At 63.4% G+C, this 49,786-nt stretch carries 82 protein-coding genes; 72 read left to right on the forward strand and 10 right to left on the reverse strand.

The features are described from left to right. The first annotated feature begins 120 nt into the window (after positions 1–120). The 29 genes from BLO63_RS18965 to BLO63_RS19105 all read left to right on the forward strand — a co-directional run bounded on the left by BLO63_RS18965 (position 121) and on the right by BLO63_RS19105 (position 13,962). Positions 121–441 (forward strand): DUF3307 domain-containing protein, encoded by a 321-nt coding sequence (locus tag BLO63_RS18965; protein WP_091443970.1) that lies wholly within the window; start codon positions 121–123, stop codon positions 439–441. Continuing rightward, positions 438–656, forward strand: a complete 219-nt coding sequence (locus BLO63_RS18970; RefSeq protein WP_091443973.1) for a hypothetical protein — start codon at positions 438–440, stop codon at positions 654–656. Before BLO63_RS18965 ends, BLO63_RS18970 begins: the two co-directional genes overlap by 4 nt. Before the next feature lie 95 nt (positions 657–751). After that, a complete protein-coding gene (locus tag BLO63_RS18975) occupies positions 752–979 on the forward strand; it encodes a DUF4314 domain-containing protein (RefSeq protein ID WP_091443975.1) in 228 nt (75 codons plus the stop codon). Then, positions 966–1,202: a hypothetical protein gene (locus BLO63_RS18980; RefSeq protein ID WP_091443977.1), complete on the forward strand. Its 237-nt coding sequence runs from the start codon at positions 966–968 to the stop codon at positions 1,200–1,202. Before BLO63_RS18975 ends, BLO63_RS18980 begins: the two co-directional genes overlap by 14 nt. 1 nt (position 1,203) lies before the next feature. Beyond that, positions 1,204–1,470 (forward strand): hypothetical protein, encoded by a 267-nt coding sequence (locus tag BLO63_RS18985; RefSeq protein WP_091443979.1) that lies wholly within the window; start codon positions 1,204–1,206, stop codon positions 1,468–1,470. After that, complete coding sequence (locus BLO63_RS18990) at positions 1,467–1,892, forward strand: hypothetical protein (RefSeq protein ID WP_091443981.1); 426 nt, start codon at positions 1,467–1,469, stop codon at positions 1,890–1,892. Before BLO63_RS18985 ends, BLO63_RS18990 begins: the two co-directional genes overlap by 4 nt. 61 nt (positions 1,893–1,953) lie before the next feature. Beyond that, positions 1,954–2,370 (forward strand): hypothetical protein, encoded by a 417-nt coding sequence (locus tag BLO63_RS18995; protein ID WP_091443983.1) that lies wholly within the window; start codon positions 1,954–1,956, stop codon positions 2,368–2,370. Then, complete coding sequence (locus BLO63_RS19000; RefSeq protein WP_091443985.1) at positions 2,363–3,082, forward strand: DUF4241 domain-containing protein; 720 nt, start codon at positions 2,363–2,365, stop codon at positions 3,080–3,082. Before BLO63_RS18995 ends, BLO63_RS19000 begins: the two co-directional genes overlap by 8 nt. Next, positions 3,083–3,349 carry a hypothetical protein gene (locus BLO63_RS19005; protein ID WP_091443988.1) on the forward strand — a complete coding sequence of 89 codons (267 nt, stop codon included), beginning with the start codon at positions 3,083–3,085 and terminating at the stop codon, positions 3,347–3,349. Further along, complete coding sequence (locus BLO63_RS19010; protein WP_091443991.1) at positions 3,342–3,857, forward strand: hypothetical protein; 516 nt, start codon at positions 3,342–3,344, stop codon at positions 3,855–3,857. The genes BLO63_RS19005 and BLO63_RS19010 overlap by 8 nt, the downstream gene beginning before the upstream one ends. 21 nt (positions 3,858–3,878) lie before the next feature. Next, positions 3,879–4,478 (forward strand): hypothetical protein, encoded by a 600-nt coding sequence (locus BLO63_RS19015; RefSeq protein WP_091443994.1) that lies wholly within the window; start codon positions 3,879–3,881, stop codon positions 4,476–4,478. Then, a complete protein-coding gene (locus BLO63_RS19020; protein WP_091443997.1) occupies positions 4,475–4,699 on the forward strand; it encodes a hypothetical protein in 225 nt (74 codons plus the stop codon). The genes BLO63_RS19015 and BLO63_RS19020 overlap by 4 nt, the downstream gene beginning before the upstream one ends. After that, a complete protein-coding gene (locus BLO63_RS19025) occupies positions 4,696–5,148 on the forward strand; it encodes an HD domain-containing protein (RefSeq protein ID WP_091443999.1) in 453 nt (150 codons plus the stop codon). Before BLO63_RS19020 ends, BLO63_RS19025 begins: the two co-directional genes overlap by 4 nt. A gap of 7 nt (positions 5,149–5,155) precedes the next feature. Continuing rightward, on the forward strand, positions 5,156–6,595 hold the full coding sequence (locus BLO63_RS19030) for an RtcB family protein (RefSeq protein WP_091444001.1): 1,440 nt from the start codon (positions 5,156–5,158) through the stop codon (positions 6,593–6,595). Between the two features lie 86 nt (positions 6,596–6,681). Continuing rightward, positions 6,682–7,335 (forward strand): metallophosphoesterase, encoded by a 654-nt coding sequence (locus BLO63_RS19035; protein WP_091444003.1) that lies wholly within the window; start codon positions 6,682–6,684, stop codon positions 7,333–7,335. A gap of 174 nt (positions 7,336–7,509) precedes the next feature. Further along, entirely contained in the window at positions 7,510–8,364 is an 855-nt protein-coding gene (locus BLO63_RS19040) for a prohibitin family protein (RefSeq protein WP_091444006.1), read from the forward strand. 82 nt (positions 8,365–8,446) lie between these two features. Next, positions 8,447–8,656, forward strand: a complete 210-nt coding sequence (locus BLO63_RS21005; RefSeq protein WP_143007088.1) for a hypothetical protein — start codon at positions 8,447–8,449, stop codon at positions 8,654–8,656. Between the two features lie 371 nt (positions 8,657–9,027). After that, on the forward strand, positions 9,028–9,303 hold the full coding sequence (locus BLO63_RS21010; protein WP_143007089.1) for a hypothetical protein: 276 nt from the start codon (positions 9,028–9,030) through the stop codon (positions 9,301–9,303). 367 nt (positions 9,304–9,670) lie between these two features. Beyond that, positions 9,671–10,072, forward strand: coding sequence for a hypothetical protein (locus BLO63_RS19050; protein WP_143007090.1), 402 nt, complete (start codon positions 9,671–9,673; stop codon positions 10,070–10,072). Positions 10,073–10,075: 3 nt separating this feature from the next. After that, entirely contained in the window at positions 10,076–10,306 is a 231-nt protein-coding gene (locus tag BLO63_RS19055; protein ID WP_091444012.1) for a hypothetical protein, read from the forward strand. 74 nt (positions 10,307–10,380) lie between these two features. Next, a complete protein-coding gene (locus BLO63_RS19060) occupies positions 10,381–10,710 on the forward strand; it encodes a hypothetical protein (protein ID WP_143007091.1) in 330 nt (109 codons plus the stop codon). Positions 10,711–10,729: 19 nt separating this feature from the next. Further along, complete coding sequence (locus BLO63_RS19065) at positions 10,730–11,065, forward strand: hypothetical protein (RefSeq protein ID WP_091444017.1); 336 nt, start codon at positions 10,730–10,732, stop codon at positions 11,063–11,065. Next, on the forward strand, positions 11,040–11,306 hold the full coding sequence (locus tag BLO63_RS19070) for a hypothetical protein (protein ID WP_091444020.1): 267 nt from the start codon (positions 11,040–11,042) through the stop codon (positions 11,304–11,306). The genes BLO63_RS19065 and BLO63_RS19070 overlap by 26 nt, the downstream gene beginning before the upstream one ends. 31 nt (positions 11,307–11,337) lie before the next feature. Then, positions 11,338–11,688, forward strand: a complete 351-nt coding sequence (locus tag BLO63_RS19075) for a hypothetical protein (RefSeq protein ID WP_091444023.1) — start codon at positions 11,338–11,340, stop codon at positions 11,686–11,688. Beyond that, positions 11,685–12,206 (forward strand): hypothetical protein, encoded by a 522-nt coding sequence (locus BLO63_RS19080; protein WP_091444026.1) that lies wholly within the window; start codon positions 11,685–11,687, stop codon positions 12,204–12,206. The genes BLO63_RS19075 and BLO63_RS19080 overlap by 4 nt, the downstream gene beginning before the upstream one ends. Then, positions 12,206–12,544, forward strand: a complete 339-nt coding sequence (locus BLO63_RS19085) for a DUF3768 domain-containing protein (RefSeq protein ID WP_091444028.1) — start codon at positions 12,206–12,208, stop codon at positions 12,542–12,544. Before BLO63_RS19080 ends, BLO63_RS19085 begins: the two co-directional genes overlap by 1 nt. 293 nt (positions 12,545–12,837) lie before the next feature. Next, positions 12,838–13,374, forward strand: coding sequence for a hypothetical protein (locus BLO63_RS19095; protein WP_091444033.1), 537 nt, complete (start codon positions 12,838–12,840; stop codon positions 13,372–13,374). Between the two features lie 54 nt (positions 13,375–13,428). Continuing rightward, the gene (locus BLO63_RS19100; protein ID WP_091444034.1) at positions 13,429–13,650 is read left to right on the forward strand and encodes a hypothetical protein; all 222 of its coding nucleotides are present in this window, start codon (positions 13,429–13,431) and stop codon (positions 13,648–13,650) included. Positions 13,651–13,653: 3 nt separating this feature from the next. Next, complete coding sequence (locus tag BLO63_RS19105) at positions 13,654–13,962, forward strand: hypothetical protein (RefSeq protein WP_091444037.1); 309 nt, start codon at positions 13,654–13,656, stop codon at positions 13,960–13,962. Here the strand turns inward: BLO63_RS19105 and BLO63_RS19110 are convergent. Further along, a complete protein-coding gene (locus BLO63_RS19110; RefSeq protein WP_091444038.1) occupies positions 13,959–14,183 on the reverse strand; it encodes a hypothetical protein in 225 nt (74 codons plus the stop codon). The two genes, BLO63_RS19105 and BLO63_RS19110, sit on opposite strands and share 4 nt — an antisense overlap. Before the next feature lie 122 nt (positions 14,184–14,305). On the opposite strand from BLO63_RS19110, the gene BLO63_RS21155 reads away from it, so the two are divergent. From BLO63_RS21155 to BLO63_RS19180, 15 genes are all read left to right on the forward strand, one after another. Continuing rightward, complete coding sequence (locus BLO63_RS21155) at positions 14,306–14,446, forward strand: hypothetical protein (RefSeq protein ID WP_162841845.1); 141 nt, start codon at positions 14,306–14,308, stop codon at positions 14,444–14,446. Between the two features lie 158 nt (positions 14,447–14,604). After that, the gene (locus BLO63_RS19115; RefSeq protein ID WP_091444041.1) at positions 14,605–14,919 is read left to right on the forward strand and encodes a hypothetical protein; all 315 of its coding nucleotides are present in this window, start codon (positions 14,605–14,607) and stop codon (positions 14,917–14,919) included. Between the two features lie 118 nt (positions 14,920–15,037). Then, positions 15,038–15,391: a hypothetical protein gene (locus BLO63_RS19120; protein WP_091444043.1), complete on the forward strand. Its 354-nt coding sequence runs from the start codon at positions 15,038–15,040 to the stop codon at positions 15,389–15,391. Between the two features lie 62 nt (positions 15,392–15,453). Next, positions 15,454–15,711, forward strand: a complete 258-nt coding sequence (locus BLO63_RS19125; RefSeq protein ID WP_091444046.1) for a hypothetical protein — start codon at positions 15,454–15,456, stop codon at positions 15,709–15,711. After that, positions 15,708–15,989 carry a hypothetical protein gene (locus BLO63_RS19130; protein ID WP_091444049.1) on the forward strand — a complete coding sequence of 94 codons (282 nt, stop codon included), beginning with the start codon at positions 15,708–15,710 and terminating at the stop codon, positions 15,987–15,989. Before BLO63_RS19125 ends, BLO63_RS19130 begins: the two co-directional genes overlap by 4 nt. 205 nt (positions 15,990–16,194) lie before the next feature. Next, the gene (locus BLO63_RS19135; protein WP_091444052.1) at positions 16,195–16,500 is read left to right on the forward strand and encodes a hypothetical protein; all 306 of its coding nucleotides are present in this window, start codon (positions 16,195–16,197) and stop codon (positions 16,498–16,500) included. After that, positions 16,497–16,700 carry a hypothetical protein gene (locus tag BLO63_RS19140; RefSeq protein ID WP_091444055.1) on the forward strand — a complete coding sequence of 68 codons (204 nt, stop codon included), beginning with the start codon at positions 16,497–16,499 and terminating at the stop codon, positions 16,698–16,700. Before BLO63_RS19135 ends, BLO63_RS19140 begins: the two co-directional genes overlap by 4 nt. Before the next feature lie 274 nt (positions 16,701–16,974). Further along, the gene (locus tag BLO63_RS19145) at positions 16,975–17,418 is read left to right on the forward strand and encodes a hypothetical protein (RefSeq protein WP_091444058.1); all 444 of its coding nucleotides are present in this window, start codon (positions 16,975–16,977) and stop codon (positions 17,416–17,418) included. Between the two features lie 11 nt (positions 17,419–17,429). Continuing rightward, the gene (locus BLO63_RS19150) at positions 17,430–17,696 is read left to right on the forward strand and encodes a hypothetical protein (RefSeq protein WP_091444061.1); all 267 of its coding nucleotides are present in this window, start codon (positions 17,430–17,432) and stop codon (positions 17,694–17,696) included. Continuing rightward, positions 17,693–17,989: a hypothetical protein gene (locus tag BLO63_RS19155; RefSeq protein WP_091444063.1), complete on the forward strand. Its 297-nt coding sequence runs from the start codon at positions 17,693–17,695 to the stop codon at positions 17,987–17,989. The genes BLO63_RS19150 and BLO63_RS19155 overlap by 4 nt, the downstream gene beginning before the upstream one ends. 38 nt (positions 17,990–18,027) lie before the next feature. Next, entirely contained in the window at positions 18,028–18,306 is a 279-nt protein-coding gene (locus BLO63_RS19160; protein ID WP_091444065.1) for a hypothetical protein, read from the forward strand. Between the two features lie 1,152 nt (positions 18,307–19,458). Continuing rightward, positions 19,459–20,316: a hypothetical protein gene (locus tag BLO63_RS19165; protein ID WP_091444067.1), complete on the forward strand. Its 858-nt coding sequence runs from the start codon at positions 19,459–19,461 to the stop codon at positions 20,314–20,316. A gap of 323 nt (positions 20,317–20,639) precedes the next feature. Beyond that, positions 20,640–20,939, forward strand: a complete 300-nt coding sequence (locus BLO63_RS19170; RefSeq protein WP_091444070.1) for a hypothetical protein — start codon at positions 20,640–20,642, stop codon at positions 20,937–20,939. A gap of 168 nt (positions 20,940–21,107) precedes the next feature. Further along, positions 21,108–21,404, forward strand: a complete 297-nt coding sequence (locus BLO63_RS19175; RefSeq protein ID WP_091444074.1) for a hypothetical protein — start codon at positions 21,108–21,110, stop codon at positions 21,402–21,404. A gap of 418 nt (positions 21,405–21,822) precedes the next feature. Next, positions 21,823–22,137 carry a hypothetical protein gene (locus BLO63_RS19180; protein ID WP_091444076.1) on the forward strand — a complete coding sequence of 105 codons (315 nt, stop codon included), beginning with the start codon at positions 21,823–21,825 and terminating at the stop codon, positions 22,135–22,137. 273 nt (positions 22,138–22,410) lie between these two features. Here the strand turns inward: BLO63_RS19180 and BLO63_RS19185 are convergent, their stop codons facing one another. From BLO63_RS19185 to BLO63_RS19195, 3 genes are all read right to left on the reverse strand, one after another. Next, the gene (locus BLO63_RS19185; RefSeq protein WP_091444080.1) at positions 22,411–22,650 is read right to left on the reverse strand and encodes a hypothetical protein; all 240 of its coding nucleotides are present in this window, start codon (positions 22,648–22,650) and stop codon (positions 22,411–22,413) included. A gap of 61 nt (positions 22,651–22,711) precedes the next feature. Beyond that, positions 22,712–22,903: a hypothetical protein gene (locus BLO63_RS19190; protein ID WP_143007092.1), complete on the reverse strand. Its 192-nt coding sequence runs from the start codon at positions 22,901–22,903 to the stop codon at positions 22,712–22,714. Positions 22,904–23,055: 152 nt separating this feature from the next. Beyond that, entirely contained in the window at positions 23,056–23,616 is a 561-nt protein-coding gene (locus BLO63_RS19195; protein WP_091444085.1) for a hypothetical protein, read from the reverse strand. 398 nt (positions 23,617–24,014) lie between these two features. Here BLO63_RS19195 and BLO63_RS19200 point away from each other — a divergent pair, with 398 nt between their 5' ends. From BLO63_RS19200 to BLO63_RS19215, 4 genes are read left to right on the forward strand one after another with little or no spacing between them, the layout of a single operon-like run. Continuing rightward, positions 24,015–24,401, forward strand: a complete 387-nt coding sequence (locus BLO63_RS19200) for an Acb2/Tad1 domain-containing protein (RefSeq protein ID WP_091444088.1) — start codon at positions 24,015–24,017, stop codon at positions 24,399–24,401. Then, positions 24,398–24,598, forward strand: a complete 201-nt coding sequence (locus tag BLO63_RS19205) for a hypothetical protein (RefSeq protein ID WP_091444090.1) — start codon at positions 24,398–24,400, stop codon at positions 24,596–24,598. The genes BLO63_RS19200 and BLO63_RS19205 overlap by 4 nt, the downstream gene beginning before the upstream one ends. Beyond that, positions 24,595–25,155 carry an Ntn hydrolase family protein gene (locus BLO63_RS19210; protein ID WP_091444092.1) on the forward strand — a complete coding sequence of 187 codons (561 nt, stop codon included), beginning with the start codon at positions 24,595–24,597 and terminating at the stop codon, positions 25,153–25,155. Before BLO63_RS19205 ends, BLO63_RS19210 begins: the two co-directional genes overlap by 4 nt. Further along, complete coding sequence (locus tag BLO63_RS19215; protein ID WP_091444094.1) at positions 25,142–25,351, forward strand: hypothetical protein; 210 nt, start codon at positions 25,142–25,144, stop codon at positions 25,349–25,351. The genes BLO63_RS19210 and BLO63_RS19215 overlap by 14 nt, the downstream gene beginning before the upstream one ends. Positions 25,352–25,490: 139 nt before the next feature. On the opposite strand, the gene BLO63_RS19220 is transcribed toward BLO63_RS19215, so the two are convergent. From BLO63_RS19220 to BLO63_RS19245, 6 genes are all read right to left on the reverse strand, one after another. Beyond that, positions 25,491–25,757 carry a hypothetical protein gene (locus BLO63_RS19220; protein ID WP_091444097.1) on the reverse strand — a complete coding sequence of 89 codons (267 nt, stop codon included), beginning with the start codon at positions 25,755–25,757 and terminating at the stop codon, positions 25,491–25,493. After that, complete coding sequence (locus tag BLO63_RS19225; RefSeq protein WP_091444099.1) at positions 25,754–26,404, reverse strand: ParA family protein; 651 nt, start codon at positions 26,402–26,404, stop codon at positions 25,754–25,756. Before BLO63_RS19225 ends, BLO63_RS19220 begins: the two co-directional genes overlap by 4 nt. 60 nt (positions 26,405–26,464) lie before the next feature. Beyond that, positions 26,465–26,707, reverse strand: a complete 243-nt coding sequence (locus tag BLO63_RS19230) for a hypothetical protein (RefSeq protein WP_091444102.1) — start codon at positions 26,705–26,707, stop codon at positions 26,465–26,467. Positions 26,708–26,864: 157 nt separating this feature from the next. Then, positions 26,865–27,413, reverse strand: coding sequence for a hypothetical protein (locus tag BLO63_RS19235; protein WP_091444105.1), 549 nt, complete (start codon positions 27,411–27,413; stop codon positions 26,865–26,867). A 99-nt stretch (positions 27,414–27,512) separates the two neighbouring features. Further along, the gene (locus BLO63_RS19240; RefSeq protein WP_091444107.1) at positions 27,513–27,743 is read right to left on the reverse strand and encodes a hypothetical protein; all 231 of its coding nucleotides are present in this window, start codon (positions 27,741–27,743) and stop codon (positions 27,513–27,515) included. Further along, positions 27,740–29,335, reverse strand: a complete 1,596-nt coding sequence (locus BLO63_RS19245) for a DEAD/DEAH box helicase (RefSeq protein ID WP_091444110.1) — start codon at positions 29,333–29,335, stop codon at positions 27,740–27,742. The genes BLO63_RS19240 and BLO63_RS19245 overlap by 4 nt, the downstream gene beginning before the upstream one ends. A gap of 79 nt (positions 29,336–29,414) precedes the next feature. On the opposite strand from BLO63_RS19245, the gene BLO63_RS19250 reads away from it, so the two are divergent. The 24 genes from BLO63_RS19250 to BLO63_RS19365 all read left to right on the forward strand — a co-directional run bounded on the left by BLO63_RS19250 (position 29,415) and on the right by BLO63_RS19365 (position 49,707). Further along, entirely contained in the window at positions 29,415–30,143 is a 729-nt protein-coding gene (locus BLO63_RS19250) for a ParB/RepB/Spo0J family partition protein (protein WP_091444111.1), read from the forward strand. Further along, positions 30,140–30,814 (forward strand): ParB/Srx family N-terminal domain-containing protein, encoded by a 675-nt coding sequence (locus BLO63_RS19255; RefSeq protein ID WP_091444112.1) that lies wholly within the window; start codon positions 30,140–30,142, stop codon positions 30,812–30,814. The genes BLO63_RS19250 and BLO63_RS19255 overlap by 4 nt, the downstream gene beginning before the upstream one ends. A 10-nt stretch (positions 30,815–30,824) precedes the next feature. Further along, complete coding sequence (locus tag BLO63_RS19260; protein ID WP_091444114.1) at positions 30,825–31,241, forward strand: hypothetical protein; 417 nt, start codon at positions 30,825–30,827, stop codon at positions 31,239–31,241. Then, entirely contained in the window at positions 31,241–31,900 is a 660-nt protein-coding gene (locus tag BLO63_RS19265; protein WP_091444116.1) for an ATP-binding cassette domain-containing protein, read from the forward strand. Before BLO63_RS19260 ends, BLO63_RS19265 begins: the two co-directional genes overlap by 1 nt. Then, positions 31,897–32,199 (forward strand): DUF2829 domain-containing protein, encoded by a 303-nt coding sequence (locus BLO63_RS19270; protein WP_091444118.1) that lies wholly within the window; start codon positions 31,897–31,899, stop codon positions 32,197–32,199. Before BLO63_RS19265 ends, BLO63_RS19270 begins: the two co-directional genes overlap by 4 nt. Beyond that, entirely contained in the window at positions 32,199–32,480 is a 282-nt protein-coding gene (locus BLO63_RS19275; protein WP_091444120.1) for a hypothetical protein, read from the forward strand. The genes BLO63_RS19270 and BLO63_RS19275 overlap by 1 nt, the downstream gene beginning before the upstream one ends. Then, entirely contained in the window at positions 32,477–33,349 is an 873-nt protein-coding gene (locus tag BLO63_RS19280; protein ID WP_143007093.1) for a hypothetical protein, read from the forward strand. Before BLO63_RS19275 ends, BLO63_RS19280 begins: the two co-directional genes overlap by 4 nt. Further along, positions 33,346–33,597, forward strand: coding sequence for a hypothetical protein (locus BLO63_RS19285; protein WP_091444128.1), 252 nt, complete (start codon positions 33,346–33,348; stop codon positions 33,595–33,597). Before BLO63_RS19280 ends, BLO63_RS19285 begins: the two co-directional genes overlap by 4 nt. A gap of 162 nt (positions 33,598–33,759) precedes the next feature. Then, a complete protein-coding gene (locus BLO63_RS19290) occupies positions 33,760–34,440 on the forward strand; it encodes a helix-turn-helix domain-containing protein (protein WP_143007094.1) in 681 nt (226 codons plus the stop codon). Then, entirely contained in the window at positions 34,437–35,705 is a 1,269-nt protein-coding gene (locus tag BLO63_RS19295; protein WP_091444132.1) for a phage terminase large subunit, read from the forward strand. Before BLO63_RS19290 ends, BLO63_RS19295 begins: the two co-directional genes overlap by 4 nt. A gap of 60 nt (positions 35,706–35,765) precedes the next feature. Continuing rightward, complete coding sequence (locus BLO63_RS21220; protein ID WP_205409369.1) at positions 35,766–37,403, forward strand: hypothetical protein; 1,638 nt, start codon at positions 35,766–35,768, stop codon at positions 37,401–37,403. A 78-nt stretch (positions 37,404–37,481) separates the two neighbouring features. Then, the gene (locus tag BLO63_RS19305) at positions 37,482–38,408 is read left to right on the forward strand and encodes a DUF6651 domain-containing protein (protein WP_091444134.1); all 927 of its coding nucleotides are present in this window, start codon (positions 37,482–37,484) and stop codon (positions 38,406–38,408) included. A gap of 120 nt (positions 38,409–38,528) precedes the next feature. Beyond that, on the forward strand, positions 38,529–39,431 hold the full coding sequence (locus BLO63_RS19310; RefSeq protein ID WP_091444136.1) for a major capsid protein: 903 nt from the start codon (positions 38,529–38,531) through the stop codon (positions 39,429–39,431). Positions 39,432–39,521: 90 nt separating this feature from the next. Beyond that, positions 39,522–40,175: a hypothetical protein gene (locus BLO63_RS19315; protein ID WP_091444138.1), complete on the forward strand. Its 654-nt coding sequence runs from the start codon at positions 39,522–39,524 to the stop codon at positions 40,173–40,175. Positions 40,176–40,178: 3 nt separating this feature from the next. After that, entirely contained in the window at positions 40,179–40,979 is an 801-nt protein-coding gene (locus BLO63_RS19320) for a hypothetical protein (RefSeq protein WP_091444141.1), read from the forward strand. Further along, the gene (locus BLO63_RS19325; RefSeq protein WP_091444144.1) at positions 40,976–41,737 is read left to right on the forward strand and encodes a hypothetical protein; all 762 of its coding nucleotides are present in this window, start codon (positions 40,976–40,978) and stop codon (positions 41,735–41,737) included. The genes BLO63_RS19320 and BLO63_RS19325 overlap by 4 nt, the downstream gene beginning before the upstream one ends. After that, positions 41,730–42,074, forward strand: coding sequence for a hypothetical protein (locus BLO63_RS19330; RefSeq protein WP_091444147.1), 345 nt, complete (start codon positions 41,730–41,732; stop codon positions 42,072–42,074). Before BLO63_RS19325 ends, BLO63_RS19330 begins: the two co-directional genes overlap by 8 nt. Further along, complete coding sequence (locus BLO63_RS19335; RefSeq protein WP_091444150.1) at positions 42,071–42,544, forward strand: HK97 gp10 family phage protein; 474 nt, start codon at positions 42,071–42,073, stop codon at positions 42,542–42,544. Before BLO63_RS19330 ends, BLO63_RS19335 begins: the two co-directional genes overlap by 4 nt. Continuing rightward, positions 42,541–42,954: a minor capsid protein gene (locus BLO63_RS19340; protein ID WP_091444153.1), complete on the forward strand. Its 414-nt coding sequence runs from the start codon at positions 42,541–42,543 to the stop codon at positions 42,952–42,954. Before BLO63_RS19335 ends, BLO63_RS19340 begins: the two co-directional genes overlap by 4 nt. 97 nt (positions 42,955–43,051) lie before the next feature. Next, a complete protein-coding gene (locus tag BLO63_RS19345; RefSeq protein WP_091444156.1) occupies positions 43,052–43,885 on the forward strand; it encodes a hypothetical protein in 834 nt (277 codons plus the stop codon). Between the two features lie 88 nt (positions 43,886–43,973). After that, positions 43,974–44,315, forward strand: coding sequence for a hypothetical protein (locus tag BLO63_RS19350; RefSeq protein WP_091444159.1), 342 nt, complete (start codon positions 43,974–43,976; stop codon positions 44,313–44,315). Between the two features lie 68 nt (positions 44,316–44,383). After that, complete coding sequence (locus tag BLO63_RS19355) at positions 44,384–44,677, forward strand: hypothetical protein (RefSeq protein ID WP_162841846.1); 294 nt, start codon at positions 44,384–44,386, stop codon at positions 44,675–44,677. Positions 44,678–45,001: 324 nt separating this feature from the next. Then, a complete protein-coding gene (locus tag BLO63_RS19360; protein ID WP_162841847.1) occupies positions 45,002–49,345 on the forward strand; it encodes a phage tail tip lysozyme in 4,344 nt (1,447 codons plus the stop codon). Positions 49,346–49,353: 8 nt separating this feature from the next. Continuing rightward, positions 49,354–49,707, forward strand: coding sequence for a phage tail protein (locus BLO63_RS19365; RefSeq protein ID WP_091444166.1), 354 nt, complete (start codon positions 49,354–49,356; stop codon positions 49,705–49,707). The last annotated feature ends 79 nt before the right edge of the window (positions 49,708–49,786 follow it).

The raw sequence follows: 49,786 nt of genomic DNA on the forward strand, positions 1-49,786 counted from the left end.
CACGCGCGGAGGCGGCTCAGCGCATCGTCGAGGAAATGGACTCAGCGATCGCCTGGGCCCGGGAATCTCGCCGCAAGGCCATGCGTGTCCTGCGGCGGGAACGCGCAAAAGGACACGCCAATGACTGAACAGCACGGTCTGCTCCTGCTGACGCTCCTCGCCGCGCATTGGATCTGTGACTACCCACTGCAGGGCGAGTTCCTGGCGCGCGCCAAGGCCGAGGGTCCGCTGCGCGTCTATCACCTGATCGCACACGCTGGCATTCACGCCGGCGCCGTCGCTCTGATCACCGGATCGCTGGCCCTCAGTCTGATGGAGCTGGTTCTTCACACCATGATCGACCAGCTGAAAATCGCCGGCCGCTATTCGTTCGCCCGCGACCAGTTCATGCACATCATCTGCAAGGTCATCTATGTGGCGATTCTGGCGGCCGCGCCATGAACGCCTATTACGTCCTGAACGGCCACACCCTCGGCTACATTAACCCCGCCCAGCCGAACGTCTTTGGCATCCTGCACGCATCCGTGCTGCGCGGCAGCACCTTCGGCCGGCTCGACTGGTTCACCATCACGGCGCCAGGTGTCGACCGTCTGGAGCCCGCAACCCTCGCGGACTTCGACGCCTTCCGCGTCTGCCCGAAAGGGCACCTCTCCTGAGCACACCTGCGTAGCCGTTGCTTTTCCCTGTCGAGCTCCAACTCAGATCGCTATATCGTCTTCTGAGTGAGCACATACTTAGCGAGCGCACAGTGATGGATGAGCCTCCCTGCAAGATCGGCGACGAGATCGTGCTCGTCTTCATGGGCAACGATCCGTGCCCGATTCCGCCCGGCACCCGCGGAAGGGTGCGGAGCGTCAACAAGCTCCTCTTCTGTCAGAGCGACCGCTACCAGATCATGGTCGACTGGCAGATCGAGCGCAGCCTGATGCTGGTGTGGCCGGCCGACCAATTCCGGGTGGTGCCACATGCCGCTTCGTGAGCGACTGATCCGGTTTCTCAACTGGTGGAATGGCTGGCGCCTCGACCTCGACGATTGGTGGGTTCGGGCCCGGCGCGAGAGTGACCCGTCCAATCTGCCGTCGAGCATCGGCTTCCTGGAAGAGGCTTGCATCGTCGTGCGGACGCCCGAGCAGGCCCGCGAGGTGGACACCGGCGCGATCGCTGAGCGCGAGGAAGTCTATTACGAGCCGCGGGAGTTGTGACATGGCATTCGACAAAGAGCCTCGCACTGGCTTTGACGGCGGCGCTGCGATAGCGGCGGTCTGCCTGCTCGCGATCGGCGCATTCTTCTACAGCGCTGCTGATTTTGGCGAGCGGGAGGCAAGATACGCCGAGCAGCAGCGCCAGAAGGAAGCCATCTGCGGACGGATCGGCGCTGAATATGTGGAGCAGCGCAAGGGTATGCCGCTCTGTGTGTTGGCCGACGGTCAAGTGTTCCTCTTTCGATCTGTTAAGGAGCGATTCCAATGATCTCCAAGCACTTCGTCGAGTTCCACTCGCCGGGCACGTTCCTCAGTGAGGTCTCCACCCGCGAGGTCGAGTCCTGGAACGTCGAGCTTGCCCTCGAGATGGCGAAGACGATCAAGGAGGGGCACGGCGCCGTGCCCTATGGCTTCTGCTTCACGACCCGCTCGCGTGGCGACAAGGATCTCGACAGCTCGGAGTCGGCGCGCAGCCATTTCCACTACCTCGGCGGCACCGTGCGGACCTATGAGCAGGTCGTGGCAGACGATCTGCCCGATGAGAAGGACCTTCGCGCCTACATGAAGCGCCGCGAGATCGACCGGATCATCGTGAACACCAACTCCTGGAAGACCACCCGGCCGCTGGAGCCTGATGATGTGGTGCTGGAGTGGCCGCCGGCACCCGTCGAGAAACCTTCAGCCGCCTGAATCGATCCATCGTGCTCGCTGTTATAAGTGAGCAGTCACTTACGAGACGAGAGCGCAGAGCATGTGGATCAACCTGACAGACCAGGAGCGCGGGCTCATTAGCGTGTGTCTCAACGCACTCACGGTGCCCGAAGCCAAGGCGCTGATCGCGCGCCTCAACGAGCCGGCCGATCCCACGGACGGGACTTTCGTCGAGCGAGCGCGCGAGGACTACGAGTTCGGCTCGGATGGCGATGTGGACATTGACGATACGCCGGTCGTCTCGCGCAGCGAGAATGGCGCCTACGTCATGATGTGGGGCTGGGTGTCCAACGAGGACGCCGGCCTTGATGACGAGAGCGAGGACTTCTCGGTCGAGGCGCTGCAGGACGGCCGCTGGAAGTCGATCTTTCCCAAGCGCCTCTCCCACCTCAATTCCGAACACGCGACCCATGCGGAAGCCTGGGCGCACATTCAGGAGCACGAAGACAATGAGTGACCCGAAGGCGCCCGTGGCGCACCCCACCCTTCCCGGCTTCATCGAGATGGGCCACGTCGATGTGGACGCTGGCTCCATCTGGATCGGCGACGGCTGCTACGTGCTGAAGGACGCGGACGAAAAGCGCCCCACGGACCTCGGCGAGGACTGGCACGGCATATGTGAGCGGTTCTTCGGCCGGAGCGGTTACCGGCATCAACAGATCGAGTGGAGCCGCTGGTCCGGCGCGCGAGAACGGGATCTTTTTGACAGCCCGGAGTGGAAAGCCTGGGTCGAGAAGTGGGGTTTGAGACATCCCGACACCCACAAGTCCGACACCATCTGCTACGCCGAGAAGCACGAGGCGATGCAGCGGCACTACGAGCGCTATTCCGCGGAGCATCCGTTCCAGCCGACGTCCGTCGACACCGGCTTCGCCCAGTTCAACCACGATCTCGGTCATGCCGGCATGGGTGTGATGGTCTCGACCTTCTACGGCGACGGGACCTACCCCGTCTATGTCGAGTATGGCGAGGGCGGTCGCCCGCGGCGCGTGCTGATCGACTTCGATCCCGGCGCCGAGAATGAGCTGGTGCGCGGGTCGCCGGCGGACATCTTCCGGGTGCTCAGCAGCCATTATCCCGAGCTTGCTTCCGGCGATCGCAACATCGCGCCGATGTGCAGGAAGATCTCCGACATCGGCTTCCCCGATCTTTCCGCCGAGGCGGCGTAAGTGCAGCGCTTCCTACTCGCCGTCAGCCCATCCGGCCACTCGATGGTGCTGGGCCTCGAGGCCCGCACCAAAGCTGAGTGCGACCAGGTCATCCGATGGATGCACATCGCCCAGTTCCAGATGGACTACGTCATCGCGACCTATGACCGCGAGCACGATCACTTCGTCAGCGAAAGCGGACGTTCCTACCGGCCCGGCTCGTCGTTCTACACGGCGCAGGCTTGGGCCCGCTTCCAGCAATCACTCAGAGGAGAAAAGCATGCCTGACGTGAATTCGGTTGTCGCCGACAGCCTGGCCTCGATCCTGGCGATCAACACCAAGATCGAACGCCTCAACGAAGAAGCCAAGACCGAGCGCCAGAAGGCCCTCGCTCCGTTCCTCGAGGCTCTGGCGAAGTCCGGCGAGGTCTCGGCGATCATCGTCCGCGGCTACACGCCGGGCTTCAATGACGGCGAGCCCTGCGAGCACTCCGCGGACGTCTTCGTCAATATCGAGGAGATCTACGGAGAAGACCTGCAGGATACTGATGCCGGCGGCAACCTGCCGGAAGAGCTCTTCGAGGAACTCTCCTATGGCTCCGCCGACGCCAATCGGGAGCTGTGCACCAAGTTCGGCCATGTCTACGACAAGCCGTCGGCGGAGATCATGAACGCCATCCGGACCCTGATCTTCGCGACCGCCGAGGAGGAGAACAGCACCAACTACTTCCTCTCTTACGTGCTCAAGGACGGCAAGTTCGAGATCGCCTCGGGCGAATACGACTGCGGCTATTGATCGAGCGCGGGTAGACGCACCATGACCAAGATGATTTTCAACGCCCACAAGCCAGTCGTCACCCATTTGGGCGCCTTGCCTGCGATCGGTGACGACTGGCCGGTCGATGATTGGAAATATGCGGACGTGGAGTTCGTCTACCCGCGCACGACCGATCTTGTCCGGACGGTCATCGACCGTGCGCCGATCACGGGCAAGTTCAAGCGGGTCCTGATCGACGTGAAGGTGCAGGATCTCACACCCGAGTTCTGCTCCTGCATTCCCGGTTGGCATCTCGACGGCGCTTTTCCCAAGCCGGGTGCGCTGCCAGACCATCACCACCTGTTCGTGATGAACGGGCCGCTGACCGAGTTCATCGACGAGCCAGTGGCCTGCGAGGTGAGCTATCCCGTCGACATGCCGGCGATCCTGCGGCAGATCCCGCGGAATGTCCGGATCGGCACCTGCGCGCCGAATGCCATCACGACCTTCACCAGCTACGACTTCCATCGTGGCGTCACGGCGAGCGCGCCAACGCGCCGCCTGCTTGTGCGGCTGACCGAGACGAACACGGTCTTCGCAAGGAACACTCCGAAGGCGCCGAGCCAGGGCGCCCGGACACTCATTGGAGAGGCCGCATGATTGGGGAGTCTCGCTCATCCAGGCGGCGCTTCTTCATTAGGTTCGCCTGGCAGGAAAAGGCCGGCGATCACTACAAGCTCCGCAAGTTCGCCGTCTGGCCCATCCTGTTCGAGACCGCGGCGGATGCCTGGGCCTTCCTCAGCAGTTTGCCGGACCCGTTCCGGAACCTGCACGGGCGGCGAAAGCTGTCCCTCACCGTGAGATCTGTGAAGCTGCCATGACCAAGATCTGCCAACCCGGCACCCTCGAGCGTGCCATCGTCATCGCGACCGAGGCGCATGCCGGTCAGACTGACAAGGCGGGCCAGCCTTACATCCTGCATCCGCTACGGGTCATGACGAGCCTCGGCGTGAATGCTGGGCAGCCTTTGCGCATCGTGGCTGTGCTTCATGACGTGCTTGAGGACTGCGAAGCCTGGACGCCCAACCTGTTGCGCGCCGAGGGCTTTGACCCGCGGATCGTCGAGGCGGTCGAGGCGATCACCAAGCGCAAGCACGTCGAGACCTATGGCGAGTATATCCAGCGAGTTCGGGCTAACCCCCTCGCTCGCCTCGTGAAGATCGCCGACATCGAGGACAATCTGCATCCCGATCGCGCGTGGAGACTGAACCCTGATCAATGCTGGAAGTATGGACTCGCTATTGGCGAACTGCGCCGGCCCAACCTCTGAGGAAAACATGATCAACGGAAACACCCTCATCGAGTGGGGCTTCGAGCCGGGCCCGCTCTTTGGCCAGATGCTGCGCGACGCCAAGGCCCTCGCCGAGATCGGGATGACCAACGAAATGATCCGCGAGGAGCTGCGCATGCGCACGCCGGCTCCCGTGCCCGAGATCGCCTATCGCACCAACTCCATCCCGTTCAACGTCTTCCTCGACGCTGAGAATGACGACGAGCGCGCCAACAAGGCCGCGGTCGAGGCGCACATGGACGTGCTGATGCGCGTGCCGACGATCAAGCACGGCGCAGTGATGCCCGACGCCTGCCCGTCCGGCAGCGCGCCCGGCACCATTCCCGTCGGTGGCGTCGTCGCCGCGGAGAACGCGATCCATCCGGGGTTTCACTCGGCCGACATCTGCTGCTCGATGGCGATCTCCGTCTTCAAGCGCGACATGCCCATCAGCACGGTGATGGACACGGCGATGAAGACCACCCATTTCGGGTTCGGGCTCAACCCGCACCATGACCGCAGCGAGCTGCCGCCGGCGCTCGTCGGTCTGGTCAACCAGTTCGCCGACAACCCCTTCCTGAAGGATCTCGAGCGCTATGCGGTCGACCTGTTGCTGACCCAGGGCGACGGCAACCACTTCCTCTATGTCGGCCATCTCAGGTCGACCGGGCAGCTGGCGCTCGTCACGCACCACGGCTCGCGCGGCCTGGGCGCCCAGCTCTACAAGCGCGGCATGGCCGCGGCGCAGAAGCACACCGCGAAGGTCGCTCCGCGCGTTCCGCTGCACAATGCCTGGCTCGAGGCATTCTCGGAAAGCGGCCAGCACTATTGGAAGGCCCTGCAGATCGTGCGGGAGTGGACGCGGCTGAACCACTTCGCGCTGCACCGCCTGATGCAGCAGCGGCTCGGGAATGCCATCGTCCACCAGTTCTGGAACGAGCACAATTTCGTCTTCCAGAAGTCGGATGGGCTGTTCTATCACGCCAAGGGCGCGACGCCCGCCTACAAGGGCTTCAGCAGCGACGACAGCGGCCAGACGCTCATTCCGCTGAACATGGCCGAACCGATCCTGATCGCCAGTCCCTGGCCGGTTATGCGGCCCACAGCGCTGGAATTCGCACCGCATGGTGCCGGCCGCAACCTTTCGCGCTCCGGCCATATGCGCAAGCTGGCCGAGGAGTTCGGCGCCGACTCCCGCGGGCTCTCGGCGCGCGACAAGCTCGCCGTCGCCATGCGTGAGGTCACGGCGCGCGGTGTGGACGCCCGCTTCTACTGCGGCCACATCGACCTGTCGGAGCTGCCCAGCGCCTACAAGAACGCCCAGGCGGTGCAGGCGCAGATCGAGAAGTATCGGCTGGCCCATATCGACGACATGGTGCTGCCGGGCGGCGCGATCATGGCCGGCGATATCCAGCCCACCTGGCGCAAGAAGAAGCCGGCGAAATAGCCTGCGCTTTGGCGCATAGCGCCTCCCGAAATCCAATCTGAAATGCAGCATCTTGATAGTCGACGCTATCGAGACAGGAGAGCTCTATGAGCTACACTTACGTCATTGGCGATATTCACGGCCGCGCCGATCTCCTCACGCTCGCCCTGCGCAAGATCGCCGACCATGCCCAGGAGCCGGGCACCATCATTACGCTCGGCGACTACACCGACCGCGGCCCGGACAGCAAAGGCGTGGTGACGCGCCTGATGGCTGGCGTCAGCGACGGCTGGAAGATGATCAACCTCATGGGCAACCACGAGCAGATGGTCTTCTGGACCTACCGCGGGAAGACCAAGCCCGATTGGTGGATCGACAACGGCGGCGACGCGACGATCGCCTCCTATGGCGGATCCCGCGAGAACATCCCGGTGGAGCACATCGAGTGGATGGAGCAGCTGCCGCTCTTCCACGAGGATGAGCACCGGGTCTATGTCCACGCCTGGGTGGATCCCCACCTGCCCCTCAAAGAGCAGTCGGATTCCAGCATGCTCTGGGTGCGCTATCGCACGCCCTGGGAAGGCGGTTGGAACGACAAACACGTCGTTCACGGCCACACGCCGGTGCGGGGCGGACCTGCCATCTTCGAGCATCGCACCAATCTCGACACCGGCGCATTCGCCAGCGGTCTCCTCGCCGTGGGTGTTTTCGATGACGCCAAGCCGGGCGGACCTGTTCTCATTTTCAACATGACCGCCTGACGCCTGCGCGATCCCAGCACGCTCATCGTTATAAGTGAGCAGTCACTTATTAAATGAGAGCCCGATGCAGTTCCTCGCCGCCATTGGCGCCCTCGTGGTCGCCACCCTCCTTCTGGCCGGCGCGATCAAGATCGCGTCCGAGCTGACCTTCAAGCCTGACAAGAAAGGGAAGAAATGAAGCGCTTTACCCTCGGCCTGTTCGCCTTTGGCGCCCTCGCCGTTCTCGTGACCATCCTCGGCACCTACTACACCATCAATGAACGCGAGCGCGGCGTCATCCTGCGCAACGGCGCTGTCGTCGGTGACGCCGGCCCGGGCGCTCACCTCAAGGTGCCGTTCATCGACGACGTGGTCACGGTCTCGATCGAGACCCAGAAGCAGCTCTACACCACGGCCGCCTACACGTTCGACCAGCAGCCGACGGATATCGCCCTGTCGGTCATCTACAGCGTGCCGGCCAGCCAGGTGAAGGCGCTCTATGCGCGCTTTGGCAGCATTGAGCGGATGATCGACAGCGTGGTCACGCCCAAGGTCATGGAGCAGACCAAGAACGTCCTCGGCGGCTACACCTCGACGACGGCGGTGCAGAACCGCGCCAAGCTCAACAATGACGTCACCACGGCCATCTATCACGCCATCAAGGAGCTCAACGCGCCGATCCTCGTCGAGGCGGTGCAGATCGAGAACATCGACCAGAGCGACGCCTTCGAGCGGTCGGTCGAGGAACGCATGCTGGCCCAGGTCGAGGTCGAGAAGCTCAAGCAGAACGCGGAGCGCGAGAAGGTGCAGGCGCAGATTGTCGTCACCAAGGCCCAGGCTCAGGCGGACAGCCAGTTGGCCGTGGCAAAGGCGACCGCCGATGCCACTCGTCTGCAGGGTGAAGCGGCCGCTGATGCGATCCGGGCCCGGTCCAAGGCACTCGCCGACAATCCGGCGCTGATCGAGCTCACCAAGGCCGAGAAGTGGAACGGAGCGATGCCGACCACCATGCTCCCCAACACGGCGATGCCCTTCTTCTCCCCGAAGTAAGCCAGCATCGCCGGATCCACCACTATCAAGCGAGGGCGCCTCCGGGCGCCCTTTTCTTTTAGCTCGCGAACAGGGGTTGGAAATGTCCCGCCATACAGAGTGCGAGGCGCGTGTCCTTGGTCACGCCGATCAGCTGATCCATCGGATCAAGGGCGGATCCCTTAACCGATCAGCATTCGAGCATCTGATGGAGAGTTTCGTGGAGGTGCCGGGTATCGACGCGATCTGGCGCGGGCGCCTGGTCGACGCAGCGCTTGCCCGGCTTGATGCCGCCGTCCCGGAGGGTGCATAACCCTGCCGCGCTCCAAACGTCGATGCGCTATGATTGAGAGATTCGAGAGCGAAAGCAGCAGCGCCGGTCAAGGGCGGCGCGACCGGGAAGATGGGCTTTCCCGGCTGTGGCGACAGCCTCGCTCTCGAGACTGGAGGTGCGCTGTGTGGTTCCCACTTAGCATCACCTTAGTGTGGGAAAAGACCCGGACGTCCCTGAAAATGACCGTCCGGGTCCAATTCTTCATCTAAGAAACGAGGGGTCGGGCGAAAGCTCGGCCTCTCACTCCAGACTGAAATATAGCACTACCGAGCGGGCTTTCAATGCCGCTCGACACCAGCCGCTTTCGTGCATCGCTCATGCGACAATGACAAGTCATCAGGAGACTTGCGATGCACTTCTATTCCCCAACACCAGAGCCCCTGGGCCATGCGATCGATACTCACCGCATGGACGGAACAAAGCAGTGGTTGAAGCACTACAGCAACCTGCTGGTCCTATCGTTCTTTGCTAAGAACGGCACACGCAAAGAGCGTGCCGACGCCGAAGCCGAGATCATTATTTGCAGACGCAAGCTGACTTACTGGGAGCGGCATCATAATTACGATGCGGCTGCGGCACGCGAGGGAGCGATGGCGCTAAAGAAGACCTGGGAGGCTCCTCGCTAGCGAAAACCTCGGCGCCATAGAACAGAGCCTCGGCACACGTCTGGGTTAGATCCGCAGACGTGTGCCGGAGGAACAGCGCGGCGTCGAAGCGGTGCCCCATTTGGGTGATCTCGTTCTGGATCGTGGCGAGCACGCTGCTGCGCAGCCTGGCGACCATGAGATTTATTTCCTCAACCGTCATTCCCCTCATCATCCTCAGCCTCATCTAGGAGTTTGTTCCTACTATGTTCTCATAGCCGCCGCAAGCCCCGGCGATTCATTCCTGAACGCACCAGAGTCATCCCAAGTCTAGATCATGTATTTATCTAGATATCATAAATGCAGATTTAGCTAATTAGCTAATTCCTTGCGTGTCATGGAGATAATCGTGCGTCTTACAGATTTTCGGAACGCGAGTCACCGCATTCTTTCAAAGGCAATCGCTGAGGCGCTCGAGCCCGTTGCGGCCAAATACGGAGTGACTCTTACCCCCAACGGCGGCTTGATTGGCGCCTCGAGCGGCATGATTAAGATCAAGGTGGAACTCGAGGCGGCTCCTGGTCAACCGGCGCGCTCGGACACCCTCTTTGGCTATCACGCCCCGCTGCTCGGCCTGCAGGCGTCCGACAAGGGGCGCTCCTTCTCCTACAAGAGCGTCCTCTACACCATCAAGGATCTCAACCCCCGCGCGCCGAAGTTCCCGGTCATCGCCGAGCGCGTCCGGGACGGCGCTCCCTTCAGATTCCCCATCGACGTCGTCAAGCGCGGGCTGCCGGCGCGCGCGGCCTGACGCATGAACACGGTTCTGGTTCTCGCGACCATCATCACGATCTTCCAGGGCGGCAAGCTGGAACCCCGCGTGACCGTGGTGGAAGCGATGACCCCGGCGCAGTGCGAAAGCTGGAAGTCGATGAGCCGCGGCAAGACGCCGCTTGTCGACTACAGCACCAACCGGGCGGTCTCGGCGCAGCACTATGTCTGCGCCGCGGTCGACGCGAAGGTGCTGCCGGCCGGCGTGCGCTGATGGAACTTTCTCAGCTCCATCAGCGCCTCGCTATATCTGAACAAGACGCACTCACGCGCATGCAGGACACGTTCATGACCAACCAGCCGGCAAATGCTCTCACCGCCCTTCGCCCGGACGCCAAGAAGCCGGACAGGGTGTTTGATGATGGCGATGTTGCCCTGATCCTCAAGGCCGACGGCTCGATCAACATGCTCACCAGCAACATTGATCCGTCGCGGCTCGCGGCCGATCCCGCGACGTGGACGGAAGCGGACCACAAGGCGGCGCTCGCCGGCTCGAGGATCTTCGCGCTCAGCTTCGCCGCCGGCCATCCGGTGCTGATGGACATGCTCATGCAGATCGCCAACGACCCGGAGATCGTGGACTTTGACAAGCTCGCCCAGTCCACCCGGCCCCACTGACCTCGAGACGGCGGCGCAGGTGATCCGCGCCGCGCTCGACGCCAATCCTCGCCTGGCATCATCCCTGGTGCCGGGCTGGGTTCTGGTCCGCCCAACCCGGCCCAAGCGCGTGGCCTCGGCCGGCAATCTGAGCGTGGCGCGCGCCGCGCGCACAGCGGCGATCCGGCGCCATGCCACGGAGACGATGAGCATCATCCGCGGCATTCGCAGTGACCACCCCGGCATCAGCGTCGCCGGGCTCTACTACGAGCTGAACAAGGCTCGCCACCTGACCTTCAACAAGCAAGCCTGGACGGTCAGCCGCGTCCAGCGGTTCCTGGAGACCTATGATGACGATCAATCGCCAGCGCCTTGAGTTCGCCGTCGCCGGGCTGATGGCCGAGATGCGGCGGCAGTTCATGACGATCCAGCCGGAGAGGGAGTGTCCGATCAAGCCGCTCGCTGCCTACAGCCCGCAGCACCGCTCGGCGCTCATGGCCGGCGTCGCCAAGGCCATTGAGCTGGCCGGCGCCGAGCACGACAAGACCTTCGAGGCGTGGGTCGCCCGAAGCCGGGAAGAAGCCGCCGCTGCCCAGCAGCAACCCAATTTCGGCTGAGCTACATTATCAGTATGTGCATACTTCGGAGATGAAGATGCTTGAAGCCCTACTTGGAAAAGCCGTCGCCGAGCGGCGCCTGACGTTCGCCGTCGTCAACAACGAGGCGACGCTGTTTGTGCGCCTGTGCGGCGTCACGGTGCCGCTCGTGCGAGTGACGCGGGCCGAGCTCGACACGGGCGAGCTGACCATCGTGCCCTACGCGCCGCCGCGCGGACGCGGCACCATCCGGCATGCCGCGCCGCCCGCGCCGGCGCCGGCAGCCTGGCCGCTGCGCGCCGTGGTCAAGCGCCTTGTCGAGAAGGGCGACAACGTGCTCGCCTTCTGCCAGCGCCAGCCCGTCAATCCCTACGCGCCGAACGGCGGAGGAGACGCGGCATGACAGCATTTCGCGGCTCGGTGCTGACGGTCGAGACTCTGCGTGAGATAGAGCGCTCAATGGCCGCCTCTTTGGAAAGGGCTTACTACGTCGAACCCATGCGCCTCTGGGGCAAGAGCGTGGCGCCCTTAACCCAGTCGATCGCCGGAATCGACACTGCCTTCCGCTCGGCTGATAGCGCCCTTCGCGGCATGAGTGCCCAGCTGGTGCTCGAAGATGAGCTGGCAGGCTATCGACCCAGACGCTCGATCTCCCCTGCAGCCTCCTTTTCCGATCCGCATCTGGCCGGCACCAAGGTCGAGCTCTTCCTCGAGGAGATGGGCAAGCGCGATCCGCGCCATCCTAACCCAAAGGCGGGCCCGATCCAGATCGTCACCCTGATGGTGAACGGCGAGCGCCGCCCTGCCGGCCAAATGTCCATGAAACGAGCCGTCAACCTGGCAAAGGCTACTCACCTGCGACTGGTGAAGGACGCCAAGGCCCGGCTCGCGGCCAACAATCCGAACTATGGGAGGTTCTGATGAGCAACGACCCCGCGATCGTGGCCAAGATCCGCGAGCTGAACGACCAGCTCCGCACGACGGCAACCGGCGGCAAGATCGTAATCGTTGGCGCCCTGAGCGGTCAGCCGCTCTCGGAACACGCCGCGGCGTTGTCGCATGTCCGGCGCTTCGACAAGTTCGACGAGGGCAATGATCCCTATGGCGAACACGACTTCGGCGCGTTCGAGATCGACGGGCAACGCTATCACTGGAAGATCGACTATTTCGCCCTCGACGAGATGTCGGGCTCGGAACACCCCGAGGATCCCAATGTCACCGTGCGGGTGCTCTCGATCTATTACGCCGAGGACCAGTGAGGGCCGTCCGGCACAGCCCTGCGCCCCATCATCCGTATGTGCATACTGAACTGGCTCCCATGAACGACACACGGCGAAGACGCGAGATCCTGGACCTGGCCCGGAGCTTCTGCCCGACCGCCGTCGGCGAGATGACGCGCCGCGGGCATTTCCGGATCACCTTCCGCGGACCTGCGGGCAAGCGGGTGCTTATCGCCTCAATGACCCCGTCCGACCACCGAGGCGACCTCAATATGAGGACATCCATGCGCCGGGCCGCCCAAGCGTGTGGTCTAGCCGAGCAGGAGGGATAGATGAGCACGTCAGAGGATGAGGTTCTCGAGACCCAGACCGATGGGGTCTATACCCTGTCGCTGATCTCGAGATCCTCGACCGAATTTGCCGGGGTCGCCACCTATATCGTCCGGATCGAAAAGGACGGCGGCGAGGGTGAGCGCAGCTTCCCGGACCACGAAACGGCATGCCGCGCCTATCACGAGACACGGATCCTATGCGGCCTCCCCTACCGCGCGCCGGTCTTCGCCTCACCCCCGGCGCCGCAGGTCGAGCCCACTTTGCTCAACTGCGCCACGGCGGAAGAGGTGATCGCCCACTTCACGCGCAAGCTCCGGCGCTACCGCCCCGGCAGCGAGGAGGTGTTTGCGATCCGGGAGGAAATGATCGCGTGCGAGGCGCTGCGCGCCAATACCGGCGAGATCGCCGCGCTTTGCGTTGGCAGCGACTGGGCCGCTGCCACGATCCGCGTCGTGTGCAAGCGCCTTGGCCTCACCCAGCAGCAGGCGGCCGTCGACAAGCTCTCCTCGGTGCCGGGCTTTGGCGCCTTCGGCTGAGCGCCGCCCATCAACCCATAAATGCGTAACTAGCTATCCAAGGATTTACAGATCGTGGTCGACCTCATTCGTGACTACCTGCCGTGGCTACTCTCGCTGATCACCTTGTGGTCGATCGTTCTCGCCGGCCACGGCCAGCCCGGCGCCTGGCTCCTCGGCGCCGCCAACCAGGTGCTGTGGATGATCTGGATCGTCGCCAGTGCCAGCTGGGGTCTGATGCCGCTCACCGTGGCGCTGGGCGCCGTCTACCTGCGCAACCACTTCAAGCAAGGGTGAGCCATGCGCGCGGGAACGCCTGATCTCCCTGACGGCTGGGAGCGCCGGCGCGGCATCACCGGCGGCGGTTGGGAGATCTATGCCTGCCTCGCACCGCACGGGCACATCGCCTACCAGCACGCGATCTGGTGGCGCAACGCCACGAGCGAGGGCTGGCACAAGGGCCGCACTTACCAGACCCTACGCGACGCCTTCGATGCGATCGAGGACGTAAAGAGCCAGGTGCATCACCTGGGCTTTGCTGACCTCGACCACGATGCACTGCGTCTGGAGGACGCGCCGCTCGACGTGGCCGGCTTCGGTCGGTTCTAGGGCTTCCCAATACCGGCGGCGGCATCAGCAGCAGCGGCCGCGCTGGTCGCCGGCCAGCAGCTGGCGAAGACCAGCTTGTCTCCGTTCTGCACACCAGGCGTGGCGCGCATGTGCTGACCCACGGCATCGCAAAGCGCGCGCGTCTCAAACGGGCCCGTCGACATGGACGTCTGCACCTCGTTGCGCGCCCCAATGACGATGAAAACCAGAAACCAGCCCATGACGCTCTCCCTAGGGTAACAGGCCGCGAATCCCACATCGCGGCGCCGATTACAACCTGCCGCTTTCCATTCTTCGACATGCGACACTTTCAAGTATAGCGAAGCAACGGAGAGACTTTCGCATGAACAATATTTCCGTTTATATCACCGAGGGCTTTAAGCTCTGCGTTGTGCTTGCCCTTGGCTTCGGGCTCTACATCGCCACGCCCGCGGACGACGAAGTCGCCAATGCCGGCGCCAAGCAGGTGATCGTTAAGCGCTGACCTCGAACCGGACCAGGAGCCACGCCGCTATAAATGACCCAAGGCATCCGCCGGCCGGGTTCTATGTGAGCGCATCCTTATGTCCAGCGAAGACCCCTGCCGCGTTCCATCTGTGCAGATGCTAGAAGTAATATAGTAGTCACAGAGAGTTAACGGCAATGAACTCAGCGCACTACGTCTCCTTCGAGCGCCGTTTCAACGGCGCAGGACTCGTCCGCCAGCTGCTGCTGGATGCCGAAGCCGTTGGCTTCCGGTTCAAGGTCCGGCATGGCGATCGGGTCGACTATGTCGGCGCGCGCCGCGCCGAAGCCTTCGAGTCCATCACCGCCCAGATGCAGCCCGAGCTGGAGCTGATCGACGGCGATGGCTTCCCGGTCGGCGCCGTCGCGCTCGATGGAACGCGCGAGGGAATGGACGCCGTGCGCCGCTGGTGCGGCGGCTGGATCACCGCCTGGCTGCGCCGGCGCCGGTGATGGGTCATCGCCACCACACCCACTGCGCCTGGGACCACAACACGAGCGGGCTTGGCCTGCTCGCCGTGCTGATCCTCGGCGTCATTCTGCTCTGTTTCCTCAACCTGTGAGGCCCGCTATGGACATCCAAGCCCTGAAGATCCTCGTCGAAGTCGCCGAGACCATGATGCCGGATGAGGATCCCGGCGAGGGCCTGCCGACCGTGGAGCAGATCCAGAACGCCGTGGCGCGCGCCAAGGAGCAGATCGCGGAAGCGGCCGGGCCGGCCCAGTTCACCACGGCGGATCTCGGCTTCGCCATTCGTGACAGCATCGAAAATGCCCTCATCACCCAGATCACGTTCGACTCCAACGACGTTCCGCATGAGGGCGTGCAGGGCGACATCAGCTTCGTGGATGTCGGCGATCCGAACAATCCCGAGGTGGAGCTGTCCAGTGGTCAGCGCTTCCGGATCTCGATCGTCGCCATCTGATCCCTCCCGATCTCCAGCGCTGACGATGCGACACTCGATCATCAGCAATGAGGAGCCGAGACATGACGGATTCGCCTCTCAAAGGCGCTCTCAACGGCAACTGCAATCTCTCGGCGTGCCAGAGACCCGGCGCCGCCTACTTTAACACCTCGACACGCGCCTACTATTGCCGGAGCTGCGCCGAGAGCATCAACGGCTGGGCGAAGCGCGACGCGGGTTTCTTCATCTGCTTCCTGACCCAAGGAGCCGAGGCGGATCAGCGTCTCAAATATGGGCCCGAAGCCGAGCGCCAGCTTCTCGCGACGGAGAGCCAGCCATGAACGTCGCCAAGGAAATCATCAAGCGCGCCTTCGACCAGGGGCTCATTGTCCTCGTGGATGACGGCGACGGCTCCAAGATCGCCTACGGCTCGCTCGGGGAAGCCTGGGCCGCCATCGAGGCGGTCGAGGAGGCCGACGTGTTCGTCAGGATGCCCGGCGCCGAGAACGCCGAGGAGTGGATGAAGGTCATCCCGCACGGCGTCGCCGAGGATGAGACGGTCTGCAACTGCACCGCGGATGGGTGGATCGATGCCCTTCATCACGATCTGATCTTCTAAGGCGAGCAATGACCGATAATGGAAGGTTATCGGACATTGCTGCCGCCTGACATGTCGTGCGGTTTCAGGGCCCATAGAGCCCCCTAAGCGCACGGCGCCTGGGCGATTAGGTCATGGGCGGATCGTGCTCTGCCTATACGCACCAGTCTCATTCCATTGTTCTTGCTGTCATATTCTCAATATCAGCAACAGAGAGACGACGCCGATGCTCTTCAAGGACGAGAATTTCTGGGACATCGATGTCCATGCGTCGTCGGAATGCTGCGAGCTTTTCCTGCGCGAACTCGGGCTGCACCTCGAAACGAGCTGCTGCGGAAACGACGAGGGACTGTTCTACCTCACCGAGGTCGCGATCGTTCCCATCTCGTCGGGCATCATTCGCCTGTCCGAGGGCGGTGTCGATCCGCATCGCACGCCGATCAGCTATCACCGGCACACCTCGCTGCCGGAGGTCCACGCCTTCTACCTCACCCAGATGCAACTGATGAAGGCTCCGGAGGTGGACATATGAGGACGACCCTCATCACCAGTATCGAGCTGCTCGCGCCTGGTCAGGGCGCGACGGACAGCTTCAAGTTCCGCGGGGTCGCCTCAACCGCCGAGGGCGAGGTGATCCAGATCGTCGAAGCCGACACCTTGGATGTCGTCGTTGAGACGCTCACCGAGGCTCTCAAGAGCCAGTTCGAGAACGCCATCGAGGAGAGTGCGTGATCGCACCCCGAGCGGGCAGCGGGCGGATCCCGCTGCCCCTTCCGTTCAGTTTCGGAGGGTTCGTTCCCCTCCCGTGCGCAGCCGCCGGTCGTGCGACCCAACAACAGCGGCAGCCCGAGGCTGTGTGTCTCCGCAGCTGATCGAGCCGAGTGGCGCCGTATAGCGCCGGGCACCTGGAGACGACATCGCCTCCAGGTGCCCTCTTCCCATTTTCAACCCGTGCTGGCCTGTGGCATGAAACTGAGAGTTGTCAGTTTCGAGCAGGACAGTGCCGATGAATATCCGCCTCGCCGTCGCCCTCTGCAGCGTCCTGCTGGTCTCCCCTACCCTCGCCCAGAACGCCACGCGGCCCAAGGGCGACCTGTTCGGGAACATCACGTCCAAGCAGGAGGCACTCTCCACGGCGCGGCCGGCGTCACCGCAGATCCGCATGGCGATCGTCGAGGCGGCCAGGAACTTCCTGTTCGACCCCTACTCCATCCGCGACGTGCAGATCTCGCCGCAGGTCGATCTCAGGGTCGACGGGAGCTACTCCATCGTGTGCGTGCGCTACAACGCCAAGAACCGCATGGGCGCCTATGCCGGCCGCACCACGACCGGAATCTTCATCGGCGATCGCGGTCAGATTCTGAACTCCACGGACAGGGCGCCCGGGTGCTTCTGGCCGGAGATGCCCTATGGTCCCTTCCCGGAGTCGGACATCCTGAAGAAGCTGTAAGGAGAACGCCAGTGACGGCCACCCGAGCCAAATGCGCGACGATCGCTTGGAAGCAAGGCGAAGGCGCCACTATCGAGCTCCAGCTCGCCGACGGCAGCACGACCTCCTTTCTGATCGACCACCCCGACGCGGATTTCGGGATGAGGATCCAGCCAGGCCACCCAAAGCCCACGGAGCAAATGGCCGCGATCATCAGCCACGGGCTATCGAGGGATGAAATGCGGGGCGTGCTGGACGCGGTCGCTCCGCTGAATGGTCCGATGGCTGTCGTCGAATGAACCCGCACGACATCCAGCCAACCGGCGCCTGGACCAAGCCCTTTCCCGAGAGCGTCTGCATCCTGCTCAGCTATAAGGATTACGAGGCGAGGGTCATCGATCACGGCACACTGGGTTTTCTCGCTATGGTCTCGCACGGCCTCGAGTGCCTCTATGAGGCGCGGTTCACCGTCGAGCAGGGCCAGCTACGCGCTCAGAAATGGGCCGAGAGCGCTCTCCGCGCCCACTTGAAGAAGGACTCGCCGCCGGCTCCGGCCGCTCTCACCGCCCTCCCCAACTTCGGCAGGTTCTGATACCACCGGGTTCTCTCCATGGAAGAAGCCGAGGGCATATGAGCGCCGCCGAGATTGCCCAGCTCCATCAGACCATCCGCCAGCACCGGGCCCGACTGATCGACCTGCTCCAGAACGATCCCGTCCTGGTTCTTGAGCATGACGGCCTTCGGCTGCCCATTCTGCCCGGCAGAGATCTCCTCCATCCGGCAACCGGTCTGGCCTTCTCCTACGAAGAGGCGCGCCGGGAGGAGCTGACGCACGAACTCAACCAGATCACCATGGCTCTCACCCGGCTGAAGGAGCTCGACGCGCCCACTCTCCTCGGGAAGATCTAGCCCACGGGATCCGCCCGCACACCTTCCCGGCGCCAACATAATGTAAAGCTCTGCGTCAAACTCCGCCTCACCAGGCCCGAAAAGACCCCTCCCCTCTTCCCCGGAAATTCTCCGTCTATCTACCCGGATAGATAGAAGTGTTACGCTATGTTGTCGGAGTTTTACCTAAATCGGCCATTTCGGCCCTTTTCAGCGAAATGACCCAGTTTCGCGTCGTCACTCTAGAGCGATAGATAGACGCGAACCTGATTTACAGATCTAGCTAGATAGCTAGAGACGCATGCACAGCGTCGGGATGCACTCAGAGCAGCGCAGATAGCTATCGACGCATCCGCAGCGCTCAGCGACGCGCTCTGACGATCTCAGCACGCGAACCACTGAGAAAGCTAGACCTGCATCTAGCTAGATAGCTATTCCCTCAGAGAGCACAGACACGAGAGAGCGCGACGCTCAGACGGTGTGCCTCTAGTGAGAGAACGGCCATATGCGTGCACTGGACGTGTGACGAGAGCCGGTCGCGAGTGTGTAGCCGCTCGGTGTGAGCAGATATGAGATCGGTGTGAGAGAGTGGTGGGTTCCGCGCCGCGGTTCTCCTAGGCTTCCCACGGCAAACCATGGCACCTCCGAAAACCCAACCGGACCCATGGAACCGGAATGGCTCGCTCCGCACCTAGGCCCAGCCAGACCCGTCGCCGCAGCGGAACAGGCAGTCCTGAGCCGGAGAGTCTCTACGCCGGAACATCGCCAGGCTTCTACGCCGGAGAGCCTCGGGAAAGAGGAGGTTTTCCTGACTAATTACAAACCCTTTAAGAAGCATACATACTATACAGGCGATGGCACGGGACGTTAGGTCCGGATCGGTCCTATTCCGCACGAGCGGTCCATGGCACATCCATGGCTCTCCATGGTTCCGGCTCGCGCGACGGCGGCGCTCCATGGATCAGACCCTTTCGGTGCAGTCATTCCATGGTGAACCATGGGCCGCACAGTATCGGTTACAGGTTTCGGCGGCTCCCATGCGTGCGCCCTGCGTATTACGACCCTGCCTGCACCTGTCCAACCCAAATATTCACCCATGATTGTTTCGTCTATTCTCTAATCATCGAAACGCAAGACGCTTTCGACGCAACAGAGAGAAAACGGAGCAAGACAATGAGCGACAACACCACCACCGAGAACGAAGCCCTACTGAACGTCGCCGATCTCCTCGCCATCGAGGACATCGTGTCCGGTCTCGAGAACGAAGCCGAAGCGCTCGCCGAGACCGAACGCCTGCAGCAGGCTGAGAGCCAGGCCCAGGCCGAGGTTCAGAACCAGGCCAGCACGGACGAGGCCTCGGCCGAGGCGGGCGACACCGAAGAGCCGGTGCCCACCGAGGCCACCCATGTGCCCGGCGACCTCAAGGAGATGATGGACGCGGTGCCCCAGGAGGACGTCGACATCAAGATCGCCGCCACTGAGACCGAGTTCAGCGTCCGCGCCGCCTTCGAGAAGGCGAAGAACCCCTCGAACCTGAAGATGCAGCAGAACCTCACCGCCTACGGCAAGCGGCTCGCTTCGCCGATCGCCGCCAAGGTGCTGTGTGCGACCGATGTCGATCCGGAGTTCCTCAACCGCGAGATCTCGAACGGCTCGCGCTTCAACGTCTACGCGATGGACAAGGTCGCGGACCTGGTGACGGCACTCTCCGGCGGCGTGATGCAGAACGCGATCAATCGCGCGATCACCCGCTCGATGTTCAAGTTCCGGGCGGCCGGTGTTCCCTTCACCGGGATCGCGGCCCAGGCGGCGTCCTCGGACAAGGTGAAGGTCGATCGCAAGCTCGCCCAGCTCCTGATCCGGCACACGGTGAGCGCCGCGACCGCGCCCACCCAGACCTCGAGCACCATGTCGGCGCTCGCCGTCATGGGCATCGTGCGCAACACGGGCTCGCAGAAGTATCCGGTCTACGAGCTGACCGACACGCCCCAGACGCGGCGTCTGGAGGAAGTGCTCGCCAAGGCGGCGTAAGACCGCACACGAGCACAGCGCGAAGGGCGAGGGTTTCTCTCGCCCTTTTTGCGTTGCGGGCGGACGGGACGGGGAACGGCGCACCATATGGGCTCCGCCGAAGGGTGGGGAACGGGGAATGGCTCGCTCCGGGCCTAGGGGCGATCAGGTCCCCATTTCCATGGTTCGCCGTGGAGATCCATGGGTGCGGCGCCGGATGAGGGCACGGATAAGGGTTCCGGGGGTGTGGCCGGCGCCCTGGCTGCGCCGTTACACACCTGCCGCAATCCGTGACGTGCGCTCGCTATAGTTTCAGCATCGAAACACAAACGAGAGACACGACAATGCAAGAGATCAGCCGTCAGCAGTTCGATGAAGCTCTGTCCGTTTCGCTGACTGAAGTGTTCGACGGATTCTTCGGCCGTCATCACATCGAAGTTCTCAAAGGCGACGAGAGGCTCGTCATGCTCGTCGCTGACTGCGAGAAAACCGACTATCACAACTCGTCATATTTCTACGCGCAGGGCGCGCGTGAGCGCAGCGAGAAGCTGATCGTCACCCGCTACTACGCGCTCAATGCCCTGAGCGAAGCGTATGAGCTGATCGCCCGCATCACGAACGCGCATTACGAACAGGTCCTGTGACCTGTTCGAGCCGCTGCTGGCCACAGGGCGTCACTGCCCTGTGGCCGATCCCTGTTCCTGGCGCGCCCTCTCCTCACCTGCCGGCGCCTGGCTGACCCTCCCGCAATCCGCAGATGCGCTCGCTATAGTTCAATCATCGAAACGCAAGAGCGAGACGCGAGAAACGCCATGTCCAAGATCTTCATCACCGATGTCGAGCACGATCACGAAGAAGACCACACCGACGTCATCCTGACCAACGAGCACGACAACGAAGTCGCCGTGCGCATGAGCTATGACGAGAACCTGCGCGTGACCATCACCGTGCTGCGCTCCGAGAAGTTCGCCGCCTTCCCCACGCCCTACGTCAACGACGCCGTCTTCGCCGCCGCCGTGATCATGAAGCTCAACGAGCTGACGACGCCCGAGACCGCGATTCCCCTCGTCGTCGACATCACCGAGCCCTTGCTGCTCGTCGAGTTCTGAACCGGCCACCATCAGGCCAAGGCGAGGCCAGGCCATTGCGGACCAGGCCAGCCACCTCTCCGGTGGAGCAGGCATCGCCTCCCCTGCCCCACTGAGCGCCCTGCCGGGTCATGGACCGCCCGGCAGGGTATTTCGCACCTCGGGCAACAGGGCACAGGGCGGATCCCTTGGATTTCCATGGGTGCCCAGAAATGGCCGCTGACGGGCGCCCGGCATTTGCGGCCCGTTGCTGCTCGCGACCCCTCCTTGCCAGCCAGCGCCCGGCTGTGGCGTCCCCTGCCCCAATATCACGCCCACAGCTCGCCCTACCCTGCCGAGCCCGCACAGACCCCTCCGCCACCCAGATTTAGCTAGATACAGATTTAGCTAAACTGTGACTGTCAGCGAATGAGCGCTGACATCAATCGGAGCAACGACAATGAACCGCACTCTCGACACGCTCGCCGCTCGTGCCGCCAACGACCTCGACATCCTCGAGGCGTGCAAGAACCACACGGTGCCGCCGGTCGCCGAGAAGCGCCGGGCGCTCGCCGATCTCGTGCGCAAGTCGGGCGACAGCTTCCGGGCAGCGCACGAGCAGTCGGGCGTGACGCTCACCGAGTTCCTCGATCTCGCGAGCACGAAGCTGCGTGACATCCGGCGCGGCCGGGCGGCGCTCGCCAAGGAACGCCTCGCGCGCATCGAGCAGGCGAAGCTCGAGCGGGAAGAGCTGATGGCCGGGCTCGCCGTCTGACGCAGCGATGGGGCGCTCGACATGGGCGCCCCTTCATTGCGCCAGGGCAACAGGGCACGGTTCAGGGCTCCGCCGATTAGGTATGGCTTGGATCAGTGGGATCCCTGGTCGGGCCGCCCGCGCGCCGTGCAGGTCACGGGCGCCGCAGGGGCCCGGGGAAGGTTCTTGTGAACCTTCCCCTTAGGCGAAGGGCACCCTGAAGACGCCCGAAAGCCGCGGTCCAGGCGAACCGCGGCTTTACAGATTCAGCTATTTGCAGGAATGCAGGTTCAGCTATTCAGCTGGAATGGCGCATGTGGCGCCCAGCCCGACCAGGCGGTAGACATCGTCCAGCTCCGGGCCGGCGAGACCGTCTTCCAGGCAGTCATCGCTCGGCAGCCGGCTCGGCGTGGCAAGGCTGGTCTGCCGGCGCCAGCGGTCGAGATGCCGGCGCTCGGACGTGGTGGTGGCGAGGCTGGAGCGCATGCCATCGCCATAGGCGGTGCGCTTGCTGGCGTGTGGGGTTCTAGGCATTTCTGTATCCAGCTATTTGCAGGAATGGCTATATGCAGGAATGGCTGAAGCTGGATGCCGGTCAGGCCAGGCCGAGGTCCTGAAGGATGCGCCGGCGCTTGGCCTCCAGGCTCATGCGCTGGCTCATGAGGCGAAACACGCCATAGACGTCCTGACTGTTGCAGGCTTCCCGGGCCTGGTTGGTGATGGCGTTGGCGATGGTGTCGAATGCCTTGGTGATTTCGTTCTCGGTCTTGGTGCGGTGCATAGCCATGGTGGTGTCTCCGGTTGGTGTGCCCGTGGGACGCCCGGTAGGGCGTAGGGGTGAGGTCTGGCTGGCTTTTGGGGCAGGGCAGGCGAGGGAGGCGGGGATGCGCTTTTCGAGAGAGCTAGAGCGCTTTGCAGCGCTCTAGCGTGTCTCGCGCGTCACGCGTCGACTTTCTCGCTCTGAATATCGAACGCTTCACAGAGCGCTTTCGCGAGCTTGTTCACGTTGACGCGATACGTTGCGCGCTTGTCTGCAACGTCAACGAGAATGTTCAGCGTCTTAAGAGCGTCGATCGACGTTTGAACTTGCGCAGCGATCGTGCTTTCGTCTTGCGTCACGTTACGCTGATAGACAAGCGCACTCTTGTCATCAGCGATCTTGCGAGACTTTGAAAGCGACGCTTCGCAATCGCTCTTAGTCAGTTCAAGCGACGATTGAGCGTGCAACATTGCAGTTCTGAAGATCGCATACGTGTTTTCGTTAAGATCGCTCGCGTCGCGCACGATAGCTTGATGCGCGAACTTGACGACTTTCTCGCTCGCATACATTGCGCGAGCGAAGCGCTGCGCGTCGACTTTTGCGCTTGTCATGAGCTTCACAAACTTGTCATTCGTGAAACGCTTAATCATGTTTTCGAGTTTCTTAATATTCGTCGCGCTTGCATTCTTCTCTTTCGCAACGACGATGCGAGCTTCGAGTGCAGCGATATAAGCGTTCATGATCTTGTCTCTCGTTTGCTTGTCTGCAATGCGTCATTGCTTGCTGACAATTTGATAATAGCGAAGTCTTAGAACGGAACAATGCAGTTGATGGGGATGCCTATACAACCCCGCGACTTCCCCGGTCCTATCCTCCACTATGCGAGACCGTGTCACCCCGCTGCCCGACGCCCTCTGCCCAGCTGTCCGCCCTTGCGCACATGAGGCGGCTCCCACCCCAGGAACCGATGCGAGATTTCATGGAACCTCCGCTCTAGCTATCTAGCTGGATAGCTGAATCTGCATCGCCGAATGTAAGTATGTATTGACTTACTTTCTGACGGGGAATAGCGTCCTCACCCGTTGCAAATGCTCACTCTGCGCAGCCGCTGCTGCCCGCTCCAGCACAGGACCCGCCCATGTCCATCACCGATCCGTTCGCCGGCAAGCCGCCCTACCGCGATGACGAGACGCCCCTTCCCTTCGTGCCGTCGATCGAGAAGCAGCTGCTGGCCGAGCGCCGAGCCCAGATCGCCCAGCTGGGTCGTCCCATCAAGCACCCGGGCCTGCCCGTCGCCGGCTACACCGCCCAGGACCCGGCCAAGATCGCCGCGGTGAACGTCAACAAGGAGCTCGAGGAGCGCGTCCTGCGCCAGATCGACAAGCTCAAGCTCGACCAGGAGGGCCTCGAGCCCGATCAGTGCCTCATCGCCATCGCCCACACCCACATGCAGATCGCCTTCATGGTGCTGAACCGGGCGATCTTTAAGCCCGAGCGCATCAAGCTGCCGGAGGACGGCCAGTGACCCTCATCGGCTGGTGGCTGCTGCCGCTCGTCATCACCGTGCTCGCCTATGGCTGGGCGCTCACCCACATCCTCTCCCTGCGCCAGCTGCTGGCTGATCCGCTAGGGCCGTTCCTCGTGATCGTGGTCGGCGTGTTCTGCGTCAGCATCGCGACCATCATCACCTTCGCCGCCTGGGCGCTTTGGGCCGTGGCATGAGCACCATCGCCTATCGCGCCGGCGTCATGGCCGCCGACACAAGGGCCTATTCGGGCTCCAAGGTGCCGATCGGCAACAAGGTGAAGATCTGGCGCATCGAGGGCGGTGCGCTCATCGGCGTGGCCACAGCCAAGCCCGGGCAGGGCGAGATGTTCGTTCAGTGGGTGCGCGACGGCGCGGACCCGCACAATGCACCCACGAGCGCGCCGGACTTCGAGGCGCTGCTGGTGCGGCCCAATGGCGAGGCGCTGTTCTTCTACGACAGCTTCCTGCCGTCCGGGCCGCTCATTGCGCCCTACTTCGCCATCGGCTCGGGCTCGCAATACGCGCTGGGTGCCCTGGCCGTCGGTGCTGGCGCCGAGGCGGCCGTGGCTGCGGCCGTCGAGCTCGACCAGTTCACCGGCGGTCTGGTGACGCGCCTGGAGCATTTCGAGCCGCTGCCGGACGAGCCGGAGTGTCGCACTGGTGATGATTGGAGTGATCCGGACAGCGATGCCTCTCACGAGATCGGCGCCAATCCCGCTTTCGACCCGGTGCCCGCCGATGCCGGCTCCTGACGTCGAAGCGGTTCATCTCGCGCGCCGGCTGGTGCTGCTCGACAACGGCACGGTGCGGCCGATCGCGACGCTGCTGGATTGTCTGGGAGAGGAGACGGCGGCCGAGCGCGAGGCGGTGTCGGCGATTGTCGAGGCAATGCCAGGTGTCTGGCTATGTGTGGATCTCCGGACGTTCGAGGCCGCGCCGCTGCACTAGCTAGATAGCTATTCCTGCATTCAGTCATTTCTGTATCTAGCTGGAGCTGGGTTCAGCTATCGAGCTAGATGCGATCGAACGTCCGGAGATCACCGAGTCTGCGAGGGGAGGGTGGGGGCTCCTACCCATGATCGACAGCTCAGTCCTTCAGCTCCTTCTGCCGTGCTTCCCACGCCTCGAAGGACTGAATCAGGAGATCCTTCATGGACAGGTCGTGCATCGAAGCCGTCGCCTTGAACCGGCGGTGCCAGGTCTTGGGCATGTTGAAGGTCATGGCGGTGTAGGGCTCACCGTTCATGTTGTTCGCCGCTTCCTTCGGCGCCGCGGCGATCGCGGCCGCGCCTAGGAAAGACGCCTTCTGCGGCCGCACCGGCGCCGCCTTCGTCTTCGGCTTTTCCTCGCTCATAGTCGGTTCTCCGTCAGTCGGTTGACCCGGTCGACGATCTCCGCAGCAAGGGTGTCCGCCTTGTCGTTCAGGCTGGGGTATTTGCTCTCGGAAGGAGCGCGACCGGTGTTTTGGGCCATCGCGTAGCCCGTTTTGGCGGATAGATCCTGCTCGGCCACCAGATAGAGCGACCCCTGCAGGATATATTGCCGCGCTTCGCTCACCGCCAAGTCGCTGTCCGTGGTCTTGTTGAGCACGAACATGATCCGCTCCCTGGCGATGCCTTTGGCCACCAGCTCATTGGCAAATAGGAGCTGGGGCTTCAGATCGTCCAGCGTGAGGCCGGTCGGCACGACCACGAGCGTGGCCGCGCGAGCGATCTCGAGGCTCGACTGATCCGAATCCGGACGTCCGTCCGCCACGACGCAGTCGAAAGGCTCGCGCTTCATGGAGGAGGGGGAGTTGTAGGGCTCGGCGACGATGATGGGTTCGACGCCTTGAGCCGCGCGCATGGCGCACCAGTCGACAGAGGTCTTCTGCCGCGTGTTGAAGTCGCAGATCTTCACCGACCAGCCCGCTGCGGCATAGGTGCGGGCCATGAGCCGGGCGATGGTCGATTTCCCGACCCCGCCTTTCTGCGAGAGACACCCGATGATCAGGTCAGCCATTTCTGTATTTACCTATTCAGCTATAGCTGTATATGGCTACCCGATTTGCGTTAACGATGTCTATACCGGATCGAAGTCCTTGTAATCGAACAGCTTTTCATAGGTCGCCGCATCGGTGCCCAGATCGAGGCAGTCCCATTCGAGAATGGTCCGGTCCCGCACCGGATCCTTAATGGTGGTTAATCCCTCGGCCGGGATCTTGTTCGCACGGCCGAACTGGACCAGGGCGTTCGGATCAACCGTAAGCCGGTAGTTGTCGATGGCGAGGCGCCGCTTGCGAATGGGCACCTCGTAGCTGCTCACGCTTGCCTCGATCTGGGCCCGGACGGGGTGTCATAGATCTCCCAGATGTCGCCCGGGTCAGGAATATCGGACACCACCCAACGAAAGGCGCGCCGTGCCATGCTCTCGCGTGGCACGCGCAGCTCGCCGACCAACTGGTCGCGGTAATAGACCTGCATCACAGGGCCAGCGCGCGCACGAGCTTGGCCCGCAGATCGGCCCGAGCCTCCTCGACCGGCAGATGCCGGGCCAGACCGTTATTGATGATCACCGAATGCACGGCGCTGCGGTCGAAGCTGTCGAACTCGAAGGCGGAAGGGCCGGCGAGGGGATTGACGATCTCGAGGACGCGCGCGCCCTGCTTGCGCCAGAACAGACCCTGCTTCCGGCGCACCGAGCCGAACACGTAGCGCTTGGCCGGATCCAGCAGCCGGGAGGACATCAGCGGGATGATGTCGCCGCCGAACTTCTCCTCGAAGGCGTTGCCGAGCTCGCCGAGGATCTCGCGCACCTGGATACGCCGGCCGTTCAGCTCGACGAATTCCAGCTTGCCTTCCTGGGTGTAGACCTGGTCGCGGGTGAGGCCGAGATACTCGATGGCGATCTGGCGCAGCGGCCGGCCGTCATCGACGAGTTCATAGCCGAACTCGGCGAGAATGCGCGCGGCTTCGGTCTTGCCGGAGGTGGGATTGCCGCACAGGGCGACGAGACGGGGAGGGAAGGGCATAGCAAGCTCTCAACAAAGTATGTGATTGCTTACTTATATCGGTGCCCCTCAGAGCTTGATTTTCCCGATGCAGAACCAGCTATTCAGCTAGACCTGCATCTAGCTAACGCTGTGATTACCGCTTTCTGTATCGTCGGCGTCGTCCTCGGCCTCGCCGGCGCCCAGCAGCTTCAGCCGCCGGACCATGCGAGCGAGCTTGCCGCGCAGCTCCTCATTCTCGTCGGTGAGCCGATCATTCTCCTCCGAGAGCCAGGCGAGGGTGACGACCGGCTCGCCGAGCTCGTTGAAGAAGTGGATCGGGTCGATCTTGCGGGAGGGGAGGGCGCTCATGCGGCAATTCCTTCAGCGGCGCCGCGGTTGGCAGCAAAGATGGACCAGTCGAAGTCCTGCCCGGCCGGCAGAATGCCCTCGACGAAGCCGGGCGTGTTGCGAACGATGTTCTCGCGCTGCCGGGCGTGGTCGCGCAGATAGGTGTTCAGGTTGCAGCTGTAGTCGGCGATGAAGGTGACGTTCGGCCCGCGCTTCTTGCGCCGCAGACCGCGGCCGATCCGCTGGCGCAGCTGCACCTCGGCCTTCATGCCGCCGATGAGCTGGACGAGGGCGATCGCCGGCACGTCGACGCCGACGTCAAGAATGGTGGTGCCGATCACGCCATCGAGCTTGCCGGCGGCGAGGCGCTTGAGCTGGGTGCGCCGGGCGTCCTGGTCATCCTCGCCCTTGAGGAACTCGTAGGTGAGCCCGGCGTCCTTGTAGAGCTTGAGCAGGTTCGTGCCGTGCTTCTTGCGCGCGATCAGCGTGAGCACCGGCAGCCGGTAGATCGCGGCCATCTTGGCGTCGGTCACGGCCTGGGCGTGCATGTGCGGGTTCTCGACATAGCCGAGCTCATAGGCGCGCTCGAAGGGCGAGGTCTTGCGCAGCTTCTCGGGCGCGGGCACGTCGGCGAACTTGAAGATCGGCTTGGCGAGAATGCCGCGCTGGATGAGCAGCTCCTCGGGGATATTGATGAGGATCGGCCCGAAGGCGGCCATCAGGCGCATATTGTCGGCCGCCGAGTCGCGCATGAACGGCGTCGCCGTGAGCGCGACCCGGATCGTGGCGTTCTTGCAGTGGCGCAGGATCTCGTAATAGCTGTCGCCGCCGGCCTCGTGCGCCTCCTCGCCGATGACGACCTCGATCAGGGACAGGATCTGGAGCACCTCGTTGCGCCGGCGCGTCTTGCGATCGAACGCCTCCTGGGCGAGCCGGGTGATCTCCTCATTGCTCATGTCGGCGTTCTTGTTCTTCGACAGGTGGATCGATTTCACGATCGCCCGGCGCTCGACGCCGAGATCGGGCACCTGCAGCGCCTGCACCAGCGTCTGAACCATGCCGAGATTGACGCCGCGCACGACGCGCATCTCGCCGTCGCCGATCTGCCCGGTGTTGAGGCCGATCGCCTTGAGCTGGTCGTCCATCTGGTAGAGGAGAATGCCGCGCGTGGTCAGGAACAGCGTCATGCGTCGGTAGCGCGCCATGATCAGCTTGGCGATCTTCGACTTGCCGCCGCCGGTCGCCACCCGAATGATGCCGGCCCCGTGCTTCTCGACCTGGCGCAGCGCCTTCATCTGGTAGTCGTAGTCGGGATCGTCATTGCCGAACTCGTCGACGATCGGATTCTCCGGACCGAGCGGGCTCGCATGCGGCCGGCAGATACGGTTGACCGTGTGCCCGATGCGCGTCAGCTCCGCCTGCATCAGATGCACGAAGCCGGCCGGAAAGGTGTTCGTGATCACGTCGTAGAAGGACGACTTGCCGCTCCAGGAGCCGCCCAGCCCCGCATCGACCTGATAGGACAGCAGCGATGTGGCGAATGCGGCGACCTCGCGGGACGGGTCGATCAGCTTCGCAACGACCGCATTATGAGCGAGCTGGACGGTGGCCATGGAGATTCCTTCGGGTTGCCTATTGCCTTGTGGTCCGAATATAGTAAGTAAGCACATACATCATTTGGACCTATTCCGCATGCTCAAGCCTGAATTTTCCAGCGTTTCCGTCGGGCTCCTGCGGCCGAATCCCTGGAACACCAACCGCGTCGCCGCCGACAATGAGGCCAAGATCCGCGCCTCGATCGAGCGCAACGGTCTGTTCAAGCCGATCGTCGTCCGCCAGGTGAAGGATGTTGCGGGCTACGAGATCATCGGCGGCGAGCATCGCTGGGAGCAGGCCAAGGAACTCGGCATGACCGAGGTCCCGATCTGCAATCTCGGCTTCATCAGCGAGAAGCAGGCCAAGGAAATCGGCGTCATCGACAATGCGCGCTACGGCGCCGATGACACGCTGTCCTTCGCCGAACTTCTGAAGGAGCTCGGCGATGCGGATGAGCTGCAAGAATTCCTTCCCTACGGCGAGACCGATCTGAATGCGATCTTCTCTGCATCAGATATAGCGCTGGACTCGTTGGAAATTGACGAGAGCTTCGAGCGCGAGGCCGAGGCCGCCGAGGAGGAAGGTCCCGTCACCCGCCCGGCCAAGACCCATGCCGTGATGCGCTTCAAGCTCAGCCTGGGCGACGCCGAGCGCGTCACTGCCCTGATCTCCCGGACCCAGAAGGAGCAGGGCCTCACCACGGCCGACGACCTCACCAATGCCGGCGACGCTCTCGTTCACCTGCTGCAGAGCCTTCTGCCCAAGCCCGTTCACCTCGCGGACGAAGACGAGATCGACGCCGCGCTCCAGGAAATCGCGTCATGAGCCACACGTCGTCGATCGAGATTTGGGATATCGAGAAGATCATCCCCTATGAGGCGAACGCCAAGAAGCACCCCAAGGAGCAGGTGAAGAAGCTTGCCCAGGCAATCACCAAGTTTGGCTGGACTCAGCCGATCGTGGTCGATGTTGATGGCGTGATCATCGCCGGCCACGGCAGGCGTCTCGCCGCGCTGGAGCTGAAGCTCACCAAGGTGCCGGTCATTCACCGGGCCGACCTGACCAAGGCCGAGGCGGACGCGCTGCGCCTCGCCGACAACCGGGTGGCCTCGACCGATTACGACCAGGCGCTGATCCAGGACGAACTGCGCCGGCTCGCGGATGAGCTCGAGGGCTCCCAGATCACGCTCCTCGATATCGGCTTCGACGAGAAGGAGCTCGAATTCACCATGAGCGACCTGGGCGAGGTCAATGACGACTTCTTCGTCGAGGACGTCGGCGAGGCGGTCGAGCAGCAGAAGAAGGAGAACGCCAAGGCGATCGAGGCGACGGACGACGTCGCCGCGCCGATCGGTGACGCCTTCGGCTTCAAGCGTGTCTCCATTGCCCAGTCGCGCGCCATCCGCGAAATGATGAGCACCATCGAGACCTCGACCGGCAAGGTGGGGCCCGAGGCGCTGATCCTGTTCCTTTCCGACGCCCTCAATCGTAAGTGAGCGCATACTTATGGACCCGATGCCGGCCAGCAATGTCATCTCGCTGAAGTCCCGCAAGCCGCTCGAGGTCGAGCAGGCCGAGCTCCTCGCCGCGGCCGAGATCAATGCCGCCGAAGCGGCCCTGCAGCAGGCCGACTGTGAGGAGCACCAGCTCCAGGCGCTCACCGACATCCGCGAGCGCCTGATGAAGGGTGATATCACCGGCTTTGTCGTGGTCGCGCTGTCGCCGAGCGGCGTCTTTCTCACCGAGGTCGCCATTCCCGCCTCCGCCAAGCCGGTCGAGGTCATGGCCTATTCGGGCGCGCTCAACGCGGTGAACCTCGAGCTCACCGACATGGCCCAGATGCTGCCCCAGATGCTCAATGACGGCAGCATCATCACGCCGGAGGAGCCGATCTACGAGGAAGCCTACGAGGATGACGTCTGATGGCCCGCTACGTCATCAATCGCTCCTTCACCTCCTCGGTCATGCGCACGCCGCGCGTGCTGGAGATCGCCGAAGGTTTCGGGCTCGGTCTCACCGACAAGCAGTTCGTCGTCTATGACAACCTCGAGCTCGAGATCGAGCAGGGCGACGTCGTCTACATCAACGGCCAGTCCGGCTCGGGCAAGTCGCTCCTGCTGAAGGATCTTGCGACTCAGATGCGCCGGGACGGACTGCGCGTCACCGACCTCAACGAGGTGGTGCTGGAGGAAAAGCCGGTCATTGAGCTGGTCGGCCGCACCATCAGCGAGGCGACCGATCTCCTGGCCAAGGCCGGCATCTCCGACGCCTGGATCTACATCCGCAAGCCCAGCGAGCTCTCGGACGGCCAGCGCTATCGGCTCAAACTCGCCAAGGTCATGGAATCCGACGCCGATGCCTGGATCGCCGATGAGTTCGGCGCCGTGCTCGACCGCGTCACCGCCCGCGTCGTCGCCTTCAACATGACCAAGGTCGCCCGACGCATGGGCAAGACGCTCATGGTCGCCACCACCCACACCGATCTCAAGGACGAGCTGGCGCCCAGCCTGATCGTGACCAAGCGCTTCCGCGAGAAAGTCGAAACCGAGCGCGGTGTCGCTCAGCTTGGAGAAGCAGCATGAATTTCGGCGAAGCACTGAAGCAGGTGAAGCTCGGCTATCGGGCAGCGCGCGGGTCCTGGAACGGCAAGGGCATGTTCGTCTATCTCGAGCATGGCTCGGCGCCGACCAGCTTCCACCAGCTTGCCGAGCGCGGCACCATCAATGGCGTCTCCTCGCTGCTGTTCGAGGTCGGCCATGAGGGCACGACCGTCCGCATGCCGCATCTCAGCCTGAAGGCCGCCGACGGCTCGCGCGTCACCGGCTGGCTCGCCTCCCAGACCGACCTGCTGGCCGAGGACTGGGTGGTCTATCCCGGCTGATGCGCGGCTATCTCCTCACTCTCGGCACGGCGCTGAGTGTCCTCGTCAACGCGCTGCTCGCCGGGCAGCCGACCGAGACGCTCTGCTACCGCGCGGCCAAGGCACGGCGAGCCGGGCGAGGGTGGGGCTGCGTCTTCTGCCAGCTGGCCGACCTGTTCGACCGCGACCATTGCGGGAACACGCTGCGCTGGTGGGAGACGCGACGCGAGCGCGACATGCAGAGCAATGATCGCGCGGACGCAGCAGGGATCGACAGGGATGAGCGAGGGCTGGCGCCGTGATGCTTTCTGACACCGAGACACTGATCGAGCGCATCGACAGCCCTCGCGCGTTCTTCTCGCTCGCGGACGAGATGTTCGTGGAGCGCGGAACCATCGACGACTGGTATCTGCTCCACGATCTCCACTACAAGGCCGAGAAGCTGCCCATTGGCCCGCGCTTCTGGCGCCTGGTGCTCGCCGGCCAGACCATCGGCGTCCTCGTCACCGGCACGCCCAAGGGCATGCTGCGCGAGCGGCACATCGTGTTCCCGAACCTGAAGCCACGCTCGGGCGACACGCGGCTGACCAACACCAACCGCTACCACTACATCAACGCCAATTTCCGGGTGATCTCGCGCTTCGTGATCGACACGATGTTCCGCGGCATCGGCGCCGGCTACCGGATGATGAACCTGGTCTCGCGCATGGAGGGCAACACCTTCATGGAGATCCAGTCGTCCATGTCGAAGTTCAACGCCTTCGGCCAGAAGGCCGGCTTCAAGTTCGTCAAGCCGATGAACGCCAACAAGTATGACCAGGTGCTGCGGTTCTTCCGCTCGCACTTTGCCGCCAGCCCGCAGGATTTCGAGGCCATTCTCGCCGAGATCGCTGCCAAGCCGCCGGCCGAGCAGCAGCGGCTCGCCGAGATCTGCACCGACTTCTATTTCCGCAACTCAGCGCTCGAGAACACCTCCAATGGCGGCGCGGCGATGGAGCAGCGCCGGGCGTCGATGAGCCTGCGCGATGCGGTGAAGGGCATTCAGCAGATCGGGCTTGCCTCGCCCATGTATGGGATCTGGAAGTGCCCGGACCCGAAGGGCAGCGTTCCTGAGCGCCTCGCTCTGACCCAGTTCGACCGGCAGGGGCCAAGCGAGAGGCTGCGCCTGTGATCAAGACCCGCAAGCAGCGCGAGATCATGAGCCTCATCCTGGCCGGTGTGGCCAGGTGCAAGCTCTACACCGCCGAGGAGATCAACCAGAAGGTCTCCTTTGCGTGCAGCGAGGGTGCGACCCGTGTCTCGCTTCGCTTCCTCGTCGCGCACGGCATCCTGGTGAAGAAGAGAGTGGGCCGGAACGTGATCTACAGTCCAACGCCGCAGGCGTATGTGGATTTCTATGTGCTTCCAGAGCACGCATGAGGATCCAACGCCGGAACCTCATCCCGTTCCTTCGCCTGTCTTATAATAGAATATAAGTTACAACATACTTATATTAGTATATAGACAGGCGAAGGAACGGGATTTCCTGGTCCAACTCTCCGGCGTTGGAAATACGTATGCGGTAACTTACATGGTGAAGAGATGACGTCTCCGGCGGAGGAAGAGAACGAGGTTGAAGGAACCGGCGCTGAAGACGCATCCGGTCCCGGCCGGCGTTTGACCGATGCCGAGTTTGCCGAGATCCGGGAGCTCTATGAGCTCGGCAAGGCCGGGCTGAGCGAGCTCGCCACCACCTACAAGATCTCGCGCCAGACGCTCTCCCGGCGTTTCAAGGATGTCGGCGCTAAGAAGGGCTCGCGGGCCCATGAGCTGGCTGCTGCGGCCAAGAAGGCCGCGGTCGCGGCGACGGGTGTTTCCGCCGGCGCCACCATCGAGCGCTTCGCCGACCGGCGCGCCGAGTGGATCGAAGAGACCCGGATGAACGGCTACCAGGCGCTCAAGGAAGCGCGCCTGATCGGCCGCAAGATCATGTCGGAGAACCTGCGCGCGACGCCTCCGCGGCCGATGGCGCATATCGACGACGATCTGAAGGCGCTCGCCCGCTACAACAAGCTGCTGATCGACAACATCGCCGCCAGCATCGAGCTGCTGCAGGCCAACGACCATGTCGATGAGACCACGCTGCCCTCGCTGTCGATCGAGGATCTCACCGACGACGACATCCTCGAGCACCACAAGAACATCGGCGCGCTCCCCGAGGATGCGACGGTCGCCGACATGCTCGCGGAGAATGATGAGGATGGCGAGGAGGGCTCGCCGTGAGGAGCGGGCTCTCGCTGAAGCTGCACAAGCTCCAGAAGCTGGTCCTGCGCGATCCCCGGCGCTTCCGGGTGATCGTCGCCGGCCGGCGCTGGGGCAAGACGCAGCTCTCCAAGATCTCCCTGATCCGCTTCGCCACCGAAAAGCAGAAGCAGCTGGTCTGGTATGTGGCGCCGACCTATCAGATGGCGCGCGACATTCTCTGGGACGACCTGAAGGCGTCGATCCCGGCCCAGTGGGTCCTGAAGATCCACGAGACCCGTATGGTCATCTGGCTGATCAACGGCTCGCGCATCCATCTCAAGGGGGCCGACAAGCCCGACACGCTGCGCGGCGTCGGCCTGAACTTCCTCGTCATGGACGAGGCCCAGGACGTCAAGCAGGAGACCTGGGAGCTGGTGCTGCGCCCCACGCTCGCCAGCACCGGCGGCCGGGCGCTGTTCATCGCCACCCCGAAGAACTTCAACTGGCTCCACGCCATCTATGTGCTCGGTCAGCGCGGCGCCATCGTCGAGGATGAGCGCGGGCGCCGGGTGCCCAATGACTGGAAGAGCTGGCAGTTCCCGACCATCACCTCGCCCTTCATCCCGAAGAGCGAGATCCGTCAGGCCCGGCGCGACATGGATCCGCGCTCCTTCCGCCAGGAGTTCGAGGCGAGCTTCGAGACCATGTCCGGCCGGGTCTATTACCCGTTCGAGCGCGGCGAGCATGTGGGCGACTATCCCTACAATCCGGCGCTACCGATCTATGTCGGCATGGACTTCAACATCGACCCGATGTCGATGATCATCATCCAGGAGCAGCACAATGGCGAGATCTGGGTGGTGGATGAGGCGGTGCTGCCGGGCTCCAACACCCAGGAAGCGGCCGACGAGCTCGGCCGGCGCTACTGGAAGCGGATGAACGCACTCTCGATCTATCCCGATCCGGCCGGCAACAATCGCAACCATGACCGTGGCGAGTCCTCGCTCGACATTCTGCGCGAGGCCGGCTTCCGCAACATCTACTACAAGCGCAAGCATCCGCTGGTCATGGACCGGGTGAACGCCGTCAATCGCCTGCTGCGCACGGCCGAGGGTCAGGTCCGCCTGCGCGTCGATCGCAAGTGCCGCAAGTTCATCGATAGCCTCGAGCAGACCATCTACAAGGAAGGCTCGCGCGAGGTCGACAAGAGCAAGGGCACCGAGCACGCGGCGGACGCTTTCGGCTATTACGCTGACTTCCGGCACCCGGTGATCAAGCCGAAGATCCTCGGCATATCTCTTTGAGCTTGCTTATAAGTGAGCACATACTTATTATGACGGCTCTTTAGGCAGGGTGATTGAACAATGTCGGGTCCAGATCAGGATGTTCTGCGGGCGTTTTACGAGCGCCGGCACCCGGCCTATGCCGATCTTGTTCATCACTGGTATTTCCTCGAGGCGGCCTATCGCGGCGGCCGCGCCTGGTTCGAGACCAATATCTTCCGCTATTACAAGGAAGGCTCGAAGGAATTTAAGGCCCGTCTCGACCGGGCCTATCGCTTCAACCACACCCGCGAAGTCGTCGAGCTCGTCCAGAAATACCTGTTCAAGGCATCCGCCTCGCGCAATTCCGATGCGCCCCAGGTCATTGTGGATTTCTGGAAGAAGGCGACCCTGTCAGGGCTGCCGATCGACCAGCTGATGCGCTCGGCCTCCGTCGCCAACTCGATTGGCGGCCGCGTGGCCATCGTGGTGGACAACAACTTCGTCAATCAGGTCGAGGTCGCAGGGGAGGGCGGTCAGGTTCGCCGGCGCGCTCTGTCGATCGCCGAGGCCAAGCAGCAGAAGTTCTCGATCTACGCCTATCTCGTCGCCACCAAGGACATCCTGGACTATGCCTGGGATGAGGATGGCTCGGGCGGCCTGCTGTGGATCAAGCTGCGCGAGACCGTTCGCGACGACGCCGACCCGATCCATTCGAGCGGTGACCTGATCGACCGCGTCCGGCTGTGGACGCGCACCGACGTTACGCTGTTCGAGGAGCGTGACACCGGCCAGACCAAGATCGTCAACGGCCGCTCCGTGCCGGTGAAGACCATCAATGTGCTCGAGCATCGCCAGCACGATCTCGGCATGGTGCCGGTGGTGCTGGCCGATCACACGATCGGTGAGGATCCCTACCGGGTTCCCGGCCTGATCGATGACATCGCCTATCTGGACCGCGCCGTCGCCAATTATCTGTCCAACCTCGACGCCATCATCCAGGACCAGACCTTCTCGCAGCTGGCTATTCCCGCCCAGTCGCTGCTGCCGGGCGAAGACGCCTACAAGAAGATGCTGGAGATGGGCACCAAGCGGGTGTTCGTGTTCGACGCCTCCGCCGGCTCGGCGCGCCCGGAATATCTCTCGCCCGATCCCAAGCAGGCCGGCGTGATCCTCACGGTGATCAACAAGATCATCAACGAGATCTACCACACGATCGGACTCGCCGGAGAGCGCACGAAGGAAGACAACGCGGTTGGTATCGACAATTCGTCGGGCGTCGCCAAGGCGTATGACTTCGAGCGCGTCAACTCGCTGCTCCTGTCCAAGGCGCAGTCCTGCGAGTCGGTCGAGAACAAGCTGATCAACATCGTGCTTGCCTGGGCCGGCGAGGCGCCGCCCAAGGACAAGCTCGTCTCCTATCCCACCACGTTCGACGTGATGCGCCTGGTTGACGATCTCGTCACCGCCGAGGCGCTCGCCAAGCTCGCCGCGCCCGTGGAGGTCCGGCGCGAGCAGATGCGCGGTCTTGTCGACAAGCTGTTCCCGCAGCTGAAGGCGGACCTGCGCTCCAAGCTCGCCGCCGACATCGAGACCTGGCTCGACGACGCGGACATCGCTCTCACCCCTCCGACCAACTTCGGCAGCTCCAAGCCTGCTGCGTCACCCAATCGCCAGGGCGAGGTGACGGCTGACACCCCCTCGAAGACCAAGGGCGCCGCTTCCCGCAAGGCGTCCTGACCGACCAAGGCATACCGGATCGAGACACTGATCCATCACGACCGAAGCGCCCGAGATAATGGGCAAAGGAGAAGACCGATGATGAAGACTCGCATGACTGCGCTCGCGTCCACGCGCATGTTCTTTCCCGAGCTGCCCGGCATGCCGCGTGTGGCCTACGACAAGGATGATGGCGCCGGCGCCGGCGGTGATGCCAATGAGACGAATGCTGCCGCGGAAGCCGCCGCGGCTGAAGAGACCGCTGCTCGCGAGCTCGCCGAGGCTGAAGCCGCGGCCGAGGCGGCCGCCGAAGCGCTTGCCGCCGGCTCCGACACGTCGAAGGACGGCAAGGAGAAGGCCGCTCTCCTGCGCGAGGTGATGGACAAGAAGAGCAAGCTGAAGGACGCCGAAAAGCGCGCCACTGATGCCGCTGCCGCGCTCGCCGCCTATGGCGGCGTCGATCCGCAGAAGGTGCGCGACCTGATCAAGCGCGAAGAGGAGGCCGAGCGTGCGGCGGCCGAGGCCAAGGGCGACTTCGATCGCGTCAAGGCCATGATGATCGAGGAGCACAACAAGGAGAAGTCGACGCTTCAGTCCGAACTTGAGGCTGAGCGCGCCGCCCGCGCGGTCGATCAGAAGCGCATCGATGACCTGACCGTCGGCAATGACTTCGGCAACTCCAAGTTCATCCAGGAAAATCTGACCCTGACGCCGGCCAAGTCGCGCAAGCTCTACGGCGCCCATTTCGAGGTCGTCGACGGGCGCACCGTCGGCTACGACAAGCCGGCCGGCGCGAAGGATCGCACGATGCTCGTCAATGCAAAGGGCGATCCTCTGGGTTTCGATGAAGCATTCAAGCGGATCATCGACGCCGATCCGGAGAAGGAGACGCTGCTGAAGGCGAAGATCTCGCCCGGCGCGGGCTCTCGCTCGGAGAACCTGCTGAAGACTCCGGCCAAGAAGAGCGCCGATAACCTGTTCGGCATGGCCCGTCTTCGCGCTGCGTTGGACAACGACGTAGACTAGGCGAAGAATTATAGCGGGTTCGGTTCTGGGTTCGGATTTTTTTCCTTGCCATTCTGTCGCTCTTGGATAATAAGTGAGCACATACTTATTCTCCACGGGACAAGATAGGAACCGAACCCAATGCCGCTTCTCATGACCGAAGCCGCAAAGCTGGCGGAAGATGACCGGCAGCGCGGTATTATCGAAGAGCTGATCGACAAGGACGAGCTGTTCGCCCTTGTCCCGTTCGTCCGCTCCAAGGATGACGTCTACGCCTATGATCGTGAGAAGACCCTGCCGGGCGCGGGCTGGATCGATCCGTATGACGACATCGAGGAGAGCACCGCGACCTTCGAGCCCGTCACCGCGCGCATCAAGATTCTGGCTGGCCAGGTCGACATCGCCAACTTCATCTCCGAAGTGAAGTCCGACCTTTACGACCAGGTCGCCGTGCAGCTCGCTGCCAAGGCCAAGGGCGTCGGTCGCGACTTCCGTCAGGCTCTGGTGAACGGCGACAGTGCCGTCAATCCGAAGCAGTTCGACGGCCTGAAGAAGTTCGTGACCGCGGGTCAGACCCTGACCGCCGGCGCCAACGGCAACGCCCTGTCCTACTCCATGCTCGACGAGCTGAAGGACGCGGTGAAGCTCGGCGCGGACTGTCTGATGATGCGCCAGGGCACCTGGCGTGCGCTGCGCCAGCTCAATCGTCTTCAGGGCGGCAACACCGCCGACATGATGATGATCGAGAACTTCGGCGTCCCGGTGAAGGCGTATGATGGCACCCCGGTGATCATCAACGACTATATCGGCGCCGACGAGACGCAGGGCGACAACGACGCCACGACCTCGATCTACGCGCTGCGCCTGAATGAGGCCGATGGCTTCCACGGCCTCTATGCGGGCGACGCCGCCGGCATCCGGGTCGAGAAGGTCGGTCTGAACTTCGGCAAGGACAGCACCCGCTGGCGTCTGAAGTGGTATTGCGCCGCGGCGCTCAAGGCCACGCATGCGGTCGCCCGCCTCAAGGGCGTTACCAACATTTGATCTTGCACATAAGTATGTGCATACATAGTATGGGCGGGAGCAATCCCGCCCATTGCTGTTTGCGGACCTCTTTTCATGGACAACGAACCAATGAAGCATCTCAAGATCGTCGACGGCGCGTGGGCAGGCTATACCGGCATCCTCGGCCGGTTCGAGTTCGTCGAGGGCGTCTCGGTGCTGAAGCTGCATCGCTGCGACCGCGATCTCCTCGCTTCCGTCGCCAACTTCGTGGAGCTCGAGGACGACGGCGGTGAAACCCCGGCCGGCGTGACCCATCGTCTGGCCACAGAGGCGCAGCTTCGTGCGCCGGTCGCCGCGCCGCTTGCGCGGCAGACGGAGACTGACAAGAAGGCTGAGGCCATCATGGCCGCCGCCGCGGCCAACAAGGCCCCGACCGAGTTCCACACCAAGCCTGAGCTCGAGGCTGTGGCCGACAAGTCCGGCATCAAGGGTCTGCGCGCGATCGGTGACAAGTGGAACGTCAAGAGCCGCTCCATTCCGATCCTGATCGAGATGATCCTCGACGCCCAGGCCAAGTTCATCCTCAAGCGTGATCAGCGGATGCAGAGCGAACCGGCGCCGGCCACCGAGCCCGCTCCGGTGGAGACGCCCGCATCTGCGCCCGCTGCTGAAGTGGAGGAGGACTTCACCGAAGCCCAGATCGAGACGACCGAGGTGTCGCTCGAGGAGGCCGCGGCGACCGGCAATCTCGCCGCAGCGATCAGCGACGACGGTCAGGAGTGATCCATGAACGTCTATCCGGAGGATTATGAGGTTCGCCTGACCGTCGCCTTCACGGACCTGAACGGCGCGCCGGTGCTACCGAGCGCGATCCGCGCGGCTCTCTATGACGGCGAGGATCGGCTCCTGGTCGATTTCGGTGACCTGCCCTTCGACACCGAGCTCGGGCACAAGGAGATCGTCATCCCGGCGGCGTTCAATGCGCTGTCGGCCGGCGAGCTCTCCAGCCCGCGCATCCTCCGGGTTCAGATCGTCACGGCTGCCGGCATCATCCGGCGGCCCTTCTCCTATCTGATCGAAGGCGAGTTCCGGCTCGCGCTGCTCGAGAACACCTTCATCACCTATGAGGCGGCCGAACTGCTGGCGCGCGACATGGCCGACACCTCGGCCTGGGACAATGCCGAGCCCGATCGCCGCCAGGCCGCCCTGATCGAGGCGTTTCGCCGTCTCTCGGCTATCCCGCTGCGCTTTGCCCATGAAGATGAGCACGGCCGGATCATCGACGAGGAGGAGACCATCCTCATCAGCGGCGCCTGGGACAATATCAGCGAGGAGGAGTATTTCGGGTTCCCCGCGCGCTTCCGGCGTCTGCTGCGCACCGCCCAGCTGGTGGAGGCGATCGAACTGCTGGCCGGCGACACCACGGCGCGCAAGCATCGGGCCGGCATCGTGTCCGAGACGATCGGCGAAAGCTCCGTGCGGCTCCAGCCGGGCGCCGGCGGCGCCGTCGACTATGGCGTGTCGGCCCAGACCCTCTCCCACCTCAAGGGCTACGTCTATTACAGCTCGCGGATCTTCCGGGCATGATCGCCAACCGGCTGAGCGAGGAGGCCGAGCGCGCCGCCGAGCGCTACGCTCTGGTCACGAAGGAGTGGCAGCGCCTCTATGACGAAGCGCTCGGCGCCGACGACTTCGGTTCGGCCGCTCTTACGGCCCGCATCATGGCCGCGGCCTATCAGGTCAGCCTCCGGCACATCGCCGATGAGGATGCGCACATCGAAGGCGCTCTTAGCGCCATTGCCCAGAGCGCACGCGAGACGACGCTTTCACAGATCGCGAGCATCGAAGCGTCTGACCTGTCGGACGACGCCCTCGAGCACCTGGCGCAATCCCAGAGCTATCTCATCAACGAGATCGCAGCCCAGATGCAGCGCGATCTCGCGACGCTGCGTCAGAAGCTGCAGGCCGCGGCGCTCGCTGTTCGCGCGAGCGTTCGCACGCGGCGCATGAATGAGCGCATGGCGATGCTCGACTACCGGATGTCCTCCTTCGGCAAGCTGGAATTCACCTTCTACGACCGGCGCTCCTATCGCTGGATCTCGCGCAAGTTCGTTCGCACCGTTTGGCGTCACACGCTGCTCGCCGCCTACAACGAGATGGTCCTGATGACGGCTGCCGATCACGGCCATGCCGAGATCGCCGTGGTTACCGAGAGCGAGGGCGTTCTCCAGACCCAGGGTCAGGTGTCGCTGCGCGATGACGCGCTGGGCTACGCCGCGGCGTGCGAGCACTTCTTCCATCCGAACAGCACCTGTTTCCTGTCGATGGAGGCGGGCCATGTTTGAGCCCAACAATGTCGGCTGGCTCTCGCGCAAGATCGGCCGGAATGTCCATGCCCAGGTGACCTACGCGCCGCCGGTGAAGTGCCCCTTCGCGCCGGTGAACCTCAGCGTCGGTGCCCAGAAGACCTCGGTGCGCGCCGACAGCTCCGCCTCGCGCGGCGCCGCCGATGAAATGGCCGCCATGCGCGCCAAGATCCTCGTCGCCAATTTCGTGAAGATCGAGATCGGCGATCGCTTCGAGTTCGACGGTCAGACCTACCGCATCGAGACCAAGCACACCCGGCGCTCGGTCGCCGGCGTCATCGACCATTTCGAGTGCGATATGGAGCTGCTGCCGTGATCAAGATGAAGGTCACGGGCCTGGCGCCGGCGATCCTTCGTCTGCGCAACATCGCCGACACGGTGCCCTCGACCGCACGCAAGCAGATGACGCGCTCGGCCGAGCGCATCGTGAAGGTGGCCAAGATCCTGGTGCCTCGCGATACGGGTCTGCTGGAGGAGTCGATCCGGATCGAGAAGAGCTATGGCACGCGCGGCCGCCTGCAGATCGACATCGTCGCCGGCGGCACGGGCGAGGTGCTTCGCGGTGATGGCTACATCACTCTGGACCAGTATGCCTCCGTGGTTCATGAGCACTATGAGGACTGGGTCATTCGAACGAACGGCATGGGTCCGAATACGCTGGCCAAGCAGGCCGCGAACCCCGAGCACGTCATCGGCTCGAAATTCCTTGAGCGCGCGGCCGTGGCGGAAGAGCCGAAGCTCGAGCGCAACATCATCCAGTCCATTCTGCAGGTGACCGAGCAATGATCTTCGACATCCTTGAGCACAAGATCGCCGCCGCCGGCCTTGGCGTGCCAGGTGAAAGCCTGTTTCGCGGCACCATGCCGGCCGAATGCACGGTTGGCGTGCTCTTTCGCATGCCGCTCGAGGGCATCCCCGTCGATCCGCACATTGTCGGCTGGCACAAGCCGCGTCTGCAGGTGATCGTGCGCCACACCGACCCGGTCCAGGGCGAGGCGCTCGCCAACAAGGTCATCAAGACGCTGCTGGTCGAGCACCCGGAAGATCACCCGGCGACCGCGGAGCGGGGCAGGGCGCGCATCACGGTGTTCTACCCGGCCCAGCTGCCGATCCAGTTTCCGATGCTGGAAGGCAATGCCATCGAGTGGTCGCTGAACTTCCGCACGGCCTTTTCTGTCGAGCCGGCCTGGAAATAGCTACATACAGGTGTAGCTATTTGCGTGGACTTCCCACGGATGTTAAAGTATGTATGTGCATACTTTCTAATTCCGCTTCTACAGAGGATCTCCGTCCATGCCTTCGTCCGCCGAAAACGTTAAGCTCGGCGTCTGCAACGTTCTCTTCGACGGCCGCAACCTGGGCTATACCAAGGGCGGTGTCGAGGTGGAGGTGACGACGTCGACCCATCCCGTGACCGTCGACCAGACCGGCGAGACGCCGATCGGCGAGCTCGTCACCGGTCGTCAGGTCAAGGTGACCGCGCCGCTCGCCGAGACCACGCTCGACAATCTCGTGGCTGTGATGCCTGGCTCGACCCTGATCACCGACGGCGCTAAGGCGTCGGGCTCCGTGACCTTCAAGACCGCGGCCCCGGTCAATGGCGACAAGATCGTTCTGGCCAGCACCACGATCACCTTCAAGACCGTTCCCGCGGGTCCGTTCGATCTGCCGATTCCGGCGACCATCGGCGCTGCGGCCTCGGCGCTTGCTGATGTGATCAACGCCTCCAACCTGCCCTTCGTCGCCTCGGCAAATGCGGGGGTCACCACGATCACCGCCAAGACGCGCGGTGTGGCCGGCAACGTCGCCCTGGTTGCCACCTTCGTAACCGCGGCCAACGTCACGGCCGTGGCCCTGACCGGCGGTGTCGATGTCACCAAGGCACAGGTGAAGGTCTCGACCGGCGTGAACATCAACCTGCTGTCGGTGGCCAAGACTCTGGTCCTGCGCCCGATCGGCACCACGGGCGCTGACGACTTCACCGTCTACAAGGCCGCCTGCCCGGGCGCGATCAACTTCACCTACCAGCAGGACGCCGAGCGCATCTATTCGGCGGTCTTCACCGGCTACGCCGCCGACGACGGCGGTCTGTTCGCCGTCGGCGACGTGACCGCCACGGGCGCCTGACCTTTGGCCCTTCAGGGCTGATGCCAGTCAACGGCCGGCGCTCACGAACAGGGCGCCGGCCATTTTGTTCTCCACCAGCGGATCCATCATGACCAAGATCATCAACCTCGATGCCTTCGTGAAGCCGAGCCCCGTCACCCTCGACATTGACGGGGTCAAGCACCCCATGGCGACGGCCACCCTCGATACCTTTTTCGCCAATGCCAAGGATCTCGAGGATCTGAAGCTGGATGGCGGCCCGGTGAAGGAGCTCCAGGTCATGATCCGCATGATCAACCGCGCCTTCCCCTCGCTCACCGAAGCGCAGATCCGCTCCTGGAGCCTCGAGCAGCTGAACGGCATCGCCGAGATCGCCCGCACGGCCAGCGGCGAGGTCGTCGAGGAGGCGCCGGCGGCGGACCAGGTGGGAAAGGCCCCCAGCGCGAGCTGAAGTCCGCTGATCTCGGATTTCTGTTCGCCAAGGTCCTGCGGGAGTTCCGGCTCTCCTGGGACGAGATGATGGCGATGCCGGTGCGTCGCTTCTGGTTCCTCCTGAGCCAGATCGACCGACTCCGGGCGGAGGATGGCCTCGAACAGCTGGCGCTGCTGGCCGCCGTGACCAACGAGGAGGGCTACAAATCCCTTCACGGAAGTCTCGGGAAGCAGATCGGGGAGATCTACGTCTACGAGCCGATCCGCACTGGCGAGATCCAGATCGTGGGTGGTGTGGCGCTCACTGACGAGGGTCTTGATCCCAGCTTCGACCGCGCCGGGCTCATGGCGCTCAAACGGCGCATTCAGTCCGGCGGGTAATATCAGTATCTACATACTTACTTTGGTGCAGGGATAATGACGGCAATCCGCGTTGAACTCACGCTCGCAGACGGCTCGTTCGTTACGGGAATGCTGCGCGCTGGCCAGACGATGGCCGACTTCAACAAGCAGCTTCTCCTCACCAATCCTGCCCTGCAGAACCTGGCGGCCGCGAACGGCAACGTCGTTCGCACCATCAATCGTGCCGAGGTGGCCTCCAAGGGCTTCCTCGGCACTCTGCGCGACGTCTCGATCGTTGCCGGCCTGGTCTCGCTCGGCCTGTCTAAGGCATCCGGCGCTGCCAATGGCTGGCTCGGCGACATCGTGCGCGTCAATGCCGAGATGGAGCGCCTGACGTTCCAGATGCGCGGCATGTCGGACGCCGCCGATCCGATCAAGGACGCGGCCGACAGCGTGGCTTACCTGCGCGAGCAGGCCAAGCAGATGCCGTTCTCGCTGAAGACCATCACCAACGGCTTCGTGAAGCTGAAGGCCACGGGAACCGACCCGCTCGACGGCTCGCTCAAGGCGATCGCCGACGGTGTGGCTGCCTTCGGCGGCAGTGACGACGCCTTCAACCGGATCGTGCTGGGTATCTCCCAGATGTCCGGCAAGGGCGTCATCCAGATGGAAGAAATGCGCCAGCAGCTCGCGGAATCGATGCCGCGGGCGATGGAGCTGATGGCGCGCTCCATGGGCGTGTCCATGGGCGATCTGGTGACCGCTATCGGCTCGGGCACGGTCGCGGCAAAGCCCGCTCTCGAGGCATTCTACGCCGAGATCGAGCGCACCTTCGGCGGTCGCGCCAAGGCGATGATGATGACCTTCGACGGTCAGATCTCGCAGATGAAGACCTCGCTGCAGAACCTGGCGACAGGGGAGGGTGGTGGCGCCTTCTTCGCCCAGGTGAAGAACCAGCTGGTCGACCTGAACGACTTCCTCGCCGGCCCGGTCGCCCGGACGCTGGCGACGGATATGGGCAATGCGCTCGGCCGGATGATCGCCGGCCTGCGCGAGACGATCGATTTCGTCGTTACCTTCCGCGGCGAGATCGGCCGCACGGCTCAGGTGCTCGCTGCGGGTTTCGGCATCATGGCGGCGACGCGCGCGCTGGGCAGCCTGCGCCTGGCCCTGCAGGGCAACATCGCCGATCTGCGCATGTTCGCGACCAACTGGCGCTCGGCGGCGGCCGATATCGCCCTGGGCGCTTCCGGGCTGCGCAATATGTCGACCGCCTCCACAGGCGTGGGCGTCGCTCTGATGGGTGCGCGCGGGGCCATGGCTGCGCTGCTCACCGGTGCCGGCGCGATCATGCCCTGGATCACCGCGCTCGGCCTCGCGGTCTATGGAGCGTCCGAATATTTCGGCCTGATGTCGAACAAGGTCGACGACGCCTACGAGTCGCTGAAGAAGTATGGCGCCGAGAGCCGCCGTCAGGCCGAGACCGCAGTCTCCGACAAGCGCAAGGAGATCGAGGACAGGATCGGCGGCCTGCAGTCGCGGCTCCGCGATACCAACGACCCCAATTCCGGCCTTCTCCGGCGCTACTCGCCCGTAACGGTCGCCAAGATGCGGGCGGAGGTGGCGCAGCTGCTGGCCGACGCCCGCCAGGAGCTCTACGAGCTGGAGCGCTCGGCTCCCGACCTCATCGGTGATGCTGTCGAGCGCCAGGATGCCACGGCGCTGCGCCAGCTTCAGCGGCGCGCTGATGAGCGCCAGGCTGAAATCTCCCGTGAGTATGACGAGCGCGGCAAGGCACTTCAGGAGGAGATGCTCCGCGAGCGCGAGCTTGCGGTGAAGAACGGAACGGCGATCGTCGAGGTCGAGCGCGAGAACACCAGCAAGATCCTCGAAAACCGGCTCGACCGGAATAGCAAGATCCGCGAGTTCATCGCGCAGGAGACCGCCTACGCCAAGCGCGAGATGGAAACTGGCGACGTCGATCGCCAGCGCCAGATGCAGAAGTGGGTCAATCAGCTCGCGCAGATGGACACGACGGCCATCGCCGAGCGCAACGAGATCCTCAGCACCAAGCTCGGTATCCAGCACCTCGACAAGCTCCCCAGTGAGGAGAAGTCGATCGATCGCGGCCGCAAGCAGCTCGGTTCCCTCACGCAGGAGGTCGCCGGGCTCGAGGCCAAGCTGAAGGGCACGTCGTCCACCTTTGCCGAGCTCCAGGCGCGCATCTCGCGCGGCGACTTCGGCACGATCAAGGAAGGCGGCGAGGCCGTCCGGCAGATGCACGAGGAGATGCTCTCCCTCGCGCGTCAGTCCGACATTCTGAACAAGCTCGCCAAGGGGCAGTCGAAGGCTGACAACGACGTCCAGTCCGCGCGTATGAAGCTCCTCGAGGAGGAGATGGAGCTGCGTGAGAAGCTCGCCGGTCGGGATCTGACCGAGGGCGAGCGTATCCAGCTGCGGCTCGACAATGGCTATTACGAGGGCCTTGGCCCGACCGACAAGATCCAGCAGGCGCTGAGCGAGGTCATCACCTCCTTCACCGCGCAGGGCGAGCTTGCCAACCGCGTCGGCGAGGTGATCCGGTCGAATACCTTCGGCCAGCAGACGGTGCAGCGGGTCGATACGGTCACGGCAGCCCTGGCCCGCATGACGGCGGAGCTCGGCAACATCCAGAGTGGCCTGCTCGGCGCGAACTTCTCCCAGCTCGGTCGCGGCCTGTCGACCGACCTCATGACGGCCATGCAGGGCGGCATGACGCCGGCCATCGACAGCCTGTCGCAGGAAGTCGTCACCCGCATGCAGGTCGCCATGCAGCACCTGCAGGCGAAGGGGTGGTCGCGCACGGTCGCCTCCGGCATCGTCGGCAATCTGGTTGCCGAAAGCGGCATGAACCCGAATGCGATCGGGGATAATGGCAACGCCTTTGGCCTTGCCCAGTGGAACGACCGCGCCGACGAGATGAAGGCGTTCCTGACCGCACAGGGCAAGCAATGGAACGACTTCCTCGGCCAGCTGGACTTCGTGGATTACGAGCTGCGCAACAAGGAGCGCAAGGCCGCCGCCGTAGCCGGTCTGTCGGCCAATCCCGCCCAGGCTGCCAATGCCATCATGGACCATTACGAGCGCCCGGCCGACTGGGCGAAGATGGAGTCCATGGGACGCCGGCAGAGCGCCGCGCAGCGTGCCTACGACATGGCCGGCAGTGCCGTGCCGACCTTCAATGCCGCCGAGGTCCCTGGGCTTCGCACCTACAACGAGCTTCTCGAGAACCGCAAAAAGGCGACCGAGGGCATCCGCAAGGCTGCCGAGGAGCTGACCCAGCAGGAGCGCAACACCAATGAGCCGCTGCGCTATCAGGAAGCGCGCGTCGAGTTCCTGAAGGAAACCCAGGCCCAGATCGAGAATGTCGGCCAGGACGCCGACGAGCTCGGCCGGAACTTCGCGCGCCTGCAGAAGCAGGTCAGCGCCGGCAAGTTCGGCAAGAGCACCGATATCAACGCCGACGAATACAAGGACATCGTCGCGGCGGTGAAGGAGCTCGACGCGGTCGAGAAGACCCGCGCCGAGACCAAGCGCGCCCAGAGCGCCTCCGAGGAGCAGCTGAAGAAGCTCGAGGAGCAGCGCCTCGACATCAACCGGCAGCTCGCCGAGGCCCAGAAGCAGGCGCAGAACCCCGACTATCAGGGTGACACGGATCAGTATCGCCGGCTGAACCAGGAGCTTGAGAGCTACCTGGACAACGTCAAGCACGTCTACGGGCAGGACAGCGCCGCCTACCGGCAGGCGATGCAGGTCAAGCAGGGCATGCTCTCCGGCCAGCTTCAGCTGGAGACCACGCAGACGCTGGCCGCCTACAATCTGCGCACGCGCGAGTTTCAGGACTCGCTGCTGACCCAGACCCAGTTGCGCCAGGTCCAGATGGAGCGTGACTTTGCTCTCATCGACCAGTGGGCCGAGCGCATGCGCCGGGCCGGCATGAGCGAAGTCGATATTGTCCGCGAGGTCGAGGCGCAAAAGGGCAGTATTCGGGCCCAGTATGCCGCCCAGGCCAATCCGCTGCAGCGTCAGATGCGCGAATGGAGCGATATCCAGGGGCAGCTGGCGCAGCAGTCCACCCAGTGGATGGATAACCTCGCCGGTGGTGTCAGCGGCCTGATCATGGGCACGGGCGACCTGCGCACGGCGATCAACGGCATCATCCAGGATCTGTTGAATGTCAGCCTGAAGGGCATGCTGTCCAGCGTCGTCGGCAAGGGTGGATCGGGCAAGCTGCTCAACCTGTTCGAGGAGGGTGGCTACACCGGTGACGGCAATCGCTCGGCGCCGGCCGGTGTCGTGCACCGCGGCGAATATGTGATGCCGAAGAAGGTGGTCGAGCGCATCGGCCTCAAGAACCTCGAGGCGATGCACATGGGCGCACTCCGTGGCTACGCCTCTGGTGGCCTTGTCACCAGCGTTCCTGCTCCCCGCACGTCAAGCCTGGCAGCCCGGCCGACCGCTATGCCGGCTCTGGTGCCGGGCGCGAGCGGCGGCATGACGATCAACGCACCGATCACGGTCAATGGCAGCGCCGGGACGCCGGAGCAGAACAACGACCTCGCCAAGAAGATGGCCAAGCAGATGGAGAACACGATGCGCGGCGTTGTCGTGGACGAAATCCGCAAGCAGCAGCGGCCCGGCAACCTCTTCAACAACCGCGGTTTGTGAGAGAATAAATGTCCCTTCGCACCTTCAAGCCGCCGGTCGGACCCTCTCCGGGCACGGCCCACAAGCCGAAGATCAACCTCTACAAGGCCGAGTTCGGGGAGGGCTACACCCAGCCCACCCCGGCCGGCATCAACCACATCCGCAAGACCGTGGCGCTGCGCTGGGAGGCGCTGCTCGAAGACCAGATGCACGCCATCATCGACTTCTTCGAGCTGCACCAGGGCACACGCGCTTTCTATTTCGCGCCCTATGGCGAACGCTCGCCGCGCAAATGGACCTGCGAGGAGTGGGACGCCAAGACAGAGGATGGCATCTGGATGGTGACGGCCAACCTTGTTCAGTCCTTCACGCACGAGACCTGACCGTGAAGTAAGCAGGTGCTTATTTCGTCCTTGCTATATGTGAGCACATACTTATTATGAGGACTCCGCAGAGAGCCCT

The sequence above is a fragment of the Ancylobacter rudongensis genome (assembly GCF_900100155.1).
In the GTDB taxonomy this organism is placed as follows: domain Bacteria; phylum Pseudomonadota; class Alphaproteobacteria; order Rhizobiales; family Xanthobacteraceae; genus Ancylobacter; species Ancylobacter rudongensis.

Excerpts from the sequence above, each read along its gene's own strand:
- BLO63_RS18965 (WP_091443970.1), top strand. The coding sequence starts at position 121 with ATGACTGAACAGCACGGTCTGCTCCTGCTGACGCTCCTCGCCGCGCAT.
- BLO63_RS18970 (WP_091443973.1), top strand. The coding sequence starts at position 438 with ATGAACGCCTATTACGTCCTGAACGGCCACACCCTCGGCTACATTAAC.
- BLO63_RS18975 (WP_091443975.1), top strand. The coding sequence starts at position 752 with ATGGATGAGCCTCCCTGCAAGATCGGCGACGAGATCGTGCTCGTCTTC.
- BLO63_RS18980 (WP_091443977.1), top strand. The coding sequence starts at position 966 with ATGCCGCTTCGTGAGCGACTGATCCGGTTTCTCAACTGGTGGAATGGC.
- BLO63_RS18985 (WP_091443979.1), top strand. The coding sequence starts at position 1,204 with ATGGCATTCGACAAAGAGCCTCGCACTGGCTTTGACGGCGGCGCTGCG.
- BLO63_RS18990 (WP_091443981.1), top strand. The coding sequence starts at position 1,467 with ATGATCTCCAAGCACTTCGTCGAGTTCCACTCGCCGGGCACGTTCCTC.
- BLO63_RS18995 (WP_091443983.1), top strand. The coding sequence starts at position 1,954 with ATGTGGATCAACCTGACAGACCAGGAGCGCGGGCTCATTAGCGTGTGT.
- BLO63_RS19000 (WP_091443985.1), top strand. The coding sequence starts at position 2,363 with ATGAGTGACCCGAAGGCGCCCGTGGCGCACCCCACCCTTCCCGGCTTC.
- BLO63_RS19010 (WP_091443991.1), top strand. The coding sequence starts at position 3,342 with ATGCCTGACGTGAATTCGGTTGTCGCCGACAGCCTGGCCTCGATCCTG.
- BLO63_RS19015 (WP_091443994.1), top strand. The coding sequence starts at position 3,879 with ATGACCAAGATGATTTTCAACGCCCACAAGCCAGTCGTCACCCATTTG.
- BLO63_RS19020 (WP_091443997.1), top strand. The coding sequence starts at position 4,475 with ATGATTGGGGAGTCTCGCTCATCCAGGCGGCGCTTCTTCATTAGGTTC.
- BLO63_RS19025 (WP_091443999.1), top strand. The coding sequence starts at position 4,696 with ATGACCAAGATCTGCCAACCCGGCACCCTCGAGCGTGCCATCGTCATC.
- BLO63_RS19030 (WP_091444001.1), top strand. The coding sequence starts at position 5,156 with ATGATCAACGGAAACACCCTCATCGAGTGGGGCTTCGAGCCGGGCCCG.
- BLO63_RS19035 (WP_091444003.1), top strand. The coding sequence starts at position 6,682 with ATGAGCTACACTTACGTCATTGGCGATATTCACGGCCGCGCCGATCTC.
- BLO63_RS19040 (WP_091444006.1), top strand. The coding sequence starts at position 7,510 with ATGAAGCGCTTTACCCTCGGCCTGTTCGCCTTTGGCGCCCTCGCCGTT.
- BLO63_RS21005 (WP_143007088.1), top strand. The coding sequence starts at position 8,447 with ATGTCCCGCCATACAGAGTGCGAGGCGCGTGTCCTTGGTCACGCCGAT.
- BLO63_RS21010 (WP_143007089.1), top strand. The coding sequence starts at position 9,028 with ATGCACTTCTATTCCCCAACACCAGAGCCCCTGGGCCATGCGATCGAT.
- BLO63_RS19055 (WP_091444012.1), top strand. The coding sequence starts at position 10,076 with ATGAACACGGTTCTGGTTCTCGCGACCATCATCACGATCTTCCAGGGC.
- BLO63_RS19060 (WP_143007091.1), top strand. The coding sequence starts at position 10,381 with ATGACCAACCAGCCGGCAAATGCTCTCACCGCCCTTCGCCCGGACGCC.
- BLO63_RS19070 (WP_091444020.1), top strand. The coding sequence starts at position 11,040 with ATGACGATCAATCGCCAGCGCCTTGAGTTCGCCGTCGCCGGGCTGATG.
- BLO63_RS19075 (WP_091444023.1), top strand. The coding sequence starts at position 11,338 with ATGAAGATGCTTGAAGCCCTACTTGGAAAAGCCGTCGCCGAGCGGCGC.
- BLO63_RS19080 (WP_091444026.1), top strand. The coding sequence starts at position 11,685 with ATGACAGCATTTCGCGGCTCGGTGCTGACGGTCGAGACTCTGCGTGAG.
- BLO63_RS19085 (WP_091444028.1), top strand. The coding sequence starts at position 12,206 with ATGAGCAACGACCCCGCGATCGTGGCCAAGATCCGCGAGCTGAACGAC.
- BLO63_RS19095 (WP_091444033.1), top strand. The coding sequence starts at position 12,838 with ATGAGCACGTCAGAGGATGAGGTTCTCGAGACCCAGACCGATGGGGTC.
- BLO63_RS19105 (WP_091444037.1), top strand. The coding sequence starts at position 13,654 with ATGCGCGCGGGAACGCCTGATCTCCCTGACGGCTGGGAGCGCCGGCGC.
- BLO63_RS19110 (WP_091444038.1), bottom strand. The coding sequence starts at position 14,183 with ATGGGCTGGTTTCTGGTTTTCATCGTCATTGGGGCGCGCAACGAGGTG.
- BLO63_RS21155 (WP_162841845.1), top strand. The coding sequence starts at position 14,306 with ATGAACAATATTTCCGTTTATATCACCGAGGGCTTTAAGCTCTGCGTT.
- BLO63_RS19115 (WP_091444041.1), top strand. The coding sequence starts at position 14,605 with ATGAACTCAGCGCACTACGTCTCCTTCGAGCGCCGTTTCAACGGCGCA.
- BLO63_RS19120 (WP_091444043.1), top strand. The coding sequence starts at position 15,038 with ATGGACATCCAAGCCCTGAAGATCCTCGTCGAAGTCGCCGAGACCATG.
- BLO63_RS19125 (WP_091444046.1), top strand. The coding sequence starts at position 15,454 with ATGACGGATTCGCCTCTCAAAGGCGCTCTCAACGGCAACTGCAATCTC.
- BLO63_RS19130 (WP_091444049.1), top strand. The coding sequence starts at position 15,708 with ATGAACGTCGCCAAGGAAATCATCAAGCGCGCCTTCGACCAGGGGCTC.
- BLO63_RS19135 (WP_091444052.1), top strand. The coding sequence starts at position 16,195 with ATGCTCTTCAAGGACGAGAATTTCTGGGACATCGATGTCCATGCGTCG.
- BLO63_RS19140 (WP_091444055.1), top strand. The coding sequence starts at position 16,497 with ATGAGGACGACCCTCATCACCAGTATCGAGCTGCTCGCGCCTGGTCAG.
- BLO63_RS19145 (WP_091444058.1), top strand. The coding sequence starts at position 16,975 with ATGAATATCCGCCTCGCCGTCGCCCTCTGCAGCGTCCTGCTGGTCTCC.
- BLO63_RS19155 (WP_091444063.1), top strand. The coding sequence starts at position 17,693 with ATGAACCCGCACGACATCCAGCCAACCGGCGCCTGGACCAAGCCCTTT.
- BLO63_RS19160 (WP_091444065.1), top strand. The coding sequence starts at position 18,028 with ATGAGCGCCGCCGAGATTGCCCAGCTCCATCAGACCATCCGCCAGCAC.
- BLO63_RS19165 (WP_091444067.1), top strand. The coding sequence starts at position 19,459 with ATGAGCGACAACACCACCACCGAGAACGAAGCCCTACTGAACGTCGCC.
- BLO63_RS19170 (WP_091444070.1), top strand. The coding sequence starts at position 20,640 with ATGCAAGAGATCAGCCGTCAGCAGTTCGATGAAGCTCTGTCCGTTTCG.
- BLO63_RS19175 (WP_091444074.1), top strand. The coding sequence starts at position 21,108 with ATGTCCAAGATCTTCATCACCGATGTCGAGCACGATCACGAAGAAGAC.
- BLO63_RS19180 (WP_091444076.1), top strand. The coding sequence starts at position 21,823 with ATGAACCGCACTCTCGACACGCTCGCCGCTCGTGCCGCCAACGACCTC.
- BLO63_RS19185 (WP_091444080.1), bottom strand. The coding sequence starts at position 22,650 with ATGCCTAGAACCCCACACGCCAGCAAGCGCACCGCCTATGGCGATGGC.
- BLO63_RS19190 (WP_143007092.1), bottom strand. The coding sequence starts at position 22,903 with ATGGCTATGCACCGCACCAAGACCGAGAACGAAATCACCAAGGCATTC.
- BLO63_RS19195 (WP_091444085.1), bottom strand. The coding sequence starts at position 23,616 with ATGAACGCTTATATCGCTGCACTCGAAGCTCGCATCGTCGTTGCGAAA.
- BLO63_RS19200 (WP_091444088.1), top strand. The coding sequence starts at position 24,015 with ATGTCCATCACCGATCCGTTCGCCGGCAAGCCGCCCTACCGCGATGAC.
- BLO63_RS19210 (WP_091444092.1), top strand. The coding sequence starts at position 24,595 with ATGAGCACCATCGCCTATCGCGCCGGCGTCATGGCCGCCGACACAAGG.
- BLO63_RS19215 (WP_091444094.1), top strand. The coding sequence starts at position 25,142 with ATGCCGGCTCCTGACGTCGAAGCGGTTCATCTCGCGCGCCGGCTGGTG.
- BLO63_RS19220 (WP_091444097.1), bottom strand. The coding sequence starts at position 25,757 with ATGAGCGAGGAAAAGCCGAAGACGAAGGCGGCGCCGGTGCGGCCGCAG.
- BLO63_RS19225 (WP_091444099.1), bottom strand. The coding sequence starts at position 26,404 with ATGGCTGACCTGATCATCGGGTGTCTCTCGCAGAAAGGCGGGGTCGGG.
- BLO63_RS19235 (WP_091444105.1), bottom strand. The coding sequence starts at position 27,413 with ATGCCCTTCCCTCCCCGTCTCGTCGCCCTGTGCGGCAATCCCACCTCC.
- BLO63_RS19240 (WP_091444107.1), bottom strand. The coding sequence starts at position 27,743 with ATGAGCGCCCTCCCCTCCCGCAAGATCGACCCGATCCACTTCTTCAAC.
- BLO63_RS19245 (WP_091444110.1), bottom strand. The coding sequence starts at position 29,335 with ATGGCCACCGTCCAGCTCGCTCATAATGCGGTCGTTGCGAAGCTGATC.
- BLO63_RS19250 (WP_091444111.1), top strand. The coding sequence starts at position 29,415 with ATGCTCAAGCCTGAATTTTCCAGCGTTTCCGTCGGGCTCCTGCGGCCG.
- BLO63_RS19255 (WP_091444112.1), top strand. The coding sequence starts at position 30,140 with ATGAGCCACACGTCGTCGATCGAGATTTGGGATATCGAGAAGATCATC.
- BLO63_RS19260 (WP_091444114.1), top strand. The coding sequence starts at position 30,825 with ATGGACCCGATGCCGGCCAGCAATGTCATCTCGCTGAAGTCCCGCAAG.
- BLO63_RS19265 (WP_091444116.1), top strand. The coding sequence starts at position 31,241 with ATGGCCCGCTACGTCATCAATCGCTCCTTCACCTCCTCGGTCATGCGC.
- BLO63_RS19270 (WP_091444118.1), top strand. The coding sequence starts at position 31,897 with ATGAATTTCGGCGAAGCACTGAAGCAGGTGAAGCTCGGCTATCGGGCA.
- BLO63_RS19275 (WP_091444120.1), top strand. The coding sequence starts at position 32,199 with ATGCGCGGCTATCTCCTCACTCTCGGCACGGCGCTGAGTGTCCTCGTC.
- BLO63_RS19290 (WP_143007094.1), top strand. The coding sequence starts at position 33,760 with ATGACGTCTCCGGCGGAGGAAGAGAACGAGGTTGAAGGAACCGGCGCT.
- BLO63_RS21220 (WP_205409369.1), top strand. The coding sequence starts at position 35,766 with ATGTCGGGTCCAGATCAGGATGTTCTGCGGGCGTTTTACGAGCGCCGG.
- BLO63_RS19305 (WP_091444134.1), top strand. The coding sequence starts at position 37,482 with ATGATGAAGACTCGCATGACTGCGCTCGCGTCCACGCGCATGTTCTTT.
- BLO63_RS19310 (WP_091444136.1), top strand. The coding sequence starts at position 38,529 with ATGCCGCTTCTCATGACCGAAGCCGCAAAGCTGGCGGAAGATGACCGG.
- BLO63_RS19315 (WP_091444138.1), top strand. The coding sequence starts at position 39,522 with ATGAAGCATCTCAAGATCGTCGACGGCGCGTGGGCAGGCTATACCGGC.
- BLO63_RS19320 (WP_091444141.1), top strand. The coding sequence starts at position 40,179 with ATGAACGTCTATCCGGAGGATTATGAGGTTCGCCTGACCGTCGCCTTC.
- BLO63_RS19325 (WP_091444144.1), top strand. The coding sequence starts at position 40,976 with ATGATCGCCAACCGGCTGAGCGAGGAGGCCGAGCGCGCCGCCGAGCGC.
- BLO63_RS19330 (WP_091444147.1), top strand. The coding sequence starts at position 41,730 with ATGTTTGAGCCCAACAATGTCGGCTGGCTCTCGCGCAAGATCGGCCGG.
- BLO63_RS19340 (WP_091444153.1), top strand. The coding sequence starts at position 42,541 with ATGATCTTCGACATCCTTGAGCACAAGATCGCCGCCGCCGGCCTTGGC.
- BLO63_RS19345 (WP_091444156.1), top strand. The coding sequence starts at position 43,052 with ATGCCTTCGTCCGCCGAAAACGTTAAGCTCGGCGTCTGCAACGTTCTC.
- BLO63_RS19350 (WP_091444159.1), top strand. The coding sequence starts at position 43,974 with ATGACCAAGATCATCAACCTCGATGCCTTCGTGAAGCCGAGCCCCGTC.
- BLO63_RS19355 (WP_162841846.1), top strand. The coding sequence starts at position 44,384 with ATGGCGATGCCGGTGCGTCGCTTCTGGTTCCTCCTGAGCCAGATCGAC.
- BLO63_RS19365 (WP_091444166.1), top strand. The coding sequence starts at position 49,354 with ATGTCCCTTCGCACCTTCAAGCCGCCGGTCGGACCCTCTCCGGGCACG.